This is a genomic window from Bradyrhizobium sp. Crot121, assembly GCF_059512385.1.
This window is the reverse complement of the sequence record NZ_JCAMOR010000046.1, coordinates 1-56,675: the sequence shown is the minus strand read 5'-3', so window position 1 is coordinate 56,675 and position 56,675 is coordinate 1. Positions and strand designations below refer to the sequence as shown.

Genomic DNA, 56,675 nt, shown 5'->3' with positions numbered 1-56,675 from the left:
GCGCGCGGGGCGACTGGGCAACGGTCCGTCAGCAGCTGATCGCGATGGGACGGCGGAATGGCGGCATCGCACAAGCTTTACGTGAATTGAGGGAATTCTATGAGCTTGGCGAGGACACGCTGTGGTTCACGATCGCCGACGGCCATCTGTGGTGGACCTTTGCGAAAGGCCGCGTGATCGAACCAGCAAATCCGATCCTGGCTCGCCCTCCCGGTTTCGGCGCACCGGCGGATGGCGAAAGACCAGCCTCAGCGGTGTTCCGCTTAGCGTCCGCAGCTTAAGCTCGGCGCTGACCAGCACCGCGAACTATCAGATGACCCTCTGCGCCGTAAGGGAGACCGATTACCTGCTGCGCCGGATCCGCGGAGAGGATGAACCGCTGCCGGCGAAAGCCGCAACGCTGCGGGCAGAGTTGGCAGCCACCCTCGAGGAAATGATCCGGCGGCTCGACTGGAAGGACTTCGAGACCCTGATCGACTTGATCTTTCATCGTGGCGGCTGGGACCGCATCAGCCAACTGGGTGGTGAGCAGTCCGACGTCGATCTGGTGCTAAGACAGCCAATTACGGGCGAAACGGCCTGGGTGCAGGTGAAGTCCCGCGCATCGCAGGCCGAGTTTGACGACTATCTGACTCGATTTGAACGGGACGGGGGCTCAGACCATTTTTTCTTCGTCTATCACAGCGCGATCCGCCCGATCAGGGCGGCGCCAGCGCGTACCGTGCACCTCTGGTCCGCGGACCGGATTGCAAATGCGGCGCTTGAGGCCGGCCTCACCGAGTGGATTTCCGAGCGTGTGTCCTAATGTTCGCAAAGGATTGTTTGAACGGATGCTACTCCGGGGGCGTCTTCCGCTGGCCGAACGAGGGGTGTCCGCGCTTCAAGGCGAACGCCCCGCGATGCGATGCGGCAACCGCCACGGGTCCAATCTCCAAGGCCAAGTCGGTGCTTAGGCGAGGTTCATCGCTTTAACTTGCCATGCCGAGCGGGTTTGGAGCGAGCCGATTTACTTTCCAGCTCGAGAATGATGGTGCGAACGCGGTCCGCTAGCCGGCGGGTGCGCTTTGGCAATGCGTCATCGGGTCTGTTCAGGTGAATTCAGCTCGCGATCGACAATGCGCAACAGTTGAACGGCCTTGCCGCGATCGAACATGGCAAACAACAGCGCCCCTGCGCGCGCAGGTACATGCCCCGCCTGAGTGTGGCAACCGCTTTCGCTGCGGATGTGGTTCACGCGCTTTCGTCGCCCCGGAGGGCATTCGCCTGTCTTTGCTCAAAGGATTCTCCGGTCCCCTGAAGCGTGGCGTTGAGCCCGCAGAGCGATTGCAGGCGACGCAGGATGACGTCGCAGTATTTCGGGTCGATTTCGATGCCATAGCCGATCCGGCCGGTTCGCTCCGCCGCAACCAGGGTGGTCCCGGAGCCAAGGAAGGGATCGAGCACGATGCCCTTGCGTCGCGAACAGTCGCGGATCGCGTCCTCAACCAGGGCGACAGGCTTGACCGTTGGATGCAGCGCGAGATCGGAGCGGCCGCTGCCAAACGCGCTAACGCCGGCATAATTCCAGATATTAGTGCGGTTACGGCCGTGCTTGCCGAGCTCGATATTGTTGAGGTGCGCTCCGGTGCCGGATTTGAACACGCAAACGAGCTCATGCTGCGAGCGATAGAACGAGCCCATGCCGGCGTTGTTCTTGGCCCAGACACAGATGTTTTTCAGCTCGCTGTAAGCGCCACGGCCGGCCGCGAGCATCTGACCGATATGGCGCCAATCGATGCATTGGAAATGAATGGCGCCATCGACGGAATGGGCGGCGAGGTGGCGGAAGACGGAGGCAAGAAAGGCGGTGAATTCGGCCTCGGACATTTCGCCCGAGGCCATGGCGAACTCGCGGTGCTGAATTTCGCCCAGCCCGCAGACGTGGCCGGCGATCGGCACGTTGTACGGCGGGTCCGAGAAGACCATTTGTGCGCGCTCCGTACCGAGCAGCGCCTGGTAGGTTTCCAGCTTGGTGGAGTCGCCGCAGATGAGCCGATGCGCGCCGATTTTCCAGAGATCGCCGGGCCGGGTGACCGCGGGCCCTTCGGCCGGGAGCGGCGGCTCGTCCGCCTCGCCCGCGTCCGTTGTCGTCGCGGCCTCCCCGATCAGGATATCGATCTCGGGGAGCTCAAAGCCGGTGATCGACACATCGAAGTCGATCTCAAGCTCGGACAAGTATTTTAGCTCAAGCCCGAGTAGGTTTCGATCCCAGCCGGCATTCTCTGCAAGCCTGTTATCGGCGATAACATAGGCGCGGATGTCCGCCTCGGTCAGATCAGAGAGCCGTACGGTCGGCACCTCGGAAAGGCCGATCGATTTCGCCGCCTCAAGCCGGCCGTGACCTGCGATCACGCCATTGCGGTCGTCGACCAAAACGGGATTGGTAAAGCCGAACCTGCGGATCGCTTTTTCGATTTGCGCGATCTGCTTTTTGGAATGGGTCCTTGGATTATTTGAGCGCGGCTTGAGCGCCGAAGTTTGCTGGTAGGCGAGGTTGAGCTTGCGATGCCAGCGCGGGTCTTCCAACATTTTTGTCTCTCCTGTGAGTAAAACGCACAAGAGAGGGTTTACGCATCCGACATGCGTGGTTCATTCCGAATAAAACAGCGGCTATTTTTTCGAAGAGATTCGATCCAAAAACGACTTCCAGCTCACGTGAAGCCGCCATCGCTCAACCGCGATTTTCGCAGCTCGTTGATGCGGCGCTCCCGTCCACCAATCTTTCCCTTGCAGGAGCGACCACCCTTTAAGGCCCGCCGTTTGCTGTCGATTGCGAAGCCAAGCGAGCAGAGTAGGATATTCGTGCTCGGCAGCGGCGAACCGATACAGCATCATCGCTGGCTTTTTTGGGCGGCCGGCCTTGCGCTTCAGCTCACCCCTAAGACTCTCGACGAGCAGCGCAAGAAACCAGCCAGGCAACGGCTGATCCGCGTTGGCTTCCAAGATGTCGGCGAGCTGTCCGCGTGTTGGAGCATCGCCGTTATCAAGCATGCGCCGGCAATTGTGCAGGCTTTTTTCCTCAAAGAGGTCGAAGAGCGTTGGTTGGTCAGACATCGCTTCCTCCCGGATCGGTACTATCTTCCGCTATATTTGCGTTCAAACGCCCTCATCGCCTCGCCAAGAGGCGAGGGCTCGCCTCGGACCGCTTTGAGGTATTCCTCGCTCTCGACGTTAACCTCCGTGCCGGGCTCGACCTTATCCTTGTCCCGCTCGACCATCTCGGCGACGAATTCCTCTACGCTTGCGGCCGTCGCTGGCACAACCAGGAAGCCGCCGTTATGCTCGGGTTCTTTCGCCGTTATGGTGCCGCGCAATTGGTCGAGCAAGGCGACCGCCCCAGGCTGTCCGGTCGCAGCCAAAGCCTTCAGCTTGAGGATTGCGATTTGAAGTCGATTCATCCGTTCCGGTTTGCCCGAGACCGAGACGGTCTGCGTCTTCAACGCGAAATCGCGGGTCAATCGCTCGAGGCTAACCGCGCCTTTGGGCCGGCCGCGCGGGTTGCCTGATCGTCCTTTGCGGAATCGCATTTTGGTTGGCGGCGGAACGCGCCCCTCGGCCGAGGCGCCGTTATCGGTTTTGCTCACGGTACATCGCCTTTGCTTGCTCTTTCAATTCCTTCAGATGAGCGACGTCGCGTTCATATTCGACCTTGAAGCGGCTGAAAGTCTCTTCGTCCCACGGCGGCAGGCCCACCAGGCGGACAAGGCGGGATCCAAGTTCAATCGGCACGCCGCTTGGAATTTGGATAACGCCGCTGCTCGGCTGCTGAGGGGGCGGCTCCAGCAATTTGGCCCGTTTGCATTCTTGCAGGAAGAGCTTCATCGCGCGGATTTCGCCGGCCACGGCACGGCGAAACAGGCCATGCAGCATGGCTTCATGCAGGTGAAGTTTAGTCCTTCTACCGTTGATGTTGGCCACGATTGGCCGATCGAGCAGGGCCGCGAGATCAAGATCGGAGCCCGGCCTATCGGACGTCGGAGGTCTTTTTGCGCGCAGGGGCTGTGGGCGTACCCCGAACCGGGTGGCTTTGGGCGGTTTGCCGTAGCCCACCTCATAGCCGTGAGCCGAGCCAGCTTCGCCTGCTGTATCGTCCTTACTCATTTCCTCGCTCCTTGCGACCCGGAGCGAAGAGGGTGTTCTGAAATTGCAGAGACCCACAGCACGCCGAGGCGCGGTTATCCGCGTCCAATCGTCATCAGTTGCTTTCTGGGTTTCTGAGCTTCGCCGCCAAATCCCGTCTTGTTTCGGGAGGCCGGTTCGCTAGCGCTCATGTAGGAGATAAAATTACAGCCGTCAAACATATTTGGGGCTGCAGAAATGCAGCATGATGTAGGCCCATCCCGAGCTTTGCGTTAACCATCCCGTTTGCGCTGGCGGTAATTCCCGTCAAATTTCGTACGGGAAGATGTGCGAGAAGTCCCCGAAGAACGGGGATTTCTTGCAATCACAAGGCACATGAAGACGTGCGATTTGCGCGTTTTGCCCTGTTAATTCCCGTTTGGGGCAAGCGGCTGGTGTCGCTGGAGGTTCGCTGAGACCGAGGTTAGGCGCTCCGTTCGTCCGATATCACCTTGCCATCGTTCGGCAGCGCGCCGGCGCCGACCAGTTCGACATTGCCGCCGAGCTTGGTCACGGTCCGCAGAGTCGCTGCGAGCTCGCTCTGAAAGGCGGCACTTGCCGCGACTGCTTCTGCCTTCAGCGTCATCACGTCGGTCTCGCCGGAACGTGTCACGACCAGGCGCAGCCGCCCGAGCTCCGGATGACGCTTGCCGATCTCGGCGATCTGTTCGGGTCGCACGAACATGCCTTTGACTTTGGTCGTTTGGTCGGCGCGCCCCATCCAGCCCTTGATCCGCATGTTGGTGCGCCCGCACGGGCTTGCACCGGGCAGCTCCGCGGTAAGATCGCCCAGTGCGAGGCGGATCCAGGGGTGGTGCGGGTCGAGGGAGGTGACCACGATCTCGCCGACGTCACCCTCCGCGACGGGGTCGCCGGTGCCGGGCCTGACGATCTCGAGGATCAGCTCCTCGTTAACCACCATGCCGTCGCGGGCCTCGGTCTCGAACGCGACCATGCCCAGATCGGCGGTACCGAATGCCTGATAGGCCTCGATGCCGCGTGACTTGATCTCCTCCTGCAGCGACTTCGGAAAAGCCGCCCCCGACACCAGCGCCCGCTTGATCGAGGACACATCGCGTCTGGCACTCGCGGCTGCGTCGAGCAGGATCTTCAGGAAATCGGGCGTGCCACTGTAGCCGATCGGCCGGTAGGCCTCGATCAGCTCGAATTGCTGCTCGGTATTCCCGGGGCCCGCGGGGATCACGGCGCAGCCGAGCGCCCGGGCGGAGGTATCGAAGATGAAGCCGCCCGGGGTGAGGTGATAGCTGAAGGTGTTGAGCACCACGTCGCCCGGACGAAAGCCTGCCGCGAACAGCGCCCGCGCCCCGCGCCAGGCGTCGCCCTGGGCGGCCTCGGGCTCGAAGATCGGTCCGGGCGACGTAAACAGGCGCGCAAACGATCCAGGCGGCCCGGCAACGAAACCGCCGAAGGGCGGGGCGGCCCTGTGCAGGGCCGGGAGTTCCGACTTCCGCAGCACCGGCAGGCGCGCCAGCGCGGCGCGGCTGGTGATGGTGGCAGGATCGACGTCTTTGAGGCGGTCGGCATAGGCCGGAGCCGCCATGGCCCGCCGCAGGACCTCCGGCAGGCGGGCGAACAGTTCCGCCTCGCGCTGGGCGGGATCGCGGGTTTCGCGGTCGTCATAGTGATCGGTCATGGGTGATCCTCACGGGTTCGCGCCAATTGCGCTCCGCTTTCGACGTGCTATCAGACGGCTTCCCGCCGAACTGGCGATGCTCCGGGAAGTGCAATGGCAGACATGCAGACCGCCGCGGCGAGCGGCCCTTCCGATGCCGACGTCGTCGGCAGGCTGAAGCGTCGCGTCATCGAGCACTGCCTGCCGTTGTGGTGCACGGAAGGCTGGGACGGTGCGGCAGGCGGCTTCGTCGACCGGCTCGACCCCGACGGCCGCGCCGATCGGCTGGCGCCGCGGCGCATATTCGTCCAGGCCCGGCAGATCTACTGCTACGCCAAAGCCGCGCAGATGGGCTGGTACGCCGAAGGCCGCGAGATCGCCCTGAAGGGGCTCGATCACCTGTTGACGAAGGCGAAGGCGCCGGACGGCCGCCCGGGCTTTGTCCACAGGTTGACGGCCGACGGTGGGGTGCTGGACGCGCGGCGCGACGCCTACGACCACGCCTTCGTGCTGCTCGCGCTCGCCACGGTCTATGGACTTGATCGCGACGCGCAGGTGCGCTCGGAGATCGATGCGTTGCTTGCCTATCTCGACGGGCACCTGCGCTCGCCGAATGGCGGCTTTCTCGAGGGGGCGCCGGCGTCCCTGCCGCGGCGGCAAAATCCGCAGATGCATCTGTTCGAGGCGATGATCGCCGTATTCGACGCGACGCATGATCTGGCGTTCCAGCAACGCGCCGGCGAGTTTTTCGCGCTGTTCCTTGCCAATCTCTATGACAAGCAGACCCAGGTGCTTGGCGAATATTTTGAAGACGACTGGTCCAAAATTCCGCCTATTAGCGTCGAACCCGGACATTTGGCCGAATGGGTCTGGCTCTTGAAGGGATTTGAACGGATCACGGGCTGTCCGACGGGGCGCTATCGCGGCGAATTGCTGGCGTCGGCGCTGCGCTACCGCGACGAGGCGACCGGCTGCCTCGCCGACGAGGGTAGTGTCGAGGGCCGTATCCGGCGTCACTCTCGGCGCCTGTGGCCGCAGAGCGAGATTGCCAAGGCCTGGATCGCGCAGGCCGAAGCCGGCGAGGCGGCTGCCGCCGACGAGGCGCGCGCTGCATTGGCGCGCCTGGAGCGGCATTATCTGAGCCACCCTGTTGCGGGCGGCTGGTACGATCAGTTCGACCGCGACGGCAAGTCGCTGGTCGACACCATCCCTGCGTCTTCGTTCTATCATGTTCTTTGCGCGGTTACGGAAGCGGAGCAGGTGCTGCAGTAGGCACCCGGCTACACTCACAGCCACCGCTTCCGCCGCTTGAAGCTCTTGAGGTTCTTGAAACTCTTGCGCTGGTCGCCGGCGCCGCCGAGGTAGAATTCCTTGACGTCCTCGTTGTCGCGCAATTCGTCGGCGGTTCCGTCGAGCACCACCTTGCCCTGTTCCATGATGTAGCCGTGGCTCGCCACTGAAAGCGCCGCGCGCGCATTCTGCTCGACCAGGAGGATGGTAACGCCGAGGTCGCGGTTGATCTCCTTGATGATGGCGAACACTTCCTTGACCAGCAGCGGCGACAGACCCATGGACGGCTCGTCCATCAGGATCATCTTCGGGCGCGCCATCAGCGCGCGGCCGATCGCCAGCATCTGCTGTTCGCCGCCGGAGAGATAGCCGGCGAGCCCCGTGCGCTCCTTCAGGCGCGGGAAATAGTTGAAGACCATGTCGATGTCGGCATTGACCTCGCCGTCGCTGCGGGTGAAGGCGCCAAGCCGCAGATTCTCCAGCGACGTCATGTCGGCGATGATGCGGCGCCCCTCCATGACTTGAAAGATGCCGCGGCGGACGATCTTGTCGGGATCGACGCCGTTGATGCGCTCGCCGTCGAAGATGATCTCGCCGCGCGTCACCTCGCCGTCTTCGGTCTTGAGCAGCCCCGAGATCGCCTTCAGCGTGGTCGATTTGCCCGCGCCGTTTGCCCCCAGCAGCGCCACGATCGACCCCTTGGGCACTTCGAGGCTCAGGCCTCGCAGCACCAGGATGACGTCGTCGTACACCACCTCGATGTTGTTGACACTGAGGAGGGGCGGTGCGGGCACCGCGCTCGGTGCCGGGTGAGCTGCTTCGACGGTTTGGGTCATATCGGGATCACCTCAGACTGTCGTCACCCGCGAAGGCGGGTGACCCAGTATTCCAGAGACGCCTGCGATCAGATCCGATGCCACGGCGTACTGGATCCCCCGCCTGCGCGGGGGATGACGCTCGCGTATGGGGGATGAAGTTTACCACCCCAGCCATTCCGGCTTGCGCGGTAGCTCCACGGTTTTGACCTTCTCGAGCTTGATCACGCCCTTGCCCATGAGGTCGTTGAGATCGCCGTCGGTCGAGCCCGTGACCTTGGAGCGGTAGAGATCGACCTTCGTGGTCGGGCGATGGTCCTTCTCGGTCCAGGTCGAGGCGTTGCAGACGCCCTCCATGCCTGATGGCACCCAGTCCTTCTTCTGGTGGAAGCCTTTCGCGACATTCTCGCCGGTGGCGCCGCCGTTCTTGTCGGCCCATTCGATCGCCTCCTTCATGTAGAGGGCGGAGCAGACCGCGGCGATGTAGTGCACGGGACGGTAGATCTTGCCGGAAGGATCCGACATTTTGGAGATTTCCATCACCGTCTTCATGCCGGGCGCATCGCCGCCCCAGCCGACCGCGGTGCGCAGCGGGAAGATCACGCCGTCGGCGGCATCGCCGGCGGTCTTGGCCGCGTTCTCATCCATGCCCCAGACGTTGCCGAGGAATTGCACGTCGGCGCCGGCCGCCTTGCAGGCTTTCAGCACGGAGATGTTGGAGGCCGCCGTATTGCCGAGATAGGCGTAATTGGCGCCGGAGCTCTTCAGGCTGAGGCATTGCGCCGAGTAGTCGCCGGGGGTGAGCGCGAACACCAGCGGCGGCAACACCTCGAAGCCGAGCTCGGTGGCCATCGCTTCGCCGGCCGCCTTTGGTGCGTTCGGATAGGGGTGGTTGGCGCCCATATGGACGAATTTGGGCTTGCCCGGCTTGCCCTTGGCTTTCCAATCATCCGCCGCCCAGATCAGCATGGCGCGCAGCGAGTCAGAATAGCTCGGACCATAGAAGAAATTATAGGGCGCGGGCTTGGCCTTGCCGCTGGTGCCTCCCGGATCGGTCAATGCTGCCGCATAGGAGCCGGAGATATCCGGGATCTTGTCCTGGGCGAGGAAACCGGTCAGCGCCTCCGTATCGGCGGTGCCCCAGCCCATGATCGCCGCGACCTTGCTGTCGGGCGCCGACCATTTCTTGTAAAGCGCGATCGCGCGCGGCACCTGATAGCCGTAGTCATTGGTATCGACATTGAGCTTCTTGCCGCCGATGCCGCCGTTCTTGTTGACCCAGGCGAAGGTGTCGGCGACGGCCTGTCCGTAGGGCGTGCCGACATCAGAGGTGCCGCCGGAATAATCGGCGAGGTGGCCGATCGCAATCTGGGCCTGCGCAGCCACCGATGCGCCGCCGATCAGCAGTGCCAACGAGGCCGTGCTAAAAAGGGATCTAATCGTCATGGTCTTTCCTCCTGTTATTCGTTGATACGTTTGTAATTCTTGCCCGACCTTAATGCGAGAACGGGTAAAGTTTCCAATATGCCTTGATCTGCCGCCAGCGGTGCGCGAGCCCGTCCGGCTCGAACATCAGGAACGCGATGATGATCAGCCCGATCGCGATCTCGCGCAGGAACGTGATGTTGTTGTTGAGCTCCAGCGCCCTGTCGATCGCGCTCCCCTTCAATTGCAGGCTGAGCCACTCCATTGCCTCCGGCAGCAGCACCACAAAGGCCGTGCCCATCAGCGTGCCCATCACCGAGCCGGTGCCGCCGATGATAACCATGGCCAGGAACAGCACGGAGCGCTCGATGCCGAAGCCTTCCTGCGAGACGACAAGCTGATAGTGCGCATAGAGCGCGCCGGCGATGCCAGCGAAGAACGCGGCAATACCGAACGACAGCGTTCGGTATTTGGTGAGATTGATGCCCATGATCTCAGCGGAAAGATAATGGTCGCGGATCGCGATCAGCGCGCGGCCGTCGCGCGTGCGCATCAGATTGGTGACCAGAAGATAGCTGACGATGAGGTAAGCCAGCACGACATAAAAATACTGGCGGTCGCCGCGCAGTGTGTAGCCGAACATCGAAAATGGCTCGGCGCTCGCCGGCACCGAGCCGCCGGAGAACCATTCGGCGCGGGAGAAGAAATCGAGCAGGATATATTGTGCGGCAAGCGTGGCGATGGCGAGATAAAGTCCCTTGAGCCGTGCCGCCGGCACGCCGAAGATCAGGCCGACCAGCGCGGTGACGAGACCCGCAAGTGGGATGGCGAAGAACACCGGGATCGGCGCGTTGTTCGAGATATAGGCTGAAGTGAACGCGCCAAGCAGGAAGAATGCTGCGTGGCCGATCGAGATCTGCCCGGTGAAGCCGACCAGCACGTTGAGGCCGAGCGCCGCGATCGCGAAGATGCCGATCTGGATCGAGATGCTGAGCCAGTAGTTCGAGAAGACATAAGGCGCAAGGCAAGCCAGCACGATGCCGGCGATCGCGAAATTGCGGCTGGTGATGGTCGGAAAGATCGTGGTGTCGGCCGCATAGGTGGTGCGGAAGTCGCCGGAGGGGATTAGGGAACGCGTCGCCATGGTCAGACCCGCTCAATGTCTTTGGTGCCGAACAGGCCGTAGGGCTTGATCATGAGGATGATGATCAAGACGTAGAACGGCGCGATCTCGTAGAGATTACCCCAGTGCAGGTACTGGCTGTCGACATATTGCGCGACATTTTCGAGCAGCCCGATGATGATGCCGCCGAGCACTGCGCCGCCGACCGAATCGAGCCCGCCGAGGATCGCCGCCGGAAATACCTTGATGCCGTAGGCGGAGAGGCCGGAAGAGACGCCGTTGACGACGGCCACGACGACGCCCGCGACCGCCGATACGGTCGCCGAGATCGCCCAGGCCATCGCGAACACGCTTTTCACGGAAATGCCGAGCGACTGCGCGACCTGCTGGTTGTAGGCGGTGGCCCGCATCGCCAGGCCGTATTTGGAGGCGCGGAAGAACCAGGCCATGCCGATCATCATCGCGATGGAAACCACGAGACTCATCACGTAGACGGTCTGGATCTGGAGGCCGAGCAGGTGGACAGATTGGCTCTGGAACACACGCGGGAACGGCTGCGGATTGACGCCGAACATCCATTTCAGCGCGGCCTGGAACACCGTGGAGAGCCCGATCGTCACCATGATGACGGAGATGATTGGCTCGCCGATCATTGGCCGCAGGATCACGATCTGGATCGCGATGCCGAAGATGAACATGAACACCAGCGTGAGCGGCATACCCAGCCAGAACGGCACTTGGTATTTGGCGAGCAGTGCCCAGCACACCCAGGCGCCGATCAATAGCAGTTCGCCTTGCGCGAAGTTCACGACCTGCGTCGCCTTGTAGATCAGCACGAACGACATCGCGACCACGCCGTAGAGCGTGCCGACCACGAGGCCGTTGATCAGGAGCTGGAGCAGGAATTGGGTGTTCATGTGAATGCCAGACTCGTCATTGCCGGGCTTGACCCGGCAATCCATCGCTCAAAGAGACGCTTTCCAAGATGATGGATGCGCGGGTCGAGCCCGCGCATGACGATCGAATATGTGGCGATAAGTGAACGAGTCATTCCGCAGCCTCCGCGGTCATCGCAGATGCGAGATCCACCACCTTCAGCGTGGTCCGCACGCGCTGGGTCGTGCCATCCTGGAAGCGGATCACGGTATCGACCGGAATGTTCGCGTCGCCGCGATAGATCGCGTCGATGATGTCGGCGTATTTCTCGTTGATGACGCCACGGCGCACTTTTCGGGTGCGAGTCAGTTCGCCGTCGTCGGCGTCGAGTTCCTTGTAGAGCAGCAGGAAGCGGGAAATCCGTTGGGCCGGCGGCAGCGAGGCGTTGACGGTCTCGACTTCCTTCCGCAACAGCGCATAGACCTCGGGACGCGAGGAGAGGTCGCTATAGGTCGTGAACGAGATCCGGCTCTTCTCCGCCCATTTCGAGATGATGGAGTAGCGGATACAGATCATGGAGGCGAGCGCGTCGCGGCCGGCGCCGAGCACCACCGCTTCCGCGATATAGGGCGAGAACTTCAGCTTGTTTTCGATATATTGTGGCGAGAAGCGATCGCCGCGCGAGGTCTCGGCGAGATCCTTGATACGGTCGATCACCACGAGCTGGTTGTTATCGTTGAAATAGCCGGCATCACCGGAGCGCATCCAGCCATCCTGGATGTCCGCCACAGATGCCTCCGGGTTCTTGTAATACCCTAAGAACATGTTGGGGTGGCGCACCACGATCTCGCCGACGCCGTTGACATCGGGATTGTCGACCCGGATCTCGATCGTCTCGGCCATCGCGATGCCCGTGGTATCGGGATCGACTGCGCCGGGCGGATGCAGCGTATAGGCGCCGAGCAATTCGGTCTGGCCATAGAGCGTACGCAGCGGCACGCCCATTGCCCGGAAGAATTTGAAGGTGTCGGGGCCGAGCGCGGCGCCGCCGGTGGCTGCCGAACGCAGCCGCGTGAACCCGAGCCGGTCGCGGAGCGCGCGGAATAGAAGCTGGTCGGCGACCACCGAGCGCTTGCCCTGCTCGAGCGCGGCAAGTCCCGTCTTCATACCGAGCTCGTAGAGCCTTTGCTTCAACGGCGACGAATCCATCACGTCGGCGCGCACGTCTGCCGCGATCGCCTCCCATACCCGAGGCGCGAACAGCACGAAGGTCGGCGCGATTTCGCGGAAATCGTGCATCATGGTGTCGGGCTCTTCGACGAAGTTGACCTTCATCCGGCAGAGCAGACCTTTGCCGAGCGCGTAGACCTGCTCCATGATCCAGGGCAGCGGCAGCACCGACACATACTCATCGTCCGGTCCCTTCGGATCGAAGGAGAGATAGGTCGCGCAGTGCTTGAGCACGCGGCCGGCCGCAAGCATCGCCAGCTTCGGATTGGCCGTCGTGCCGGATGTCGTGCAGAGGATCGCGACATCCTCGCCGCCAGTGGCATCGACCAGCGCATCATAGAGGCCCGGCTCGGACGCGGCGCGCTCGCGGCCGAAGCCGGCAAGCTTGCTCGCTTCCATCAGGCGCGGGTCGTCATATTTCCGCATGCCGCGCGGATCGGAATAGATGATGTGCTTCAAGTGCGGCGCGCGGTCGGCCAGCCCCAGCAGCTTGTCGACTTGCTCCTCGTCCTCGGCGAACACCAGCTTCGCCTCGCCATAGTTCAGGAGGTAGGCCGCTTCCTCATCGAGCACGTCGCGGTAAAGTCCAAGGCTCATGCCGCCGATCGCGTGGGTGGCGATCTCCGCGGCCACCCAGTCCGGACGGTTGTCGCCGATGATGCCGATCACGTCGCCGTGGCCCAGCCCCAGTTCGATCATGCCGAGCGCGAAATCGCGCACGCGGGCCTGGTAATCGTCCCAGGTGAATTCGCGCCACAGGCCGAGATCCTTCTCGCGCAGCGCAATCTCGCGGCCATGCTCCCTTGCATTCAGCCGTAATATCTTCGGGAAGGTGTCGGCCTGCGCGGCGCGTCCGGCATAGTCCATCATGCCACGCTCTCCCGCGCTAGCGGCACGTGATCAGGATCGACCAACGCCTCATCCTCTTCGCCGAGATAGGCGCGCTTGACATGGGGATCGGCGAGCACGGTCGCAGGATCGCCCTCGGCGATCTTGCGGCCGAAATCGAGCACCATGACGCGGTGGGAGATGTCCATCACCACGCCCATGTCGTGCTCGATCATCACGACGGTCATGCCGAACTCTTCGTTGAGATCGACGATGTAGCGCGTCATGTCCTCCTTCTCTTCGAAGTTCATGCCGGCCATCGGCTCGTCCAGCAGGATCAATTGCGGCTCGAGCGCCATCGCGCGGGCAAGCTCCACGCGCTTGCGCAGGCCGTAGGGAAGCGTGCCGGCGGTCGCCTTGCGCACCGATTGCAGGTCGAGGAAATCGATGATCTCCTCGACCTTGCGGCGATGATCGAGTTCCTCGCCCCGCGCGCCGGTCAGCCAGTACAGCGATCCAGTGATGAAATTGTTCTTCAGCAGGTGATGGCGGCCGACCATGATGTTGTCGAGCACGCTCATGTGATGAAACAGCGCGAGATTCTGGAAGGTGCGGCCGATGCCGAGCGAGGGCCGGGCGTTCGGATTGAGACCCGTGATATCCTTGCCGCGATAGAAAAGCTGACCTTCGGTCGGCTTGTAGCGGCCGGAAATGCAGTTGACGATCGAGGTCTTGCCGGCGCCGTTGGGGCCGATGATGGAGAACAATTCGCCGGGCTTGATGCCAAAGCTCACTTCGGTCAGCGCACGGACGCCACCAAAGCGCAGCGACACCCCGCGCACCTCCAACGTGTAATCCACCTATTCCCTCCAGAAGCGGCGCTTCACGCGCTCTGTGTCTCTTGTTGCAAAGACAGCGATAATCTTACATCGGCCGTTCCGGCTAAGCCATCCGACTAATGGTGCCTCGTTCCACTGCGGACCCCACCGTTCATGCGCGGTAACGCCGCAGCCGGCACTTTGCCCCGTCCGCACTTCCACGCGCGTCGTGCAGATGACATTGCGCCGGTAGCCCTCCATAGGGCAAAGCGATACGGTGAAATGTCTTGTGCCCGACAATTGGCCGCCAAATTTCGTTCGGCCTGTGTATTGTTGCGACGCAACATAACGAGACGGACGACAGTCAACGGGATCATGATTGCTGCCGATTACCTGAAGCGCATCGCGGCCTGGTCGCGTGAGCTGGATGACCGCGAGATCGAGGTCGCGCGCAGCGGCATCACCGAGAAATCCTATGGCACCAATGAATTCATCTTCATGCGCGGCGACCGTTTTGACTATTGGACCGGCGTGGTGACGGGGCTGGCGCGGATGGGCATCGTCTCCCGCGGCGGCAAGGCCGCAAGCTTCGCCGGATTGACCGCCGGCGCCTGGTTCGGCGAGGGGTCGGTGCTGAAGAACGAAGCGCGGCGTTACGATGTGGTGGCGCTGCGCGACACGCGGCTGGCCATGATGGACCGCAAGACCTTCGTCTGGCTGTTCGAGAACAGCGTGGCGTTCAACCGTTTCCTGGTGGCGCAGCTCAACGAACGGCTTGGCCAGTTCATTGCGCTGCTGGAATATGGCCGTACCCTGGATGCGACCGCGCGACTGGCGCGTTCCATCGCCTCCCTGTTCAATCCAATTCTCTACCCCGAGCTGTCGCGCCACCTCGAGATCACACAGGAGGAAATCGGAGCGCTTTCCGGCATCTCGCGGCAGAATGCGAACCAGTGCCTGCAGCGGCTGGAGAAGGAGGGGCTCCTGCGGCTGGAATATGGCGGCGTGACCATCGTCGACCTCGAACGTCTCCGCCACTACGGCGAATAGTCCAGCCGGCTGGCCCGGCGCAGTGCTTGACCGAAAGCTCGCGCCTAACGTCCTGAATCCAAACGGGGTTATGGCATTAGACTTCGCGGAGGCCGGATGCTACAGACCGGTCCATTCGCAACCTGGCGCAGTTCCGCGCCCTCGGAGAGGACATGCCGGTTCAGGACTCCAAGCGACGTGTCGCGCTGATCACGGGCGCCACCGGTCAGGACGGCGCTTACCTCGCTGAATATCTGCTCGGCCTTGGCTACACCGTCCATGGCATCAAGCGTCGCTCGTCGTCGTTCAATACGGCGCGCGTCGATCATCTCTACCAGGATCCCCATGTCGGCAACGTGCCGTTCCTGCTGCACTATGGCGATATGACGGACTCGACCAACCTGATCCGGCTGATGCAGCAGATCAGGCCGACCGAGATCTATAACCTCGCCGCGCAAAGCCATGTCGGGGTCAGTTTCGAAAGCCCGGAATATACGGCGAATGCCGATGCCATCGGCGTGCTGCGCCTCTTGGAGGCGATCCGGATCCTCAACATGGAGAAGGAGACGCGGTTCTATCAGGCCTCGACATCGGAGCTTTACGGCCTGGTTCAGGAAGTGCCGCAGCGGGAAACCACGCCGTTCTATCCGCGTTCGCCTTATGGCGTGGCGAAGCTTTACGGCTACTGGATTACGGTGAACTACCGCGAAGCCTACGGCATGTACGCTTCGAACGGCATCCTGTTCAACCATGAGAGCCCGATTCGCGGCGAGACCTTCGTTACCCGCAAGATCACCCGCGGCGTCGCCCGCATCGAGGTCGGGCTCGAGGACACGCTCTATCTCGGCAATCTCGAGGCCAAGCGCGACTGGGGTCATGCGCGGGATTATGTCGAGGGTATGCACAGGATCCTGCAGGCGGATGCTCCTGACGATTTCGTGCTGGCGACTGGCGAGACGCGCTCGGTGCGCGAATTCGTGGAACTTGCGTTTGCCGAAGTCGGCCGCGGAATCGAGTGGCGCGGGAAGGGCGTTGACGAGGTCGGGGTCGATACAAAATCCGGCAAGACCGTGGTCCGTATCGACCCGACTTATTTCCGGCCGACCGAGGTCGACCTCTTGATCGGCGACGCCAGCAAGGCGCGCGCAAAGCTCGGCTGGAAGCCGAAGACCGGCTTTGCCCAGCTCGTGAAGGAGATGGTCGCGAGCGACCTCGCCGAGGCCAGGCAGGAGGCCGCCAATGGCAAGCACGCCGTTTGAGCTGAAAGGCAAGACGGTCTTTGTCGCCGGCCATCGTGGCATGGTCGGCTCGTCGCTGGTGCGACGGCTTGCACAGGAGGATGTCGAGGTTCTGACGGTGCCGCGCGGCGAAGTCGATCTGCGCGACCAGGCGGCGGTCAACCGGTGGTTTGCCGCCATGCGGCCGCAGGTGGTGTTCCTGGCGGCGGCGAAAGTCGGTGGCATCGCCGCCAACGACCTGCTGCGCGCCGAGTTCCTCTACGACAATCTGGCGATCGCAACCAACGTGATCCACGCGGCTCACGTTAACGGAACCGAGAAGCTGATGTTCTTCGGCTCCTCCTGCATCTATCCTCGCTTGGCGCCACAGCCGCTGCGCGAGGACTCGATGCTGACGGGGCCGCTGGAGCCGACCAATGAGCCCTATGCGATTGCCAAGATCGCGGGCATTAAGATGGCGGAAACCTATCGCAGCCAGTACGGCGCGGATTTCATCAGCGTGATGCCCACCAATCTTTATGGTCGCGGTGATAATTATCACCCCGAATACAGCCACGTCGTCGCGGCCTTGATCCGCCGTTTCCATGAGGCGAAAGCGTCCGGGGCGAAGAGTGTTGCGGTCTGGGGCACCGGCACGCCGCGGCGCGAATTCCTCTATGTCGACGATCTCGCCGACGCCTGCATCCACCTGATGAAGGTCTATTCCGACAGCGGCTTGGTCAATATCGGCACCGGCAAGGACATCACGATCGCGGAATTCGCCCGCGTCGTCGCCGCGACGGTCGGCTATGACGGCGAGATCAGCTATGACACCTCGCGGCCCGACGGCACGCCGCGCAAATTGCTCGACGTCAGCCGGCTGGCCGCGCTTGGCTGGCAAGCAAGGACATCGCTGGAAGACGGCATCAGGCTCGCCTATCGGGCATATCTGAGCGAGACCCTGCAGGCGGCGGAATAGCGCCCAGCCTCTCAGCCCGTCATTGCGAGCCAACGGGTCGCGCGAACGCGCGCCCGATGACAGGCTCCGCGAAGCAATCCATCTCTCCACGTGCGGAGGCATGGATTGCTTCGTCGCTTTGCTCCTCGCAATGACGGCGTGGTTACCTCGTCCCCACTCGCGGCGGATGTTTTGCGAGTGCCACCGCCATCGCCGAGATCAGCGGCTTCATGAAGTAGGCGTCGTTCGCCGGCGCGATGTCGGTGCGCAGGCCGTGCGAGGCGAGTTCGCCCGAGACCGCCGGCCCCACCGAGGCGATCGAGGTTCGGTCTAGGCCCTGACGCAACCTGTCCTCAGAGCCGCGCGCCCGCGCGGCTTCGAACAGCCGGCGCACCTGGCCGAGATTGGTCAACGCGATCGCATCGATCCGGCCCTCCGCCATCTCGTCGATGGCGGCGACGATGTTGGCGTCGGCAGCCTTGGGATCGTAGACATAGGGCAGCACGGTATCGACCTCCGCACCCTGGGCTTTGATCGCGCCGATCAATGCGCTGTGATCCTTGTCCGGATAGAGCTGGAGGCCGAGGCGATGGCCCTTCAGATCGATCCGGGACAGCATCTCGATGACGCCCTCCGAGGTCGGTTTCTCCGTCGTCACCTGCGGCTCGAGCCCGATTTCGCGCAACGCACGGCCGGGCTTTGGGCCACGGGCGAACTTGCGGGCCTTGCTCAGCGCTGCAATGAATTCCTGCTCGACGCCGACGCGGCGCACGACCTTCATCAAGCGCCGCAGGCCCTCGCCGGTCATCAGCACCAGATCGTCGAATGGCTTTTCGATACAGCGCCTGATCCAGGCTTCGATCGGCGCCGGATCCGGCGCATCGTGGATCGCGAACATCGGACATTGCAGCACGTCGGCTCCCTGTTCGGTGAGCAGCCGGGAGAATTGCGCCTCCTCGCGTGTCTCCAGGATCAGGATGCGGTAGCCGTTCAGCCGGTCAGCCATGATGTGCCTCTCGTAGAGTTTAATTTGGCCCCTGCTGCGGGATTGGCGCAAGGGCGACGGCGGTGGTACAGCAGGGATCCGCAAATCCGCGGTTCCTGCGGCTGCCCAAGCCTTAATCAATCAAGCCCTCATCGGCCAAACCCCAATCAGCCAAGTCTCGATCCATCGCCATGTCCGACCCCCAATTTGTCCTGACTCTGTCCTGCCCCGACCGTCCCGGTATCGTCTCGGCGGTCTCGACCTTTCTCGCGCATAATGGTCAGAACATCCTGGACGCCCAACAGTTCGACGATATCGAAACCAAGAAATTCTTCATGCGGGTGGTCTTCACTGCCGCCGACCTCGCGGTCGAATTGTCGGCGCTGCAGACCGGCTTTGCCGCAATCGCCGAGCGTTTCGGCATGGTTTGGCAGATGCGCGACCGTGCGGCGCGCCGTCGTGTGATGCTGCTGGTCTCCAAATCCGATCACTGCCTGGTCGATATCCTCTATCGCTGGCGCACCGGCGAATTGCAGATGATCCCGACCGCGATCGTCTCCAACCACCCGCGCGAGACCTACAGCCACCTCGATTTCGGTGATATCCCGTTCCACTACCTGCCCGTGACCAGGGAAACCAAACGCGAACAGGAAGCCGCGGTCTGGAAGCTCGCCGAGGACACGAATACCGACTTGGTCGTGCTCGCGCGCTACATGCAGATCCTGTCGGACGAGCTGTCGGCCAAGCTCGCCGGCCGCTGCATCAATATCCACCATTCGTTCTTGCCGGGCTTCAAGGGCGCGCGCCCCTACCACCAGGCCCATGAGCGCGGCGTCAAACTGATCGGCGCCACCGCGCACTACGTCACCGGTGACCTCGACGAAGGGCCGATCATCGACCAGGACGTCGAGCGCATCAGCCACCGCGATACGCCCGACGATCTCGTCCGCAAGGGCCGGGATATCGAGCGCCGGGTGCTGGCCCGCGCGATCCGCTACCATCTCGAGGATCGCGTGATCCCCAACGGCCGCAAGACCGTGGTGTTCGTCGACTGAGCGCAGTTGCGCTCGTCAGTCCTCAATGAGCGGTGTCCTGCGAGGTCGGTGCCGGCTTATTTTCGTCGCCTCGCTCAGCCGCAGGCATCATCCGCTTGCGTTCTCGCTCGCGCATGAATTCGTCGTATTTGGCGGTCCCCGGCCGGGGTGGGGCGTCGGCGGGCAGCCCGCCCGCCCAGGCCGGAATCAAGTCCGCCGCGCCGGCAGACAGCTTCTCGTTGACGGTACCGCATCCGGCCAAGGCGCAGCCTGTCAGAGCGAGGGCGAAGAGGGTTGCGAGAGGGCGGGCGCTAGTTGGCATCGCAATGCAGGGTGTCTTGCGTTTGAAGATTTGGACCTAACTACGCGAACCATTGGCGCGGGTCAGCGGAGCCTCGTTTCGAAATGGTAAGATAGCCGTATCAGGTCTTGTTGGAGGTATTATTGAACCTTAAGCTATCGGCAGCTCCTGGCGGTCAGCGCGCAGGTACCATCCATACGTCGGCTTGACAAACCGGTGCCGGACGACGCCATTCGCCGCGCTACACCGCCGAACAATCTGGGCTATGGTGAGGCAGGGCCGGGGACTCGGTTCGATCTGCAAGAATGATGAGGGGGAGAGGCGTTCATGTTCATTCGCCGTCAATTGTTGCTGGCTGCAGGCGCCATTGCCGCCGCAGCGGCCGTCGTGCCCGTCCGGGCGGAGGAAACGGTCAAGGTCGGCCTGATCGTGCCGATGACCGGCGGGCAAGCCTCGACCGGCAAACAGATCGACAACGCAATCAAGCTCTACATGCAGCAGAAGGGGGACACGGTCGCCGGCAAGAAGATCGAAATCATCCTGAGGGACGATGCCGCGGTTCCCGACAACACCAAGCGGATCGCCCAGGAGCTGATTGTCAACGAGAAGGTCAACATCATTGCCGGTTTCGGCGTCACCCCGGCCGCCCTCGCCGCGGCGCCCCTGGCGACCCAGGCGAAAGTTCCGGAAATCGTGATGGCGGCCGGCACCTCGATCATTACCGAGCGCTCGCCCTATATCGTCCGCACCAGCTTCACGCTGCCGCAGTCTTCCACCATCATCGGCGATTGGGCGGTCAAGAACGGCATCAAGAAGGTGGCCACGCTGACCTCGGATTACGCGCCCGGCAACGACGCGCTCGCTTCCTTCAAGGAGCATTTCGTGGCCGGCGGCGGCGAGATCGTCGAAGAGGTCAAGGTGCCGCTCGCTAATCCCGACTTCGCGCCATTCCTGCAACGGATGAAGGATTCCAGGCCGCACGCCGTGTTCGTGTTCGTGCCGGCCGGTCAGGGCGGCAACTTCATGAAGCAATATGCCGAGCGCGGGCTGGACAAGAGCGGCATCAGGGTGATCGGCCCAGGTGACGTCATGGACGACGATCTCCTCAATAATATGGGCGATGCCGCGCTCGGCGCGGTCACCGCGCATCTCTATTCCGCCGCACATCCCTCGCAGACCAACAAGGAATTCGTGGCCGCCTACAAGAAGGCGTTCAACAACCGGCCCGGCTTCATGGCGGTGGGCGGCTATGATGGCATCCATCTTATCTACGAAGCCCTGAAGAAGACCGGCGGCGACGTGACCGGCGACAAGCTGATCGCGGCGATGAAGGGGATGAAATGGGAGAGCCCGCGGGGGCCGATCTCGATCGACCCTGAGACGCGCGACATAGTGCAGAACATCTATATCCGCAAGGTCGAGAAGGTTGACGGCGAACTCTACAACGTCGAATTCGCGACCTTCGAAGCCGTGAAGGACCCCGGCAAGACCAAGAAGTGACTCCGCGCTCGTCATTATCGGGTGCGCGCCGCGTTCTCTCCACGTCATGCCCGGGCTTGTCCCGGGCATCCACGCTGTTCTCTGCAGCGAGAAAGACGCGGATGGCCGGGACAGGCCCGGCCATGACGCGGTCGCTAGACGTGGGCCACTCTTCAATATTGGCTGATCGGGGATGAAATGACCTCGCTCTTCACCATCCTGTTCGACGGCGTTGCCTACGGCATGCTGCTGTTCGTGCTCGCCTGCGGGCTCGCGGTGACGCTCGGACTGATGAATTTTGTCAATCTCGCGCACGGCGCCTTCGCGATGGCCGGCGGCTACATCTGCGCGGTGCTGGTGAATAATTCCGGCTGGCCGTTCTTTGCGGCGCTGCCGCTCGCCTTCGTCGGCAGTGCCGCGATTGGCGTGGTCCTTGAGCGAACGCTCTACCGTCATCTCTACGCGCGCAGCCATCTCGACCAGGTGCTGTTCTCCATCGGCCTCGTTTTCATGTCGATCGCGGCGGTCGACTACACCATGGGCTCGTCGCGGGTCTTCATCAAATTGCCGGCGGCCCTTGAGGGGCAGTTCGATGTCTTCGGGGTCGGCATCGGTCGCTACCGGCTGATGATCATCGTGATCTGCGGTTTGCTCACGGTCGCGCTGCAATTGATCCTGGCGCGGACGCGCTTCGGCAGCCGCCTGCGCGCGGCGGTCGATGATCCCCGTGCCGCGATCGGGCTCGGCATCAATGTGCCGCAGGTCTTCGCTTTCACCTTCGCCTTCGGTTGCGGGCTGGCCGGGCTCGGCGGCGCGTTGAGCGCGGAGATCCTCGGCCTTGATCCTTATTTCCCGCTCAAATTCATGATCTACTTTCTGATCGTGGTGACGGTGGGCGGCTCCTCCTCGATCACCGGCCCATTCCTGGCTTCGCTCTTGCTCGGCATCGGCGATGTTGCCGGCAAGTATTATGTCCCGAAGATGGGACCCTTCGTGATCTACACGATCATGATCGTGATCCTGATCTGGCGTCCGAACGGCCTGTTCGGCCGCACGGCCGCGCGCTGAGGGGTGCGATGAGCACGCTTCCCGACGTTTCCACGCATGTGGTTGCCGGCGCCCGCTGGCGGCCGGGCGAGATTGCATTCTGGATCGTGGTCGTCGCCTGCGGCTTCCTGTTTCCATCCCGCTACCTGATCATGACCGAGATCGTGCGGCTCGCTTTGTTCGCGCTGTCGCTCGACCTGATCCTTGGCTATGCTGGCATCGTCTCGCTCGGGCATGCCGCATTCTTCGGCGTCGGCGCCTATTCCGCGGGGCTGCTGGCGCTGCACGGTATCATCAGCGAGCCGGTAGTCGCGCTCGTGGTCGCAGGCCTTGCTGCCATGGTGCTCGGCTTCTTCACGAGCTTTCTTGTCATCCGCGGCGTCGATCTGACGCGCTTGATGGTCACGCTCGGCATCGCGCTGCTCTTGGAGGCGCTCGCCGAACGCTTCTCCGATATCACCGGCGGTACCGACGGATTGCAGGGCATCGAGATGCAGCCGATCCTCGGCCGCTTCGCGTTCGACATCTTCGGCCAGACCGGCTTCTTCTACTCGCTGATCGTGCTGTTCCTCCTGTTCGTGCTGGCGCGGCGGATCGTGCATTCGCCGTTCGGGCTGTCGCTGCGCGCGATCAGGAACAATCCGCTGCGCGCCGCCGCGATCGGCATTCCCGTCAATCGCCGATTGGTGGCGATCTACACGGTATCGGCGTTCTATGCCGGCGTCGCCGGCGCGCTGTTCACGCAGACCACGGCGCTGGCTTCGCTCGACGTGTTCTCGTTCGAGCGTTCGGCGGATTTGATGCTGATGCTGGTCATCGGCGGCACCGGCTATCTCTATGGCGGGCTGATCGGCGCCGTCGTGTTCAAGATGCTGCAGGAGCTGTTTTCGACCATTACGCCGCAATACTGGCTGTTCTGGATCGGGCTGGTGCTGGTCGTGATCGTTCTGGTCGGCCGCGCCCGCATCCATCGCTGGGCGCTTTGGCTGCCCAACCTCATCATCCGGCAATTTACCGGTCGCCGGGCCGTTGTCGTGGTTCCCGAAAGCGATCCGTCATGATGATCGCGCTGGAAACCAGGGGACTGGAAAAAACCTTCGGCGGCTTGCGCGTCACGCGCGACCTTTCGCTTCGTATCGAGCAGGGCGCCCGCCACGCTTTGATCGGGCCGAACGGGGCCGGCAAGACCACGGTGATCAACCTGCTCACCGGGGTCCTGCGGCCCAATGCCGGCCGCATCCTGCTCGAAGGCAACGACATCACCAACCTGCCGGTGCACAAGCGCGTGCTGCGTGGCTTGTCGCGTACGTTCCAGATCAACCAGCTCTATCCCGATCTCACCCCACTGGAGACCATCGGGCTCGCGGTCTCCGAACGGATGGGACGCGGCGGCGACTGGTGGCGGCGGATGGGGACGCGGGTAGACGTCAATGCCGAGATCGCCGAGATCCTGGCGCGGTTTCATTTGCTCGACGTCATGAACGAGCCCACCGTCACTTTGCCCTATGGCAAGCAGCGCCTGCTCGAGATCGCGGTCGCGATTGCCACCAGACCCCGCGTGCTGCTGCTCGACGAGCCGGCCGCCGGCGTACCCGAAATCGAGCGCCACGACATTCTGACCGCTGTCGCCGCGCTGCCGCGCGAGGTAACGGTGCTCCTGATCGAGCACGACATGGATCTCGTATTCTCCTTCGCCGACCGCATTTCGGTACTGGTCAACGGTGCGCTATTGACCGAAGGTCCGCCGGATGCCGTGGCGCGCGACCCGCAAGTGAAGGCGGTCTATCTCGGCGAGGCGGCCGATGCCTGAGCTGCTCGCGATCGAGGGCCTCCGTGCTGGCTATGGCGAGGCGGTGGTGCTGCCGGGCATGACGCTGTCGCTCCCCGAAGGCCAGGTGCTGGCGCTGCTCGGGCGCAACGGCACAGGCAAGACCACGCTGATCAATTCCATCGTCGGCGTCACCCGCCGTTTCGGCGGCCGCATTGCGCTGGCCGGGCAGGACATCACGGCGCTGCGTCCGGATCAGCGGGCCCGCGCTGGGGTCGGCTGGGTGCCGCAGGAACGCAATATCTTTCGCTCCCTCACGGTTGAGGAGAACATGACCGCAGTGGCCCAGCCAGGACCATGGACGGTGGAGAGGATCTACCAGATGTTCCCCCGGCTGAAGGAGCGGCGCGGCAATTTCGGCAACCAGCTCTCCGGTGGCGAGCAGCAGATGCTGGCGATCGGCCGCGCGCTGACCTTGAACCCAAAGGTGCTGCTCTTGGACGAGCCGACAGAGGGACTGGCGCCGATCATCGTTGAGGAATTGCTGAAAGCGCTCGGCACGATCACCCGCTCTGGTGGTATCTGCTCGATCATCGTAGAACAGCACGCGCAAAAGGTTCTGGGGCTCGCGGACCGCGTCGTGATATTGGAACGCGGCACAATCGTGCACGATGCGGCAAGCGATGCCTTGAAAGCCGATCCCACGGTGCTCGAGCGGCATCTTGGGGTCTCCGGCGCCAAAGCGCATTAATTCCGTCCCTAGGGAGTCGAAACCATGCAACGAACAAAACCTCCTTTCCGCGCCGACGAGGTCGGCAGCCTGCTGCGGCCACCGAAGATCAAGGAGGCGCGCGCCAAGCTTGAAAAGGGCGAGATCACGCCCGAGGATCTGCGCAAGATCGAGGACATCGAGATCGAGAAGGTCGTACACCGCCAGGCCTCCACTGGCCTGAAGCTCGCGACCGACGGTGAATTCCGCCGCTCCTGGTGGCACTTCGATTTTCTCGCCAAGCTGACCGGCTGCGAACTGTTCCATCCGGACGCCGGCATCCAGTTCGCGGGTGTGCAGACGCGTCATGACGCGATACGCGTGATCGACAAGTTGGATTTCCCCGACGACCACCCGATGCTCGATCACTTCAGGTTTCTGAAGAAATACGCCGACCAGGCTCATGTCACGGCGAAGATGACGATCCCGGCGCCGTCGGTGCTGCACTTCCGCGGTGGCCGCAAGCTGATCTCGAAGGAGGTCTATCCCGACCTCGAACCGTTCTTCGAGGATCTCGGCAAGACCTACCGCAAGGCCGTGAAGGCGTTTTATGACGCCGGCTGCCGCTATCTGCAGTTCGACGACACGGTGTGGGCCTACCTCTGCTCGCAGGACGAATTGCAGAAGGCGCGTGAGCGCGGCGACAATCCCGATGGCCTCCAGGAGATCTACGCCCGCGTCATCAACTACGCGATCGCGGACCGTCCGTCCGACATGGTGATCTCGACCCATGTCTGCCGCGGCAATTTCCGCTCCACCTGGATTTCGTCCGGCGGCTACGAGCCGGTGGCGGAAACGCTGCTCGGCGGCACTAACTACGATGGCTATTTCCTCGAATATGATTCCGACCGTGCCGGCGGTTTCGAGCCGCTGCGCTATTTGCCAAAGGGCAACAAGGTCGTGGTGGTCGGCGTCATTACTTCCAAATTCGGCGAGCTCGAGAGCAGGGACGCCATCAAGCGACGTCTGGAGGAAGCTTCCAAATTCGCGCCGCTCGAACAACTCGCGCTCTCGCCCCAATGCGGCTTCGCTTCGACCGAGGAAGGCAACGTCCTTTCCGAAGAGGAACAGTGGGCGAAGCTCAGGCTTGCAGTGGAAGTCGCAGAAGAGGTGTGGGGCAGGTAGCCGCCGCCTGCCGTCACTGCGAGCACCGCTTTCTCCCCTGTCATTGCGAGCGAAGCGAAGCAATCCATGCCTCGACAAGTGGTGAAATGGATTGCTTCGCTTCGCTCGCAATGACGGCGCGATTGCGCATTCCACTCGCCCTGTGGCGGGAGAGGCTAGGGGGTTCAAAGAGTGGGAAACTTGTGCTAAGAGGATATCACGCTCTATCGCTGCCCACTGCCGTCCCACTCTCTTGGCCCGATGAAGAACGACCAAATCCTGAGCCAGATCACTGACTTCTGCCGGGGGGCCGACATGGCCGAGTCCACGTTCGGCCGGCGTGCGGTCAACGACGGCAAGCTGGTGCACCGGCTGCGGGAGGGCAAAAAGATCACCATCGACACGCTGGACCGCATCCAGGCCTTCATTGCCACCTCGACGCCGGGCGGTGTGGCGCCGCCGCGGGGGCTGGTGGTGCCGCTGGAGAAGCGCGATCCGCGGCAGAATTTCCGTTTTTTCGAGAACCGGCAGCGGTATTTGCTGTTCGTCCATACCTGCGGCGAGAAGCGGGTGATCGCGCAGCGGGTGGCGCTGGAGCTTTCCGCCATCCATCCCCGGCCGCCGGCGCTGCGGATGTTCGACGCCGGCGTCGGCGATGGCACGGTGCTGGCGCGGGTGCTGCGCGCCATGCATAGCCGCTTTCCCCATATGCCGTTCTACGTGGCTGGCAAGGAACTCAGCCTGGAGGACGTCCGGCTGACCCTCGACAAGGTGCCGGACCGGCTGTTCGAGCACCCTTCGACCGTGTTCGTGCTGACCAACATGTATTACGACGAGGCGCCTTGGCTGACCCCCAAATCCCCGGTGGCGGCCGCCAGCACGCTCTGGCACGAGGTGCCGCTGCGGGGGGGCTCGTCGGGCGAATTCGAGGCCCAGATCGCGGAACTCGGCCCGTTTCTCGAGCAGAATTGGCGTGCCCGCGTCAGCCCACGATCCGGGATGCCCATCTATGAGCGTCCGGTGGTTTTGGTGCTCTACCGGGAGGACCAGAGATTCCTGCTCGATTCGATCATCCCGCGGGCCGGCAAGACCGAGGCCAATTTCGACCTCGTCATCGCATCCCAGCCATACCGGGCGAAATCCTCGGTGAATTTCCGGGCCAAGCGCATCATTGCGCCACTGGCGCGCGCCTTGCGCGGCGGCGGTCGCCTGATCGGTATTCACTCCCATGGCGACGATCCGGGTTTGGAAATTATCCAGGCCGTGTGGCCCGGAGAAAATCCTTTCGCCGTCAGCCGCCATGAGATACTGCGCGCGGTCAAATACGAGCTGGGGTCGGCCGGGCGCGACCTTAACTTTAACGCATACGCGGATAACCGCTCGATCTTCCGCTATGATATGGAAGCCTTGCCTAACGAGGTCACCGGCTCGATCGGAACCTCGACTGCCTTTGCAGCGTGGAACGCGGCGGTGTATGTCGCCCAGGTTGAAGACGACCGGTTGGCGGAGTTGGCGGAAAGCGGCCGAACTCTCGAAGCCACCCGCGACGTTCTGCGCAAACATAATGGGCTTTGGTTCTACGACGAATCCTACGTCATCTCGCGTCGCCGGGACTGACATGTCAGGAACACACTCACACAAACGTCGGAAGTCGACATAACAAGGGGTTTGCTTGATGCGCGCGTCTTATCTGTTCACCAGCGAGTCGGTCTCCGAAGGGCATCCAGACAAGGTCTGCGACCGGATCTCGGACGAGATCGTCGATCTGTTCTATCGGGAAGGGCCGAAAGCCGGCATCGACCCGTGGCAGATCCGCGCCGCCTGCGAAACGCTTGCCACGACCAACAAGGTGGTGATCGCCGGCGAAACCCGTGGGCCCCAGTCGGTAACCAACGACCAGATCGAAAGCACCGTCCGCGAGGCGATCAAGGACATCGGCTACGAGCAGGAGGGCTTCCACTGGAAGAACTGCGAGATCGAGATCCTCCTGCATCCGCAGTCGGCCGATATCGCGCAGGGCGTCGACGCGCTGCAGCCGGGCGAGAAGAAGGAAGAGGGGGCGGGCGACCAGGGCATCATGTTCGGTTACGCCACCAATGAGACGCCGGACCTGATGCCGGCGCCGATCTTCTATGCCCACAAGATCCTGCGGCTGATTTCCGAAGCGCGCCACTCCGGCCGCGAGAAGGTTTTGGGGCCGGACTCCAAGAGCCAGGTGACCGTGCAGTACGAGAACGGCAAGCCGGTCGGCGTGCGCGAGATCGTGGTCTCGCACCAGCATCTGGTCGAGGATCTCTCCTCCAATCAGGTTCGCGACATCGTCGAGCCCTATGTGCGCGAGGCGCTGCCGAAGGATTGGATCAACGGCAAGACCATCTGGCACATCAACCCGACCGGCAAGTTCTTCATCGGCGGCCCCGATGGCGACTCCGGTCTCACCGGCCGCAAGATCATCGTCGACACCTATGGCGGCGCGGCCCCGCATGGCGGCGGCGCTTTCTCCGGCAAGGATCCGACCAAGGTCGACCGCTCGGCCGCCTATGCCGCGCGCTATGTGGCCAAGAACATCGTCGCCGCCGGTCTCGCCGACCGCTGCACCCTGCAGCTCGCTTACGCGATCGGCGTGGCGCGGCCGCTGTCGATCTACATCGACACCCATGGCACCGGTAAGGTGCCGGAGGACAAGCTCGAGAAGGCGGTGGCGCAGGCGATGGACCTGACCCCGCGCGGCATCCGCACCCATCTCGACCTCAACCGTCCGATCTACGCGCGGACCTCGGCCTACGGTCATTTCGGCCGCACGCCCGACAATGAGGGCGGCTTCTCCTGGGAGAAGACCGATCTCGTCGAGCCGCTCAAGCGCGCAGTCTAAGCAGCGTACGTCATTCCGGGGCGCTCGCGAGAGCGAGCAAAGCCGGAATCCTTGTCCATCATTTTGAGATTCCGGGGTCGCCTCTTCGAGGCGCCCCGGAATGACGAGTTTAACAACAGGAATCTCGCGATGAACGCCCCGACAAAGCCTGGCTTCACCGACTATATCGTCAAGGACATCTCGCTCGCCGACTTCGGCCGCAAGGAAATCTCGCTCGCAGAAACCGAGATGCCCGGGTTGATGGCGACACGCGAGGAGTTCGGCCCCAAGCAGCCCCTGAAGGGCGCGCGTATCGCCGGCTCCCTGCACATGACCATCCAGACCGCTGTCTTGATCGAGACGCTGGCCGCGCTCGGCGCCGACATCCGCTGGGTCTCCTGCAACATCTATTCGACCCAGGACCACGCCGCGGCCGCGATCGCTGCTGCCGGCATTCCGGTGTTCGCGGTGAAGGGCGAGACCCTCACCGAATACTGGGACTACACCGCCAAGCTGTTCGACTGGCACGGCGGCGGCACGCCCAACATGATCCTCGACGACGGCGGCGACGCCACCATGCTGGTTCATGCCGGCTACCGCGCCGAGCAGCGCGACATTGCGTTCCTCGACATGCCCGGCTCGGAGGAAGAGGAGATCTTCTACGCGCTGATCAAGCGGCTTCTGAAGGAGAAGCCGAAGGGCTGGTTCGCCGAGATCGCCAAGAACATCAAGGGCGTCTCGGAAGAGACCACCACCGGTGTGCACCGCCTCTACGAGATGGCGAACAAGGGCACGCTGCTGTTCCCGGCCATCAACGTCAACGACAGCGTTACGAAGTCGAAGTTCGACAACCTCTATGGTTGCCGCGAGTCGCTGGTCGACGGCATCCGCCGTGGCACCGACGTGATGTTGTCGGGCAAGGTCGCGATGGTGGCGGGCTTCGGCGACGTCGGCAAGGGCTCGGCGGCTTCGCTGCGCCAGGCCGGCTGCCGCGTGATGGTCTCCGAGGTCGATCCGATCTGCGCGCTGCAGGCGGCGATGGAAGGCTATGAGGTCGTGACCATGGAAGATGCCGCGCCGCGCGCCGACATCTTCGTCACCGCCACCGGCAACAAGGACATCATCACCATCGAGCACATGCGCGCGATGAAGGATCGTGCCATCGTCTGCAACATCGGCCACTTCGACAACGAGATCCAGATCGCGTCGCTGCGCAATCTGAAATGGACCAACATCAAGCCGCAGGTCGACGAGATCGAATTCCCCGACAAGCACCGCATCATCCTGCTGTCGGAAGGCCGCCTCGTAAACCTCGGCAACGCCATGGGCCATCCGTCCTTCGTGATGTCGGCCTCCTTCACCAACCAGACGCTGGCGCAGATCGAACTGTTCGCCAACAACAAGAACGGCAAGTACGAGAAGAAGGTCTACGTGCTGCCGAAGACGCTGGACGAGAAAGTCGCCCGCCTGCACCTCGCCAAGATCGGCGTCAAGCTGACCGAGCTGCGCAAAGACCAGGCCGACTATATCGGCGTCAAGGCGGAAGGGCCGTACAAGTCGGATCATTACCGCTACTGATCCAGGCTCTCTGGGATCCTTCTGCGTCATGGCCGGGCTTGTCCCGGCCATCCACGTTCTGGCTTGACTAGCGGCGCAGAAAGGACGTGGATGCCCGGGACGAGCCCGGGCATGACGGCGGCGCTTGCGGGCTCCTGGGGAGGTCCCAATGGAGCATTTCGATGTTCTGATCGTCGGCGCCGGGCTGTCCGGCATCGGCGCGGGCTATCACCTGCAGCAGAAGTGCCCGAGCAAGAGCTACGTCATCCTCGAGGGCCGCGACTGCATCGGTGGCACCTGGGATCTGTTCCGCTATCCCGGCATCCGCTCCGACAGCGACATGTACACGCTCGGCTACTCGTTCCGCCCGTGGACCGAACCGAAGGCGATCGCGGACGGGCCGCGCATCCTGAACTATGTACGCGAGACCGCGGCGCAGAACGGGATCGACCGCAAGATCCGCTTCAACCATCGCGTCAAGCGTGTCTCGTGGTCGTCCGAAGAGGCGCGCTGGACCGTCGAGGCGGAGCGCAGGGCAGGCGAGGGCGCGGCCGAGATCGTGCGCATCACCTGCAATTTCCTCCTCATGTGCTCGGGCTATTACAGATACGAGGAAGGCTACACGCCGGACTTCGCTGGTGCCGCCGACTTCGATGGTGAGATCGTTCATCCGCAGAAATGGCCCGAGCATCTCGACTACGCCGGCAAGCGCGTGGTCGTGATCGGCTCAGGCGCGACAGCGGTGACGCTGGTGCCGGAGCTCGCCAAGACAGCCGCGCATGTCACCATGCTGCAGCGCTCGCCGACTTACGTGGTGGCGCGTCCGGCGGAGGATGCGCTCGCCAACAAGCTCCGGCGCAATCTCTCGGCGGGGCTCGCTTATCATCTGATCCGCTGGCGCAACGTGCTGCTCGGCATGTATTTCTTCCAGCTCTGCCGCCGCAAGCCGGAGCGCGCCAAGCAGCTCATCCTCGGCGGCATCAAGATGGCGCTCGGTCCGGATTACGACATCGGCACGCATTTCACGCCGCGCTACAATCCGTGGGAGCAGCGGCTCTGCCTCGTGCCCGACGGCGACCTCTTCAAGTCGATCCGCGAGAAGCGCGCCTCGGTTGTCACCAGCCAGATCGATACCTTCACCAGGAACGGCATTCGCCTGAAGGACGGCAGCGAGCTTCCGGCCGACATCATCATCACCGCTACCGGGCTGGTCCTGCAGGTGCTCGGCGGCGTCGAGGTCAGCGTCGACGGTCGCATCGTCGATTTCGCGAAAACGCTGAGCTACAAGGGCATGATGTATTCGGATGTGCCGAACCTCGCGGCGACGCTCGGCTACACCAACGCGTCGTGGACGCTGAAATGCGACCTCACCTGCGAATATGCCTGCCGTCTGATCAACTACATGGACCGGCACGGCTTCAGGCAGTGCGTGGCGCATAATCTCGATCCTTCGATCGAGGCGCTGCCGGCGCTGGATTTCTCGTCCGGCTATGTCCAGCGCTCGATCGCGAAATTGCCCAAGCAGGGCTCGAAGCGGCCGTGGCGGCTCTACCAGAACTATGCGCTCGACATCGTCTCCCTGCGCTATGGCAAGGTGGATGACGGCGTGATGCAGTATTCGTGACGATCCTCGCTGTTCTCGGCGAAACCTGCGCCTTAACGCCCCATGGGTAGTTTTGCGGATTCGGGCTTCCCGCCGAATCAGCCATTCTGCCGCGACGGTTAACGCCGGATTAACCGAGACACCCTACGCTGCACGGCCTGTGGCTGCTGATAGCAAGAGGAAGCCCATGGACGCCCAGCGAATTGCCGTCGATGCCCTCGTGGCGCTGACCGATTGCGACCGCGACGCCGCCGTTGCCTTCATCCGCCGCTTCTACCTCGCCGGCATCAAGGACCCCAAGCGCCTGACCTTCAAGGGCCTGCAGGCGATGCGCGCCTGAGGGAACCGTGCCGTGGGATGGGCAGAGCGGAGCGAAACCCATCGCCATAGTGCACGCGGCGTGAATGATGGGTTTCGCTCCGCCCTACCCATCCCACGATTCTCCCAACGTCGCTACGGTGTCGTCCCGCGAGGGCGGGGACCCATAGCCACAGGGAAGTGTTGTGGCGCGAGCAAGCGGTTGCGGCGGAGCACACGACAACGGCCTGTGGTTATGGGTCCCGGGGCAAGCCCGGGACGACGGGAGGAGAGGCTCTGATTCAAATGTCAAACAGCTCTCCACTGTCATCGTCCGCCACCGGGTCGGCGCGTAGCGCCGCCCGATGACAGGCTCCGGCGGACGATCCAGTATTCCAGAGACGGTAGTGCTTACGCTCAGACGTCACGGATTATTGGATGCCCGCCTTCGCGGGCATGACGATGGAGGATGAGGAAAGGATGTAACTCCGCATTCTCGCGGCGCGTTACGCCCGAGCTTTGCGTTACTTTTCACCCTCTCATCGAACAGAGGGCGCAGGGAAAGCCGGGTGCCGGTTGCACCCATGGGTCCCGTGCAACAAAAAGCACGGGGGTAGGACCACAGGTTCAACCGAAGCATTCCGGCTTTCCCTGCGCGATGGTGTTACGGCTTACTTCGTACTCTCCCCGGTGACCGGGCTTTCTTGCCACCGTCGCCTCTCAGATCATCTCTGCGAGACTTAGCGCCAGCGTCGGGGCGCCAGGACCACACGACTTCGCCGTCCGCTGATGTCACGCTCGTCAGTCGTGATACCTGCGTCCACCGCATCTCACCGCAACGTTCGTGACGATCGCGATCCGCCCCTCATTCGGGTGAGACGCGCGGATTCATTAGCGGTGATTTGCCCGACGGGTGAAGGGGAATATTTTCGTGAAGAGGGGCTGGACGCCCCGGTTCATATTGGAACTGCTAGAGAATTTTTCTTCTGCGAGCGGGCCTGCTCGATCCGGATGTAGCCTCCGGCATTGGCTTTGGGGCGCGGTTGCATTATACAAACATTGCACGAACATTGCTTGTGGTCGGGGCCACGGCAGGGACCGATATGCTAAAAACGCTATTCGCACCGCAGCTGGTGATCCTCTACATCCTGGCGGTATCGACGATCTATGTGCATTTCCGCGGCCGCGAGCGGCTCCGCTTCGCGCGTCAGCTCGGCGATCACTCGACCTATCTCGCGCCCTACAATGTGCTGATGTATGCGGGCTCGGCCGTTCCGAACACGCCGGTGATCCCGGTCGAGAAATTTCCCGAGCTCGCCAAGCTCAGCGAGAACTGGGAGACGATCCGCGAAGAGGCGGTGCGGCTGTTCGACGAGGGCTTCATCCGCGCGGCCGCCAAGAACAACGACTGGGGCTTCTATTCCTTTTTCAAGAGCGGCTGGAAGCGCTTTTACCTGAAGTGGTATGACGACTTCCTGCCGTCGGCGCGCACACTGTGCCCGAAGACGGTGGAGCTGTTGAATTCGATTCCGTCCGTGCACGGCGCGATGTTTGCGATGCTGCCGCCCGGCGGCAAGCTCGGCGCGCACCGCGATCCCTTTGCCGGCTCGCTGCGTTATCACCTCGGGCTGGTCACCCCCAACTCGAACAAGTGCCGGATCATGGTCGACGGCGTGGAATGCGTCTGGCGCGACGGCCAGGCCTTCATGTTCGACGAGACCTTCATCCACCACGCCGAGAATGCGACCGACGTCAACCGCATCATCCTGTTCTGCGACGTCGAACGCCCGATGAAGTACGGCTTCATGACCGCGATCAATCGCTGGGTCAGCCATCACATCGTCAAGGCCTCCGCCACGCAGAATGTGGACGGCGAGCATGTCGGCGTGCTCAACAAGGTGTTCGGCAAGCTCTACGAGGTCCATCTCGCCAGCCGCAAGGTCAAGGAGTGGAACCGCAACGTGTACTACACGCTGAAATATTCGCTGACGGTCGTGATCCTCGGGCTGATCGTTGCGTCGGCGCTGAGATGATAGCTGCGGAGCTGCAGGGCGGATTAGCGAAGCGTAATCCGCCGTTCCCCCTCGAACTGCATTGAAGATGGCCGAGAAGGTGGCGGACTACGCTTCGCTAATCCGCCCCACGATCCTCATGCCCGTCGCCTAAAGTTCTAGCCTTGATTTCCGGGTCGGTTGGAACCTTCGGCGCGTCATGTCGTTTGTGATCGAACGACCCAAGCAGTTCAAATTCGCGGGGGCTTGTCCGAGGGAGATGCTCCCATGGCAACGCTCGGCCTCGACGCCACCCAACTGACTCCATCCGAGCATCAGCGCCAGCTTCGTCGCGCCGTCATCGCCTCCACGATTGGGACCGCGATCGAATGGTATGATTTCTTCCTTTACAGCACCGTCACCGGTCTGGTTTTCGCAAAGCTGTTCTTCCCGCATTCCGACCCCTGGGTCGGCACGCTGGAGGCATTTGCCATTTATGCTGTCGGCTTCGTCGCGCGGCCGATCGGTGCCGCGATCTTCGGGCATTATGGCGACCGCATCGGCCGCAAAGCGACGCTGATCGCGACGCTGCTCCTGATGGGACTGGCGACCGCGGCGGTGGCTGTGGTGCCGACCTATGAGCGCGTCGGCATCTGGGGTGCGGTGATCCTGACGGTGCTGCGCTTCATCCAGGGCGTCGGTGTCGGAGGCGAATGGGGCGGCTCGGTGCTGATGTCGATGGAGTGGGCGCGCGACAACCACTCCCGCGGGTTCATCGCGTCATGGCCGCAATTCGGCGTTCCCTGCGGCCTTTTCCTCGCCAATCTCGCGGTGCTGGCGTTCAGCCAGATGGCTGGGGACCAGTTCCTCGCCTGGGGCTGGCGGCTTCCGTTTGCGCTCAGCCTCATCCTGGTCGTCGTCGGCCTCTACATTAGGCTCGGCATTCTGGAAACGCCGGTGTTCAGCAAACTGCAGGCCGAGCAAAAGCTCGACCGCACGCCGATGCTGACGGTGATCAAGGAGTATCCGAAGGAAATCCTGCTGTCCGCCTTCGCGCGGATGGCCGAGCAGGCGCCGTTCTACATCTTCACCGCCTTCGTCTTTTCCTACGGCATTGCTACGCTGCACGTCTCGCGCGACTTCCTGCTCACTGCAGTGCTCACGGCTTCGGTGCTGTCGTTCGTCTCGATCCCGCTGTTCGGACATCTGTCTGACCGGATCGGCCGCAAGAACATGTATATGATCGGTGCTGTCGTGACCGGTATATTCGGTTTCATCTACTTCGCGATGCTCAACACTGGATCTCTGACGATCATCTTCCTCGCGATCGTCCTGTCGCTGATCCCGCACGACATGATGTACGGGCCGCAGGCCGCGCTGATCGCCGAGAGCTTTACCGGGCGCCTGCGCTACAGCGGCTCATCGCTCGGCTACCAGCTCGCATCGGTGATCGCCGGCGGTCCGGCGCCGCTGATCGCGGCCTGGCTGTTCGGCATGTACCAGTCGGCGACCGCAATCGCGATCTACATCGCGATCTGCGCCGTCATCACCCTGGTCGCGACTGCGCTGATGACCGACTACACCGGAAAGGACATCAACGCGGCCGACGCACACGACCGGCGGGCATAAGGCAGCAAATGGAGGAAAGGGCATGTTGAAATGGCGGAATGAATCGGCGCTCGATCTCTACAATCTGGCGGCAGCGATCTTCCTGCTTGCGGCACCCTGGATGTTTGTCCGTGTCAACCCGACGGCGGCAATCGATCTGCGGGCAAGCGGCGCGGCGATCGCGATCCTGTCGCTGGCGGCGATCATTGCATTTTCCGCTTGGGAAGAATGGGTCAACCTGCTCGTCGGGGGCTGGCTGATCGTGTCACCCTGGCTGCTCGGCTTCGCGCACACCCGCGCAATGCATTTCAGCATCGTCGCCGGCGCCGTGGTGATATTCATGTCGCTGCTTGAGCTGTGGCTGGAATACGAGAAGACGCATCTCGGCCCGGGCTACGAAGCTTAGCAATAACGGGACTGTCATTCCGGGGCGCGCGCAGCGCGAGCCCGGAATCCATTTCTCCGCCGTCACCTGCCATCTGATGGATTCCGGGTTCGATGCTGCGCATCGCCCCGGAATGACGGCGGTAACTGCGGTTAGGGCGGAGCATTACTCCGGCTGGCCGATCGAGACCTTCAGCGTGCCGACGCCGTCGACGCCGCATTCGATTTGTTCGCCGGGTTGGAGCTGGGAGACGCCGGCTGGTGTTCCCGTCATGATGAGGTCGCCGGCGGCGAGCTTCACCTGCTGGGAGAGCTGCCAGATGATCTCGGGCACGTTCCAGATCAGTTCGGTGAGGTCGCCCTTCTGGGTTTCCTTGCCGTTGACGGTGAGCCAGATCCTGCCCTTTGAGGGATGGCCGATCTTGGAGGCGGGCTGCAGCGCAGAGCAGGGCGCCGAATAGTCGAAGGACTTTCCGATCTCCCAGGGACGCTCCTTCTTGCGCGAGGCGATCTGCAGATCGCGGCGGGTGAGATCGATGCCGACGGCGTAGCCAAAGACATGGTCCAGCGCCTTGTCGGCGGGAATGTTGAGGCCGCCGCTCTTCATTGCGACCACCAGTTCGACCTCGTGGTGCAGGTCCTTAGTCAGCGGCGGGTAGGGGATGGTAGCACCGTCAGGCACCAGCATGTCGGCGTGCTTGGCGAAGAAGAAGGGCGGCGCGCGCTCGTCATTGCCCATCTCCCTGATGTGTTCGAGGTAGTTGCGGCCGACGCACCAGATGCGGCGGACGGGGAAGGATTTCGTCTCCCCGACGACGGGGAGCGAAGGCTGCGGCGGGGCGGGGATGACGTAGTCTGTGGCGGTCATGAAGCGCTCTCGTTCTCGATGTGGGATGGTTTAGCCGGTGGCGCTGATCGGGGCCAGCGTGAGCGGGCGGGTGTCGTAGTGCTGCAGGCGGAAGAAGGAGGCGTAGCGGCCGCCGCGGCGGAGCAGTTCGTCATGGCGACCGCGCTCGACGATCTGGCCGCCCTCGACCACCAGGATCGCGTCCGCATGCATGATGGTGTGCAGCCGATGCGCGATCACGATCGTGGTGCGGTTCTGGCAGAGATGCTCGATCGCCTCCTGCACCTGCTTTTCGGATTCGGAATCGAGCGCGGCGGTCGCTTCATCAAGCAGGATGATCGGCGCGTTCTTGATCAGCGCGCGCGCCACCGCGATGCGCTGGCGCTGCCCGCCGGACAACTGCGTGCCGAGCTCGCCGACCGGGGTGTCGTAGCCGAGCGGGAAGCTGGTGATGAAGTCGTGCGCACAGGCCGCCTTGGCCGCGTCCACGATCTCATCTTCGGTGGCGCCGGGCTTGCCGAAGGCGATGTTGTTGCGGATGGTGTCGCGGAACAGATAGACGTCCTGGCCGACATAGGCGGTCTGCTGGCGCAGCGAGCGCCGCGACACCGAGGCGATCGATTGGCCGTCGATCAGGATGTCGCCCTCACTCGCTTCATAGAAGCGAAGCAGCAGCGCCAGCACTGTGGACTTGCCGCCGCCGGAGGGGCCGACCAGCGCGGTGACCTTGCCGGGCTCGGCGACGAAGCTCATGTGGTTCAGCACCGGCGCGTCGGCGCGATAGGCAAAGCCGACATCGCGCAGCTCAATCCGCGCTTCGGTCAGCCTCAAGGCCGGCTTGTCGTCGTCGGAGCGTTCGCTCGCGGGGCTATCGACGACTTCGAGCAGCATCCGCGCGCCGACCAACTGGCTGTTGAGATCGATGTTGAGCCGCGACAGCCGTTTTGCCGGCTCGGTTGCCATCAGGAAGGCGGTCATGAAGGAGAAGAACGCGCCGGGGGTCGCGTTGAGCGCGACCACGCTGTAGCCGCCATAGAGCAGGCAGCCGGCCACTGCGAAGCCGCCGAGCATCTCCATCAGCGGGTTCGAGCGGTTGGCAACCCGCGCCATCTTGTTGGCGTTGCGCTCGACGGCCGTGATGTTCGCGTCGATGCGCTGCTTCATCGTCTCTTCCAGCGTGAACGCCTTCACGGTGCGAATGCCCTGCAGCGATTCCTGCATGGTCTCAAGGATGTCGGCGGTGCCGGTGAACTGGTTGTAGGCGAGGCCCTTGATGCGCTTCACCAGCTTGCGCAGGATCAGCATCGCCGGCGGCACCACCACGAGGCCAATGAACGACAGCACCGGATCCTGGAACACCATCACGCCGATCATGGCGATCAACGTCAACAGATCGCGCCCGATGGCGTTGATCAGCATGTTGAGGACGTCGGTGATGGATTTGGCGCCGGCAGTCATCCGGGCCAGGAATTCCGACGAATGCCGTTCGGAGAAGAAGCCGATGCTTTCGCTCATCAGCTTGGCGAATAACTGACGCTGATTGTTGGCCAGGATGGCGTTGCTGATCTTCGCCAGGATCACGCTGTGGCCATAGGTCGCCACGCCCTTGATGAACAACAGAATGACGGTCACGCCGGAGAGACGCGCGATGCCGGCAATGTCCCTGTCGATATAGGCCTGGTTGATCACCTGACCCAGGATATAGGCGGCGCCGGCGGTGGCGCCGGCCGATATTGCCATCAGGACGAACGCTTGCAGATAGCGCCGCCAATAGGTGAGCCCCTGCTCGGCGATCAGACGGCGAATCAGGATCGCCGCCCCATAGGGGTCGTCGGTTATCTTTCTTGGAGGCTCGGTCATCCGCGTTCCCTTGACGCCGCATTGTTCGGAAGCGGGCGCGCGTCAGCGTCAGGCGAACGACTCCTTGCCTGCGAAACAGATGTTTTTCAAGCCATATTCAGGCCAAATAACGGCTTGATTTTCAGGCCGATTCCGCCTGCTGGAGCGGGCCGCCGCGCTCCAGGAACAGCTTTTGCTCCCAGGCCAGCGCATGCGCCGCGATGGTCTCGAGATCGTCGTATTTCGGCGTCCAGTCCAGGAGCGTGCGGATGCGGCTGGTGTCGGCGACCATGGTCATGATGTCGCCGGGACGGCGCGGCGCAACCGACACGGCGAAATTGCGCATGGAGACGCGGCGCACCGCCTCGATCGTCTCCAATACCGAATAGCCGCGGCCATAGCCGCAATTCAGCGTGACCGAACCTCCGCCAGCACGCAAATAAGACAGCGCGGCGTGATGCGCCTCGACGAGATCGGTGACATGGATGAAGTCGCGGATGCAAGTACCGTCCGGCGTCGGATAGTCGCTGCCGAACACGTCGACCTTGGCGCGCTGGCCGGTGGCGGCCTCGACCGCGATCTTGAGCAGATGCGTCGCGCCGATGGTGGAGAGCCCGATGCGGCCCAGCGGGTCGGCGCCGGCGACGTTGAAATAGCGCAGCACGACATAGCTCATGCCATAGGCGGTGGCCACATCATGCAGCATGATCTCCGTCATCAGCTTCGACATGCCGTAGGGCGACAGCGGCCGCGTCGGCGCGGTTTCCGGCACCGGCACCTCTTCAGGATTGCCATAGACGGCGGCGGTGGACGAGAAGATGAAGCGGCTGACGCCGGACTTGACCGCGGCGTTCAACAGGCTCTGTGTGGTCATCGTGTTGTTGCGGTAGTAGCCGAGCGGATCGCGCATTGATTCCGGAACTACCACCGAGCCGGCGAAATGGATGATGCTCTCGACGCCGTGCTGGGCGATCACGCCCTCGACGAGATTTTCGTCGCCGGCATCACCGATGAACAGCGGCACGCCTTCGGGCAGGAGCGCGGAGAAGCCGGTCGAGAGGTTGTCGACCACCACGACGCTTTCGCCGGCATCGACCAGCGCGCGCACCATGTGACTTCCGATATAGCCGGCGCCGCCGGTGACGAGCACGGTCATGACTTCACCTCTCCCCGCTATTTTCCCGGGATGTTAGCGGGGGCGCGATGAAGAGGGGGTTTCGTGGCCTCAGAACTGGCCCCTATGCTTAATGTTGCGTATACGAACTCCTGCAAAGGGGGACTTACGTGCCGATCGAGAACAATCCGGCCGCTGAGCTGCAACTGATCGTGCCGAATCTGCACAGGCGCTATTCGGGCGTGACTGCGACCAACCGGATGGTCGCACCGAAGCTTGCGAAGATGTTCCGCGCCGCATGGCTCGGCTCGCATGCGCCTGAGGGCATCGCGCGCATGGGCTTCGCTGACCTTCTGAAATTATGGCGCCGTCCTGCGCCGCTGATCTGGCACGCGCGGCGCAATGACGAGATGATCGTGGGCGTGCTGCTGCGCGCGCTCGGCTGGCCGTTGAAACTCGTGTTCACGTCCGCCGCGCAACGCCACCACACATGGCTGACGCGCTGGCTGATCCGGCAGATGGATGCGGTGATCGCGACGAGCGCGTTGTCTGCGTCCTTTCTCAAGCGCGAGGCGACGGTGGTGATGCATGGCGTCGACACCGAACGTTACGCGCCGCCGGCCGACCGCGCCGCGGCGTTCGCCGAGAGCGGCCTGCCCGGGCGCTATGCGATTGGCTGCTTCGGCCGCGTGCGCGCGCAGAAGGGCAGCGACGTCTTTGTCGAGGCGATGTGCCGGCTGTTGCCGCGCTATCCGGATTTTTCCGCGGTGCTGGTCGGCGCCGTGGTGCCGGAGCAGCAGGGGTTTGCGAACGGGCTGAAGCAGCGGATCGAGGCGGCGGGGTTGACGTCGCGGATCAGGATATCAGGCGAAGTCCCGATCGAGGAGGTCGAGCGCTGGTATCAGCGATTGACCATCTACGCTTTCACCTCGCGCAACGAGGGCTTTGGGTTGACGCTGATCGAAGCGATGTCATCAGGCGCGGCGCTGGTGGCGGCGCGCGCGGGCGCGGCCGAATTCGTGGTCGAGGATGGCATCACCGGCGTGCTGGTGCCGCCGGGTGATGTCGATGCGCTCTGTACGGCGCTCGAGCCGTTGATGCGCGATCCGGCGGCTGCGGCTGCGATGGGTGAGCGGGCGCGGGCCCGCGTGGTGGAAAAATTCAGTCTCGACGCCGAGGCGAACGGGATCGCCGCGGTCTATCGCGTGCTCGCCTGAGCCAGCACGCGCTCGGCGATATCGGCCACGTCAGAGGCCGGAATATCGCGCATGCAGCGGTGATCGTTCATGGTGCAGACCGGGCGATGGCAAGGCTGACACGGCACGTGCGTCTTGGTCACCACGGTTGCGGCGAGGCCGTTGAGCGGCGCCCAGTGATAGGGGCTGGTCGGGCCGAAAATGCCCATGGTCGGGGTGCCGAGCGCGGCTGCGACATGCATCAGGCCGGAATCGTTCGAAATCGCGACGCTCGCCGCGGCCATCGCCAGGATACCGTTGCGCAAGTCGGTGCCGGTCAGGTCGCGGACACCGGCGCCGCCGGCGGCGACGATCTCCGTGGCTAGCGCCTTCTCGCCGGGGCCTCCGACCACCCAGACGTCGAAACCGCGCGCGGCCAGCAGCCGTGCCGCCTCGCCGTAATAAGTCCAGCGTTTGCCCGAGCCGACCGAGCCGGGCGCCAGCGCGATCGCGGGGCCGCGGGCCAGACCGTTGGCTTGCCGCCAGCGCGCGGTTTCCTCCGTGGGAACCCGCAGCTGCGGCACCGGCCATTCGGGTGGGAATTTCGCGCCCACGGGCAAAGCGAGCGCCGACATCTGGTCGACCATGCGATCCAGCTTCTTCTCGCCCCAGCGCATGTGGTTGATGAGGCCGAACCTCGCCTCGCCGCAAAAGCCGACCCGCTCCGGGATGCCGGCCAGCGTCGGCGCGATCGCCGATTTCCAGGTGCGGAGCATGACCAGGGCGGTGTGATAGCCGCGGGCGCGAAGTTCCCCTGCCAGGCCGAACTGCTTTGCCACGGCCAGGCGGCCGCGCGGCAAATCCCAGACCACCTTGCCGCGGACACCCGGCATGTAGTCGACCAGAGGCGCGCAGAGCGAGGTTGTGAGCATGTCGACCGGACGATTCGGCCAGCGCTGTTTCAGCACCCGCACGACGGTATGGCCGCGGACGAAATCGCCGATCCACATATAGGGGATGATCAGGATCGGGCGGGTATCGCCGGCGTCCTCGACCTCAATGCCTTCTATTGAATCAATATTCATATCTTCTGTACGGGAACCCGGCACTTTTGCGGCCCCGTCGGTAGCCGCTCTCCATCCGGAGGTAAAGTCAGCCGCATTTCATCCACCGCGCAAGTTGCCTGCGCCGCCGGACTGGGGCAAAGCTGGCGCCGCACAAATCAGGGCAGGGATCGGCATGTTGCTGGTGACCGGCGGGGCCGGTTTTATCGGGTCGAATGTCGTGGCCGCGTTGAATGACGCCGGCCGCGCGGACGTCGTCGTGTGCGACGTGCTTGGCCATGACGGCAAGTGGCGCAATTTGGCAAAACGCCAGCTTGCTGATTTTCTGCCGCCCTCGGAGCTTTCGGCGTGGCTGTTGGGCCGGCGGCTCGATGCGGTGATCCATCTCGGCGCGATCTCCGAGACCACGGCAACCGATGGCGATCTCGTGATCGAGACCAATTTCCGCCTCTCGCTGCGGCTGCTCGACTGGTGCACGGCGAATGCGACGCCGCTGATCTATGCGTCCTCGGCCGCGACCTATGGCGACGGTGAAGCGGGATTTCGCGACGAGCAGACGGTCGAGGCACTGAAGAAACTGCGGCCGATGAATCTCTACGGCTGGAGCAAGCATCTGTTCGATCTCACTGTGGCCGAGCGCGCCGCGCGCGGCGAGAAATTGCCGCCGCAATGGGCGGGCCTGAAATTCTTCAACGTGTTCGGGCCGAACGAATACCACAAAGGCACCATGATGAGCGTGCTGGCGCGGCGCTTCGACGACATCAAGGCGGGCCGCACGGTGCAATTGTTCAAGTCGCATCGCGATGGTATCGCCGATGGCGACCAGCGGCGCGACTTCATCTATGTCGACGATACCGTGCGGGTGATGATGTGGCTGCTCGCCACGCCTTCGGTCAGCGGATTGTTCAATGTCGGAACCGGCACTGCGCGCAGTTTCCGCGACCTGATGCTGTCGGCTTATGCCGCGCTCGGGCTAAAGCCGAACATCGAGTATGTCGACATGCCCGAACAGATCAGGGGCAGCTATCAATATTTCACGCAGGCCGATATCGATCGCTTGCAGCGTGCGGGCTATAACGGCGGTTTCACGCGGCTCGAGGACGCCGTCGATGCCTACGTGAACGGCTTCCTCGATCGTCCCGACCGCTACCGCTGACGGGCCAAGGAAACAGATGCTCGATTTCGAAACCCTGTCGCAGGCGCTTTCCCGTCAGACCGTGCTCTGCATCGGTGACCTGATGCTGGACGAGTTCGTCTATGGCGAGGTGTCGCGGATTTCGCCCGAGGCGCCGGCGCCGGTGATCGCGGTCCAGCGCAGCGAGACCAATGTCGGCGGCGCCGGCAATGTCGCGCGCAACATCGCGTCGCTCGGCGGCCGCTGCATTTTTGTTGGCCTCATCGGCGAGGATGAGACGGGCGCGAGACTGAAGACAGCACTGGCGGCCGAGAGCGGGATCGAAAGCCGGCTGGTGCGCGACAGCGCGCGCCCGACGACGCGGAAGGTGCGCTTCGTCTCCGAGCATTTTTCCACCCACATGCTGCGCGCCGACTGGGAGCAGGCGCAGCCGGCGACAGGCGAGATCGAGCAGCAACTGATCGATACGATACTCCCCGAGCTCGCCCGCGCCGACATCGTGCTGCTGTCTGATTATGCCAAGGGCGTGCTGACCGCGCGCGTGATCCGCAACACCATCGATGCCGCGCGCAAGCTTGGCAAGCGCGTGATCGTCGATCCTAAGAGCCTCAATCTCGCGATCTACCGCGGCGCGACGCTGCTCACCCCCAACCGCAAGGAATTCGCTGAGGCGACGCGGAGCCGCGCCGATACGCCCGGTGCGATCGCCGAAGCGGCGGAGGACGCGATGCGGCTCGCCGATTGCGAGGCGATGCTGGTGACGCAGGGCGAGCGCGGCATGACTCTGGTGGTGCGTGACGGCGAAACTGTCCACGTGCCGGCGCTGCCGGTGAAGGTTCGCGACGTCTCCGGCGCCGGCGACACGGTTGCGGCTGCACTCGCGCTGTCGCTCGCCGCCAACGCCGATTGGGAGACCGCGTTGCGGGTGGCAAGTGCGGCGGCCGCGGTCGCCGTCGGCAAGACCGGAACCGCGACGGCCACGCCGGCCGAGCTCAGGCGCAAGATCCTGCCGCATGCCTCGCTTGCGGCGGAAGAGAAGATCGTCGCGGCCGGCGGCGATCTCGGCGCCCAGCTCAGCGAATGGCGCCGGCAGGGCCTGCGCGTCGGTTTCACCAATGGCTGTTTCGACATCCTGCATCCTGGCCACGTCAAGGTGTTGACGGCGGCGCGCGGCGCTTGTGATCGACTGATCGTCGGCCTCAACAGCGACGCCTCCGTCCGGCGGCTGAAAGGGCAGGGGCGCCCGGTGCAGGACGAGCGCGCACGTGCCGAAGTGCTGGCGGCGCTGGAGGCGGTCGATCTCGTCGCCATTTTCGAGGAAGACACGCCGATCAACCTGATCACGGCGATAAAGCCGAGCGTGCTGGTCAAGGGCGGCGACTATACCCGCGCGCAGGTGGTCGGCCATGAGATCGTCGAAGCCAACGGCGGCGAGGTGCTGCTGGTCGACATCCTGCCCGGCTTCAGCACGACCTCGCTGGTCGCCCGTGCCCGCGGAGGCAAGGCGTGAGCACGGCGGCGGGCTTTTCTCCCGCAAGCGCGGCGCTGCCGGCCTGGCGCAACCCGGCCGCCTGGACCAAAGCGGCCGACATCGTCGCCGTGCTGCTCGCGCTGTCGCTGCCCTGGTCGACCTCGCTGGTCGGCATCTTCGGCGCAGTGTTCGTGGTCGTGGTCGCACCGACGCTGGATCTGAAGTCGTTCCTGCAATCGCTGAAGCAGCCGATCGTCGCGCTGCCGATCGCACTGTTCGTGCTCGCGGTGGTCGGCATGCTGTGGTCGGACGCGCCCTGGGGTGCGCGCACTTATGCGGTGAGCCCGACGGCCAAGCTCTTGGTGCTGCCGTTCCTGCTCTACCATTTCGAGCGCTCGACCCGCGGCACGTGGGTGTTCACCGCGTTCCTGATCTCCTGCACGCTCCTGGTGGTGATGTCCTGGCTGGTGGTCCTGCAGCCCAGCCTGTCGTTGAAACCGCCAATCGATGCCGAGCGCGGCGTCTTCGTGAAGAACTATATCGACCAGAGCCAGGAGTTCACGCTCTGCGCGGTGGCGCTGGCCTATCCCATCGTCACCCTGCTGCGCGCGAAAAAATTCGCGCTGGCCGGCCTGCTGGTTGCGATTGCGTTGAGCTTTTTCGTCAACATGGCCTTTGTGATCGTCTCGCGGACGGCACTGGTGACGGTGCCCGTGATGTTTGCGGTGTTCGCGTTCCTGCATCTAAAATGGCGCAACATCCTGATGATAGTTGGAGCGGTGGCAGTATTGGCGGCGGTCGCCTGGCAGGCCTCGCCGCAACTGCGCGGGACAGCAGCGAGCTTCAGCAAGGACTATCGGGAATACAAGGAGCAGAACCGGGCGACCTCGATTGGGCTCCGGCTCGAATACTGGCGCAAATCGCTGGGCTTCATCGCCGATGCGCCTTTGATCGGCCATGGTACCGGCTCCACCCGCGGGCTGTTCGCGCAGGTCGCGACCGGGGGGACCGCCGAGGAGCTCAAGGCGACCAGCGATGTGGTCGGCAATCCGCACAACCAGACATTGAATGTTGCCGTGCAGTGGGGCATTGTTGGCGTCGTCATTCTCTATGCCATCTGGTTTTGGCATCTCAGACTGTTTCGGGGCGAGGGGCTGGTCAACTGGATCGGGCTCCTGGTGGTCGTGCAGAATATCTTTACCTCGTTGTTCAACTCGCACATCTTCGATTTCCACGAGGGTTGGATGTACGTGCTCGGCGTCGGCGTCGCCGGCGGTATGGTGCTGAAGGCGAAATCGGACGGCGCGGCCGTAAAACCGCCGAGCTCGGTCACGCCATGATCTCTGGCCTGCGCGCTGCATATGGGCTATCAGCAGCCCAGAACGCTGTTGCAAACCTGTTGGTCCTTGGCCCATCCGTCACATGATGCGCTTCTCTCAACTCACGGCACGCAACTTCCTGATCGTGATGCATGACGCGGTCGCGACCGCATTCGCGCTCCTGGCCGCATTCTATCTGCGCTTCGAGGGCGATCTGCTCACGGATCGGCTGCCGCTGTTGCTGCGCATCCTGCCCTGGTTCGTCGTCTTCAGCGTGATCATCTGCTACGTTTTCAATCTCACGACCTCGAAATGGCGTTTCATCTCGCTGCCGGACGCCCTCAACATCCTGCGGGCCTCGGCAGTCCTGACGCTGGCACTGGTCGTGCTCGACTACGTCTTCTTCTTCATCGCGCCGAGCTTCCACGGAACCGTGTTTTTCGGCCGCATCACCATCGTCCTCTATTTCTTCCTCCAGGTATTCTCGCTGGGCGCGCTCCGCTTCGGCTACCGCTATTTCCGCTACTCGCGCACACGCCACCATGCCCGCACCGAGGATGCTGCGCCGACGCTTCTGGTCGGGCGTGCAGCGGATGCCGAGATCGTGCTGCGCGGGATCGAGAACGGCGCCATCAAGCGGATCTGGCCGGTCGGCGTACTGTCGCCGTCGAATTCCGATCTCGGCCAGCAGATCCGTAACATCCCGGTGCTTGGCAGCGTCGACGATGTCGAAACCGTGATCCGCGAGTTCCAAAGCCGCGAGAAGCCGATCAAGCGGCTGGTGATGACGTCGTCGGCGTTCGAGCCCGACGCGCATCCGGAATCGGTGCTGATGCGGGCAAAGCGGCTGGGCCTGATGGTCAGCCGCCTGCCGTCGCTGGAGGGCGGCGATGCGCCGCGGCTGACCAATGTCGCGGTCGAAGACCTGCTGCTGCGTCCGACCGCGACGATCGACTATGCCCGCCTGGAGGGGCTGGTGAACGGCAAGAGCGTCATCGTCACCGGCGGCGGCGGTTCGATCGGCGCCGAAATCTGCGATCGCGTCGCGACGTTCGGTGCCGCCCGCCTGCTGGTGATCGAGCATTCGGAGCCGGCGCTCTATGCGGTCACCGAGGCGCTCGCGGCGCGCGGGGCCCAGGCGGCGGTGGAAGGCCGCATCGCCGACATTCGCGATCGCGAGCGCATCCTGCGGCTGATGCGTGAATTCAAGCCCGACATCGTGTTCCATGCCGCGGCGCTGAAACACGTGCCGATTCTCGAGCGCGACTGGAGCGAGGGCGTCAAGACCAACATCTTCGGATCGGTGAACGTTGCGGACGCCGCACGCGAAGCCGGCGCCAAGGCGATGGTGATGATCTCCACCGACAAGGCAATCGAGCCGGTCTCGATGCTGGGCCTGACCAAGCGCTTTGCCGAAATGTACTGCCAGGCGCTCGATCACGATCTTGCGGCGCAGTTCGGCGACAAGCCGCATATGCGCCTGATCTCGGTCCGGTTCGGCAATGTGCTGGCGTCGAACGGCTCGGTGGTGCCCAAATTCAAGGCGCAGATCGAGGCGGGTGGCCCGGTCACGGTCACGCATCCCGACATGGTGCGTTATTTCATGACCATCCGCGAAGCCTGCGATCTCGTGCTGACTGCGGCCACGCATGCGCTGACGCTGGCGCGACCCGACGTCTCGGTCTACGTTCTCGAAATGGGCCAGCCGGTCAAGATCGTCGAGCTGGCCGAGCGGATGATACGTCTGTCCGGCCTGCAGCCCGGCATCGACGTCGATATCGTCTTCAGCGGGATGCGGCCGGGGGAGAGGCTGAACGAGATCCTGTTCGCGAGTGAGGAGCCGACAGTCGAGATCGGGATTGCCGGAATCATGGCAGCCAGGCCGAACGAGCCGCCGATGGCGACCTTGCGCAAATGGCTGGCTGCGCTGGAAGAGGCGATCGCCAGAGACGATCGCACCACGATCCGCGGCGTGCTGAAGGATGCCGTGCCTGAATTCGGATCGAACGCCGCGTGATCCGCTCCTGATCCGCGAGACCACCGATGCAGAAGCCCGGAAAAGTCGTCGTCGTCAGTCAGCACTATCCGCCGGACCGGAGCACGACCGCCGCGATCATGGCTGCGATAGCGAACCGCCTTGCGAAGGAGGTGGACGTCCTGGTGCTGTCGGGATGGCCGGGCTCGGCGTCGAAATTGGCAGCCGATCGGCCGGTGGTCGAGGAGATCAAGAACTGGATGCCTGGCAAGGCCGCGCTCCTCAAGCGCGCCGCCGCCGAGCTGCTGTTCACCGCGCGTACCTTCTTCGCCGTTCTCAGGCGGCTTGAGCGCGGCGACGTCGCGCTGACGGTGACGGCTCCTTTTGTGCTGCCTTACGCCGTCGCCGCCGCGGCCAGATTGAAGCGCGCCCGGTCGATCCTGATCATGCACGATCTGTTTCCGGAGGTGCTCGTCCTGAGCGGCCTGTTGAAGCCGGGCTCGATCGTCACCAGAGCGATGCGGGCCATGAACGGGCTGATGTTCCGCGCGTTGACCACCGTCGTCATCATCGGCCGCGACAGTGAGAAATTGCTGCTCAGCTATCGCGGCATGACGCGGGACAAGATCGAATTCATTCCGAACTGGACCACCATCGACCCCGCGGTTCGTCCGGTTGCGGCCGACAATGCCTTCCGTCGCGGGCTTGGTGGCCGTTTTGTCGTCGGCCTTTCCGGTAATCTCGGCTTCACCCACGATCCTGTGATCGTGTTCGAGGCGGCGCGCCGGCTGAAGGATGATCCCGGCATTCATTTCCTGCTCTCGGGCTGGGGGATGGGTTTCGACAAACTGAGATCGATGCAGTCCGAGGCGAAGCTCGCCAATATCACGCTGGTGGACCGCGTTGCGGATGAAGATCTGCAGGATTTCCTGTCGGCGGCGGACCTCTGGCTCATTCCTTATCGAAAGGACGTTGCCGGTGTCTCGGTGCCGAGCCGGTTCTACAATCTGCTTGCGGTGGGGCGGCCCGTCATCCTCATATCCGAGCCGGATGCCGAAGCCGCGCTGACGGTAACGGAGCACGATCTCGGGCGGGTTGTGACGCCGGGCATGCCGGCGCAACTGGCCGAGGCGATTCGTGCAGCATCGCGAACTCCCGATCCGACGCTGCCGGAGCGGGCCGTCGCGGTGGCGAGGAGCTATAGTCCCGAGCGTGCCTTGACAGGATATGCAGCCCTCATTCAGAGACTGATTGGATCGGAAGAGCGGTGTCGGGAGTTACGGTCGTGACTAAAGACCAGCCCGTGGTGTTGGTGACGGGAGCGAGCGGGTTCGTCGGCCGGCATATGTCGCCGGTGCTGGCGCGCAACGGTTGGGTGGTGCGACGCGCCGTCCGCAAGCCGACAGGCGGCGCCGACGAGGTGCCGATCGATTCGATCGGCCCCGTCACGGACTGGCGGGCCGCGCTCGAGGGCGTCGATGCGGTCGTGCATTTGGCGGCGCGCGTGCATCACAGGCGGGAGGAACACACCGTCGAGCTTTATCGCATCGTCAATCTTGAAGGCACGTTGCATCTGGCCCGTTGCGCGGCCGACGCCGGTGTCCGCCACTTCATCTTCGTCAGCACCGTGCTGGTGCACGGCCGAAGCACTGACGGCCGCGCGCCATTCAGCGAGAACGACGTCCTGACCCCGCGCGGCCTCTATGGAATGTCGAAAGCGGCGGCCGAAGCAGGATTGAGGCATTTGGCGCAGGGGAGCCAGATGAAGGTCACGATCATTCGGCCACCATTGATCTACGGGTTCGGCGCCAAAGGTAATCTCGCGTTGCTCGAAAAGGCGATCGGTCTCGGCGTCCCGCTCCCGTTTGCGAACGTGCGCAACCGTCGTGCGTTCGTCTCGGTGGAGAATCTGACATCATTCGTGCTGCATCGGCTTTCTCATCCGGACGGCCAGTTCAACATTTTCCTTGTCGCGGATGACGAGCAGGTGTCGACGCCCGAATTCATCGAGCTCCTCGCGGCCGCAGCAGGCAAACCGGCGCGCCTGTTTTCCATGCCGCGGCTAGTGTTGAGTTCGTTGTTCAGCATCACCGGCCGCAACGAGGCCAATGAGAGCCTGTTCGGCTCGCTCGAACTCGACCTGTCCAAGGTCGCGTCTACCGGCTGGCGGCCGCTCATCGGCCTCAACGAGGGCTTGAAGCGCGCCTTGCGGGGTTTCGACCACCTGATCGATTAACCGACCGTTGAGCACCTTCTCGCCCCGATGGCGATATTTCACGGGCCCGGAAAAAGCTCACAGGCGCGTACGCAAGGCGCGTGCGCTCCTATAGCTCTTTGGCAACCGTTCGCTTGCTGCTGACGGACGAATATTGAACGGGCGGCGCTCCGCCTACCTCCATGATGTTCGTCGTTGGCCATCGCCCATGGGTTGCTCAAAAAAGGCCAGCCAGATCATCAAGAGTGGCCCGCTGCGCAACTACAGCCGTAACGTGATTCCCGTCAGTCGACATACGGCGGTAACTGACGTGACCGTACTGCTCTTCAGTCACCGAGGGTCAACAGCCGGCATCGCACGCAATCCGATCGGGGGTCGCGTAGGACGTCAGAACGATGTTCGATCGGATACAGGAGGATGGCCTTGCTGGATACGTCAGAGCCGCTGGAATCCGAACAAGGCAAATATCGTGCATTGCTGCTTGCCGCACTTGGCGGTGTTCTAGAGAATTACGACTTCATCGTCTTCGCCCTTTTCGCAAGGGTCCTGGGGCAGCTTTTCTTTCCGCCCGAGATGCCCGAATGGATAGCAGTCGCGCAGACCTTCGGCATTTTTGCCGCCGGCAATTTGGCACATCCGCTCGGAGCGGTCATTCTGGCACATTATGGCGACCTGCTCGGCAGGAAGCGGACCTTTGTTTTCAGCATATCGCTGATGGCCATTGCCACCTTTGGAATTGCCTTTGCGCCGACTTACGCGAACATCGGCAGCGCCGCGCCGGTCCTTCTGTTGATGCTGAGGATATTGCAGGGCGCTGCATTGGGCGGCGAACTGCCGGGAGCCTGGACCTTCGTGGCCGAACAAGTGGCTGCGCCTCGCATCGGCTTCGCCTGCAGCATGTTGAGCAGTGCGCTTGCGATCGGCAATCTACTGGGAGCGTTGGCTGGCGTCATCGTGAACCGGCTGTACAAACCGGCAGAGGTCCTGGCCTTCGGCTGGCGACTTCCATTCGTGGCTGGCGGCATCATTGCGCTGCTGGCAGTCTATGTGCGTCGCTCGTTGACGGAAACTCCGATCTTTCGCGCCCTGCAAAACAAGGGTGAACTTGCCGCCGAACTGCCGTTGAAGATCGTGCTTCGAAGCTATGGTCGCGGCGTCCTTGCCTCCTCCGCGCTGGCTTCACTCATCGCAGTGACGATCGTCGTCATGTTTGTCATGGTGCCGACGCTGATCCAAACCAGCTACGGCATCGATGCCGATCGGGCGTACGAAGCCGTCAGCCTCGCGACCGCCTGCCTCGCAGTGAGCTGCATCTGCTGCGGCATGCTGGCCGACATGTTGGGCGCCAGCCTTTTTCTGGTCGTGTGCACACCCGTTTTGGCAGCCTCGGTCTATCTGTTCTTTGCGTTGCTGCCGGAACATCCCGAAAGGCTGTTCCCGCTTTATGCGCTGGCCGGCACGTCCGCCGGCGTTCTCGCAGGCATCCCGCCGATGCTCGTGGAAAGCTTCCCTCCCGCCGTGCGATATACCGGTGTCGCGCTCTCATACAATGTCCCCTATGCTGTATTCGGCGGAGTCACGCCGCCGCTCATTGCGTTGGCGCTCCGCGTCGATCCTTTGGCGCACGCGCATGCCGTCCTTCTTGCCTGCGCCGCCGCCTTCCTCATAGGTTCAGCGCGACTGGTCCGCGGCCAAAAACAAAAATCATCAGTGCAACTGGAAGCTTTGCCGCGATGAAAGCGACGGCAATCGGTAAGGAATCGGGATCTCCCGGCAACGAGCGGCTGCGGTTCTCCCATAGATTAACTTGCTGATTGGCCGCTATTGTCTTCGAAAGCCATCGCCTGCAACCTTGTGCGGTCGACCTTGCTCAGGGCGTTGCGTGGAAATGTTTCGAGTACCCTTAAGGCTTCCGGGACCTTGTAGGGCGCAAGCCGCGTCGCGACGTTTTGCAGGATCTCCGCAACGACGGTTTCGCTCGTGCCGGCCACCAGTTTCACGAAGCCAAATATGCGCTGACCTAGCACCGTATCGGGCTTGCCGACTACAACCGCTGCTACGACCGCGGGATGACAGGCAATCAGGGCTTCCTCAATTTCGATCGGCGAAATGTTGGTTCCGCCGCGGATGATGATGTCCTTTTTTCGCGACACGAACCAAAGCTCATTGCCTTCGCCGCGCCGCATCAAGTCGCCACTGTGATACCAACCGTCCTTGAGGCTTTGCGCGGTTGCGATCGGATCGTCCCAATACCTCGTGAAGACGTTAGGACCGCGGATCAGGAGCTCACCAATCTCGCCGTGGAGGACATCCGCCCCATGATTGTCGACCAGCCGAATCTCCGCCCCCTCGACGATCCGGACAACGGGTCCTGATGCCAGTCCGAACGTGAAGGTTCCGACCGCTTCCGTCGCATTCCAAAGGTTGTAGAGAGGCGCTCCAAGAACCGATGCAGCCTTTTCCTGAATCTCGATTGGACAGGCGTCCGCACCAGTGGTGCAGAACCGCAGCGAAGACAGGTCTCGCGGCCTGGCGAGCTGGGCCTCGATCAGCGCCGCGTATTGGGCAGGAAAGCCGAGCAGACAGGTGCCGCGATAGCGTTCGACATTGTCGAGCACGACATCAGCATCAAAGCTCTCCAGCATGATGAAGGGGGTGCCGAGTCGGACAAGAGCCAGTGAGCGAAAGACGCCGCTGGCATGCGTCATGATCATCGACAATATGACGACATCCTCCGCCAGTAAGCTACCATGCTTGCAAACGAGATCCGTCGCTGCCGCCAGCGTGCCCGGCGTATGTGCGACGAATTTGGGATAGCCACTGGTGGTGCCGGATGTATTGATCAGTACAGCAGGCTCGTCGGAAGGGGGCTTCGGGAAATGCACATGCGCTGCCTGTTTCAGGTCATTCCATGGCCGCAGGCCGAGCGCATTGGCGTCTCCATCCACCAGAATACGGCTCGTCCGCGGAAGGATCGCATCGTCGATCGGGGCAACATTCTGATAGAGCGCGGCTTGACCGATATAGAGCGCAGGCTGCAATCGCTGCAGTAGCGGCGCGAGCTCGGCAAATTTGAAGGCGGTTCGTAGTGGCGCCTTAGTCGCGCCCAGTCTGTAACACGCGTAGTAGCCGACCAGAATTTCGGGGCAATTCATCATGTGAAGCGCGACGCGGTCGCCTGGTTTGACGCCGTTCGCGGCGAGACCTTGTGCGACAGACTCGGCTTCGGCCTCCAGCCGGCTGTAGGTCCATACGTCTTCGTTAAAAACAAAGGCCGTGCTCTCGGGGCGCACACGCGCCTGATGCATCAACGCTTCGGTCGGCGTGAGCGACATGGAGACCGTCTACGAGATGAGTAGGCTGTATTTTATGCTGGCTGGACAGCGTTACTCCGTGATTTCACATTGAGAGAAATGGTTGCATCCGTAAGAAACGCGCTTTGGCGACTTCGAAAGATCGTTGATTGACGCGTTTTCTTCCCGTGAATCGGTGTCCGCTTCGATCGAAGACGCTCTATCGTCCCCGTCTGTGCGAAAATCTATAGAGCTGCCACGCCACCGCACTCGCGCCAACGAGCAGCAGAACGAGGCTCGCCGCGGCCGAATCCAATTGGATCGACAACATCGCGAGCAGCGCGAGCGCGACATTGAGCGCGAAGACTTCGCCGACGATGCGCGACACGGAAAATCCATTGTCCGTCGCGCGCTGGTAAAAGTGCGAGCGGTGAGCCGCCCAGAATGGCTCTCCGTTGATCAGCCGGCGCAGCAGCGTGATCGTGGCATCAGCCAGGTAATAGAGCGGCAGCAGCAACGCCGCGGCGACCTGCTGGTGATAGGCGAGCTGGAGCAGGCACCAGCCGAGCAGAAGCCCGATTGGCAGGCTGCCGACGTCGCCGAGGAAGATCTTTGCCACAGGGCGATTGAAGGGAGAGAAGCCGAGCAGCGCGCCGCAGAGCGCCGCCGCCACCAGCGCTGTCGAAGGCGGAACCTGCGCCCAAAAGCCAAGCAGTGCGACTGCCGCCGTGATCGGCACCGCTTCGGCCGCCGTCATCAGGTCGAGCCCGTCCATGAAGTTGACGAGGTTCACGAACCATAGCCCCGCGATCAGCAGCAAGCCGCGCTCGATCCAGAACGGGACGGTCGGTACGATCCTAAGATCGGCGGGCGCGGCGAACACGACCACAGCCACCGCCAATCCCTGCAGCAACAGGCGCGGCAGCACGGGCACGGGCTTGACGTCATCGGCAAAGCCGACAGCGGCGATGAACAACGTCGCAGCGAAGACCGCAAGGGGGACTTGCAGCGTGCCGTTGCCGCTCAATGCGACGAGCGTGCCTGCGGCGACCAGCGTCGCCACGATCACGGCGATCCCCGCGCCCTGCGGCGTCGGGATTCGATGAGATGAGCGCGCATTCGGCTTGGCGAGCGCCACGCGCAACAGCATCGGCCGCAGCAGCCAAACGAGGAGCGCCGACAATAACGCAGCAAGCGCCGCGGCGACGACCGAAAGCGCGATATCAGCGTTGGTCATTCGATTGGCGAGAGCGATTGTGCGGGGACATCGATCGGCTTGTCCCCTTGTGCTTTCTTTTCCGCGCTAAGAATCCACACCAGCCCGCCGAATGCGCCGACGATGAAGGACACGGCGCCGAACAGCAACGAAACGTTGACGCCCTCGTTGGCCGCCAGCCCGGCGTAGCCGAAGGCGAGACCCATGCTCGCCTCGCGCACACCCCAGCCGGCAATCGAAATCGGCAGCATGGTGATCAACATCACCGGCGGCACCAGTTGAAAGATCTGGCTGAACAGCAGCGGCGCGGAAATGGACTGCGCCACGCACCAGACGATAACGACGGCCAGGACGTGAACGAGCAGGGAGAGCACCGCGACCTTCGGCCCGCGATCCCAACTGAACAGCACCTTGTTTGCGATGACGGCGCAGGCGTGGATGTGGTGCGTTCCCCACCAGCGCTTCAGCCACGGCCAGTTCAATGCGCCGAGCAGGAGAAAGCTGCCGCCGGCCGCAAGCGCCGCGAAATCGATCAGGAGCAGCGCCGACCGTCCCTGCGGATCGTTGATCAACCGATAGCTCCACGGCAGGCTCGCTACGATGAGCACGGCGAGTGCGATCAGGCCGATGGCGCGGTCGACGAAGATCGAATAGGTCGCCGCGCGCCAGCCGGCGCCGGAGCGTGCGACCAGCCACAGCCGCACCGCATCGCCGCCGATCGACGATGGCAAGGTCTGATTGAAGAAGGTCCCGATCACGTTGAAGCGCATCGCCTGCCGGGTTTCGAGCGGCGCGCCGCATTCGACGCTGATCTCGCGCCATCGCAATACGCCGAGGAAGATCTGCAGGAAGGTCACCGCGATCGCGAGAGCGATCCAGCCCAGGCTTTCGACGCGGATGCGCGCAGCGAGATCATACAGGTTGACCTTGCGGAGCGAGAGGTAAAGCAACGCAGCCGAGATCAATATCTTGATGGTCGAAAGCAGTATCCGGCGCATCTCGTCAGCGCTTGCCAGGTTCGAGAAAGACGTCAAAAACGGCGCAAATCGGCGCCGTGCGCCGAATTTGGTGGCCTTGGTATGGGTTTAGGACCGATCTTGCAATAGCCGTTCGATCGCTCTTGCGGCAGCCTCCAACCGGCGGCTAAAGAGGGCCTGAACGGGGACTGCCGGGTTGCCCGGATATTTGGCTTGCATGCTCATAAAGGTTTACGCTGCCCACAAAAACTCATCTGAAGGGACTAACCGGTGTGGTAGCGCTTGCGGGTGGAAAACCCGCCCGCCAAGAGCTGTCATCTACTGCTGGTCGCGTCCGTGACCCCGGGCATTCGCCGATGTCGACAATGTGAAGGGGATAGGGACATCGGTTCCGGAGGGACGATGAGGACGTTAACTATTGTCGGGCAGCCGGATCATTACAGAATTCGAGGTTAGGATGGACCGAATTATTCCACTGATCATGTGCGGCGGGGCGGGCACGAGGCTGTGGCCGGCGTCGCGCGAGGTCCATCCGAAGCAGTTCCTGCCGTTGTTCGGGACCCGCTCGACCTTTCAGGAGACGCTGCTGAGGGTGTCGGATCCGGCGCTGTTCGAGCGGCCGATCGTGATCACTAACAACGCCTATCGTTTCATGGTGCTGGAGCAACTGGCCGGCATCGGGCGCGAGGCGGACGTGCTGCTGGAGCCGGCGCGGCGCGACTCGGGGCCGGCGATCGCGGCCGGCGCCGCCTTTGCACAAGCGCGCGACAGGGACGCGACCGTGCTGGCGCTCGCCGCCGATCACGTGGTCGGCGACACCGCGGCCTTCGTCGCCGCCTGTCGCGAGGGGCTGGCTG

51 protein-coding genes (1 of these 51 running past the window's edge) are annotated in these 56,675 nt (G+C 63.0%); 30 read left to right on the top strand and 21 right to left on the bottom strand.

The features are described 5' to 3' along the window. Together AC5ZGW_RS30545 and AC5ZGW_RS30540 are read left to right on the top strand one after the other, a co-directional pair. A protein-coding gene (locus AC5ZGW_RS30545) for a hypothetical protein (RefSeq protein WP_130227087.1) crosses the window boundary here: on the top strand, positions 1–281 show its 3' portion. Its footprint begins 130 nt before the window's first position; 281 of the gene's 411 nt are visible here — the last part of the coding sequence; its start codon lies beyond the left edge, outside the window; its stop codon occupies positions 279–281. 32 nt (positions 282–313) lie between these two features. Next, positions 314–805 (top strand): restriction endonuclease, encoded by a 492-nt coding sequence (locus tag AC5ZGW_RS30540; RefSeq protein ID WP_130227086.1) that lies wholly within the window; start codon positions 314–316, stop codon positions 803–805. Between the two features lie 270 nt (positions 806–1,075). Here AC5ZGW_RS30540 and AC5ZGW_RS30535 read toward each other — a convergent pair whose 3' ends face one another. The 6 genes from AC5ZGW_RS30535 to AC5ZGW_RS30510 all read right to left on the bottom strand — a co-directional run bounded on the left by AC5ZGW_RS30535 (position 1,076) and on the right by AC5ZGW_RS30510 (position 5,812). Next, the gene (locus AC5ZGW_RS30535; protein ID WP_165435299.1) at positions 1,076–1,234 is read right to left on the bottom strand and encodes a hypothetical protein; all 159 of its coding nucleotides are present in this window, start codon (positions 1,232–1,234) and stop codon (positions 1,076–1,078) included. Next, positions 1,231–2,568 carry a site-specific DNA-methyltransferase gene (locus tag AC5ZGW_RS30530; protein WP_496114008.1) on the bottom strand — a complete coding sequence of 446 codons (1,338 nt, stop codon included), beginning with the start codon at positions 2,566–2,568 and terminating at the stop codon, positions 1,231–1,233. The genes AC5ZGW_RS30535 and AC5ZGW_RS30530 overlap by 4 nt, the downstream gene beginning before the upstream one ends. A gap of 81 nt (positions 2,569–2,649) precedes the next feature. Beyond that, positions 2,650–3,093: a hypothetical protein gene (locus AC5ZGW_RS30525; RefSeq protein ID WP_130227085.1), complete on the bottom strand. Its 444-nt coding sequence runs from the start codon at positions 3,091–3,093 to the stop codon at positions 2,650–2,652. 20 nt (positions 3,094–3,113) lie between these two features. After that, the gene (locus AC5ZGW_RS30520) at positions 3,114–3,623 is read right to left on the bottom strand and encodes a DUF5681 domain-containing protein (protein ID WP_028167629.1); all 510 of its coding nucleotides are present in this window, start codon (positions 3,621–3,623) and stop codon (positions 3,114–3,116) included. Beyond that, the gene (locus AC5ZGW_RS30515) at positions 3,607–4,140 is read right to left on the bottom strand and encodes a hypothetical protein (protein WP_130227084.1); all 534 of its coding nucleotides are present in this window, start codon (positions 4,138–4,140) and stop codon (positions 3,607–3,609) included. Before AC5ZGW_RS30515 ends, AC5ZGW_RS30520 begins: the two co-directional genes overlap by 17 nt. A 442-nt stretch (positions 4,141–4,582) precedes the next feature. Continuing rightward, entirely contained in the window at positions 4,583–5,812 is a 1,230-nt protein-coding gene (locus AC5ZGW_RS30510; RefSeq protein ID WP_130227083.1) for a phenylacetate--CoA ligase family protein, read from the bottom strand. Positions 5,813–5,914: 102 nt separating this feature from the next. On the opposite strand from AC5ZGW_RS30510, the gene AC5ZGW_RS30505 reads away from it, so the two are divergent. After that, complete coding sequence (locus AC5ZGW_RS30505; RefSeq protein WP_496114009.1) at positions 5,915–7,063, top strand: AGE family epimerase/isomerase; 1,149 nt, start codon at positions 5,915–5,917, stop codon at positions 7,061–7,063. 14 nt (positions 7,064–7,077) lie between these two features. Here the strand turns inward: AC5ZGW_RS30505 and AC5ZGW_RS30500 are convergent, their stop codons facing one another. From AC5ZGW_RS30500 to AC5ZGW_RS30475, 6 genes are all read right to left on the bottom strand, one after another. Next, the gene (locus AC5ZGW_RS30500) at positions 7,078–7,917 is read right to left on the bottom strand and encodes an ABC transporter ATP-binding protein (RefSeq protein ID WP_130227081.1); all 840 of its coding nucleotides are present in this window, start codon (positions 7,915–7,917) and stop codon (positions 7,078–7,080) included. A 141-nt stretch (positions 7,918–8,058) separates the two neighbouring features. Then, complete coding sequence (locus AC5ZGW_RS30495; protein ID WP_130227080.1) at positions 8,059–9,342, bottom strand: ABC transporter substrate-binding protein; 1,284 nt, start codon at positions 9,340–9,342, stop codon at positions 8,059–8,061. A gap of 49 nt (positions 9,343–9,391) precedes the next feature. Continuing rightward, positions 9,392–10,465 carry a branched-chain amino acid ABC transporter permease gene (locus tag AC5ZGW_RS30490; RefSeq protein ID WP_130227079.1) on the bottom strand — a complete coding sequence of 358 codons (1,074 nt, stop codon included), beginning with the start codon at positions 10,463–10,465 and terminating at the stop codon, positions 9,392–9,394. Positions 10,466–10,467: 2 nt separating this feature from the next. Further along, positions 10,468–11,361: a branched-chain amino acid ABC transporter permease gene (locus tag AC5ZGW_RS30485; RefSeq protein WP_130227078.1), complete on the bottom strand. Its 894-nt coding sequence runs from the start codon at positions 11,359–11,361 to the stop codon at positions 10,468–10,470. Between the two features lie 130 nt (positions 11,362–11,491). Then, positions 11,492–13,420, bottom strand: coding sequence for a long-chain fatty acid--CoA ligase (locus tag AC5ZGW_RS30480; protein WP_130227077.1), 1,929 nt, complete (start codon positions 13,418–13,420; stop codon positions 11,492–11,494). Next, on the bottom strand, positions 13,417–14,238 hold the full coding sequence (locus tag AC5ZGW_RS30475; RefSeq protein WP_130227076.1) for an ABC transporter ATP-binding protein: 822 nt from the start codon (positions 14,236–14,238) through the stop codon (positions 13,417–13,419). The genes AC5ZGW_RS30480 and AC5ZGW_RS30475 overlap by 4 nt, the downstream gene beginning before the upstream one ends. Before the next feature lie 333 nt (positions 14,239–14,571). Here AC5ZGW_RS30475 and AC5ZGW_RS30470 point away from each other — a divergent pair, with 333 nt between their 5' ends. From AC5ZGW_RS30470 to fcl, 3 genes are all read left to right on the top strand, one after another. Further along, positions 14,572–15,246 carry a Crp/Fnr family transcriptional regulator gene (locus AC5ZGW_RS30470; RefSeq protein ID WP_130227075.1) on the top strand — a complete coding sequence of 225 codons (675 nt, stop codon included), beginning with the start codon at positions 14,572–14,574 and terminating at the stop codon, positions 15,244–15,246. A gap of 152 nt (positions 15,247–15,398) precedes the next feature. Further along, positions 15,399–16,484: a GDP-mannose 4,6-dehydratase gene (gmd, locus tag AC5ZGW_RS30465; RefSeq protein ID WP_130227074.1), complete on the top strand. Its 1,086-nt coding sequence runs from the start codon at positions 15,399–15,401 to the stop codon at positions 16,482–16,484. After that, positions 16,465–17,421, top strand: coding sequence for a GDP-L-fucose synthase (gene fcl / locus AC5ZGW_RS30460; RefSeq protein WP_130227073.1), 957 nt, complete (start codon positions 16,465–16,467; stop codon positions 17,419–17,421). The genes gmd and fcl overlap by 20 nt, the downstream gene beginning before the upstream one ends. A gap of 142 nt (positions 17,422–17,563) precedes the next feature. Here fcl and AC5ZGW_RS30455 read toward each other — a convergent pair whose 3' ends face one another. Beyond that, positions 17,564–18,406 carry a uroporphyrinogen-III synthase gene (locus AC5ZGW_RS30455; protein WP_028164927.1) on the bottom strand — a complete coding sequence of 281 codons (843 nt, stop codon included), beginning with the start codon at positions 18,404–18,406 and terminating at the stop codon, positions 17,564–17,566. 170 nt (positions 18,407–18,576) lie between these two features. On the opposite strand from AC5ZGW_RS30455, the gene purU reads away from it, so the two are divergent. Beyond that, positions 18,577–19,440: a formyltetrahydrofolate deformylase gene (gene purU, locus AC5ZGW_RS30450; RefSeq protein ID WP_130227072.1), complete on the top strand. Its 864-nt coding sequence runs from the start codon at positions 18,577–18,579 to the stop codon at positions 19,438–19,440. A gap of 22 nt (positions 19,441–19,462) precedes the next feature. Here purU and AC5ZGW_RS30445 read toward each other — a convergent pair whose 3' ends face one another. Further along, positions 19,463–19,741 (bottom strand): hypothetical protein, encoded by a 279-nt coding sequence (locus AC5ZGW_RS30445; RefSeq protein WP_496114007.1) that lies wholly within the window; start codon positions 19,739–19,741, stop codon positions 19,463–19,465. Between the two features lie 306 nt (positions 19,742–20,047). Between AC5ZGW_RS30445 and AC5ZGW_RS30440 the strand changes: the two genes are divergently transcribed. The 14 genes from AC5ZGW_RS30440 (at position 20,048) to AC5ZGW_RS30375 (ending at position 36,200) form a co-directional block, all read left to right on the top strand. After that, on the top strand, positions 20,048–21,220 hold the full coding sequence (locus AC5ZGW_RS30440; protein ID WP_130227071.1) for an ABC transporter substrate-binding protein: 1,173 nt from the start codon (positions 20,048–20,050) through the stop codon (positions 21,218–21,220). Positions 21,221–21,397: 177 nt separating this feature from the next. Then, positions 21,398–22,267: a branched-chain amino acid ABC transporter permease gene (locus AC5ZGW_RS30435; protein ID WP_130227070.1), complete on the top strand. Its 870-nt coding sequence runs from the start codon at positions 21,398–21,400 to the stop codon at positions 22,265–22,267. An 8-nt stretch (positions 22,268–22,275) separates the two neighbouring features. Then, the gene (locus tag AC5ZGW_RS30430) at positions 22,276–23,307 is read left to right on the top strand and encodes a branched-chain amino acid ABC transporter permease (RefSeq protein ID WP_130227069.1); all 1,032 of its coding nucleotides are present in this window, start codon (positions 22,276–22,278) and stop codon (positions 23,305–23,307) included. Continuing rightward, positions 23,304–24,056: an ABC transporter ATP-binding protein gene (locus tag AC5ZGW_RS30425; RefSeq protein ID WP_130227068.1), complete on the top strand. Its 753-nt coding sequence runs from the start codon at positions 23,304–23,306 to the stop codon at positions 24,054–24,056. Before AC5ZGW_RS30430 ends, AC5ZGW_RS30425 begins: the two co-directional genes overlap by 4 nt. Next, complete coding sequence (locus tag AC5ZGW_RS30420) at positions 24,049–24,765, top strand: ABC transporter ATP-binding protein (RefSeq protein WP_130227067.1); 717 nt, start codon at positions 24,049–24,051, stop codon at positions 24,763–24,765. The genes AC5ZGW_RS30425 and AC5ZGW_RS30420 overlap by 8 nt, the downstream gene beginning before the upstream one ends. A gap of 24 nt (positions 24,766–24,789) precedes the next feature. Continuing rightward, a complete protein-coding gene (locus AC5ZGW_RS30415; protein WP_130227066.1) occupies positions 24,790–25,908 on the top strand; it encodes a cobalamin-independent methionine synthase II family protein in 1,119 nt (372 codons plus the stop codon). Between the two features lie 240 nt (positions 25,909–26,148). Then, entirely contained in the window at positions 26,149–27,504 is a 1,356-nt protein-coding gene (locus AC5ZGW_RS30410) for a hypothetical protein (protein ID WP_130227065.1), read from the top strand. A gap of 58 nt (positions 27,505–27,562) precedes the next feature. Further along, the gene (gene metK / locus AC5ZGW_RS30405; RefSeq protein WP_130227064.1) at positions 27,563–28,759 is read left to right on the top strand and encodes a methionine adenosyltransferase; all 1,197 of its coding nucleotides are present in this window, start codon (positions 27,563–27,565) and stop codon (positions 28,757–28,759) included. 129 nt (positions 28,760–28,888) lie between these two features. Beyond that, on the top strand, positions 28,889–30,316 hold the full coding sequence (gene ahcY, locus AC5ZGW_RS30400) for an adenosylhomocysteinase (RefSeq protein ID WP_130227063.1): 1,428 nt from the start codon (positions 28,889–28,891) through the stop codon (positions 30,314–30,316). Positions 30,317–30,464: 148 nt separating this feature from the next. Next, complete coding sequence (locus tag AC5ZGW_RS30395; RefSeq protein ID WP_130227062.1) at positions 30,465–31,919, top strand: flavin-containing monooxygenase; 1,455 nt, start codon at positions 30,465–30,467, stop codon at positions 31,917–31,919. 166 nt (positions 31,920–32,085) lie between these two features. Beyond that, a complete protein-coding gene (locus AC5ZGW_RS30390; protein WP_165435298.1) occupies positions 32,086–32,238 on the top strand; it encodes a hypothetical protein in 153 nt (50 codons plus the stop codon). Positions 32,239–33,298: 1,060 nt separating this feature from the next. Then, positions 33,299–34,228 (top strand): aspartyl/asparaginyl beta-hydroxylase domain-containing protein, encoded by a 930-nt coding sequence (locus AC5ZGW_RS30385; RefSeq protein WP_130228952.1) that lies wholly within the window; start codon positions 33,299–33,301, stop codon positions 34,226–34,228. A 246-nt stretch (positions 34,229–34,474) separates the two neighbouring features. Further along, positions 34,475–35,815: an MFS transporter gene (locus tag AC5ZGW_RS30380; protein ID WP_130228951.1), complete on the top strand. Its 1,341-nt coding sequence runs from the start codon at positions 34,475–34,477 to the stop codon at positions 35,813–35,815. Between the two features lie 22 nt (positions 35,816–35,837). Further along, positions 35,838–36,200: an SPW repeat protein gene (locus tag AC5ZGW_RS30375; RefSeq protein WP_130228950.1), complete on the top strand. Its 363-nt coding sequence runs from the start codon at positions 35,838–35,840 to the stop codon at positions 36,198–36,200. A gap of 144 nt (positions 36,201–36,344) precedes the next feature. On the opposite strand, the gene AC5ZGW_RS30370 is transcribed toward AC5ZGW_RS30375, so the two are convergent. The 3 genes from AC5ZGW_RS30370 to galE form a co-directional block, all read right to left on the bottom strand. Beyond that, positions 36,345–37,046: a fumarylacetoacetate hydrolase family protein gene (locus AC5ZGW_RS30370; protein WP_130228949.1), complete on the bottom strand. Its 702-nt coding sequence runs from the start codon at positions 37,044–37,046 to the stop codon at positions 36,345–36,347. A gap of 30 nt (positions 37,047–37,076) precedes the next feature. Continuing rightward, entirely contained in the window at positions 37,077–38,885 is a 1,809-nt protein-coding gene (locus AC5ZGW_RS30365) for an ABC transporter ATP-binding protein (protein WP_130228948.1), read from the bottom strand. A gap of 121 nt (positions 38,886–39,006) precedes the next feature. After that, positions 39,007–40,020 (bottom strand): UDP-glucose 4-epimerase GalE, encoded by a 1,014-nt coding sequence (gene galE, locus AC5ZGW_RS30360; RefSeq protein ID WP_130228947.1) that lies wholly within the window; start codon positions 40,018–40,020, stop codon positions 39,007–39,009. A gap of 128 nt (positions 40,021–40,148) precedes the next feature. Between galE and AC5ZGW_RS30355 the strand changes: the two genes are divergently transcribed. Next, on the top strand, positions 40,149–41,195 hold the full coding sequence (locus AC5ZGW_RS30355; protein WP_496114006.1) for a glycosyltransferase family 4 protein: 1,047 nt from the start codon (positions 40,149–40,151) through the stop codon (positions 41,193–41,195). Here the strand turns inward: AC5ZGW_RS30355 and waaF are convergent. Further along, positions 41,177–42,238, bottom strand: a complete 1,062-nt coding sequence (waaF, locus tag AC5ZGW_RS30350; RefSeq protein ID WP_130228946.1) for a lipopolysaccharide heptosyltransferase II — start codon at positions 42,236–42,238, stop codon at positions 41,177–41,179. The two genes, AC5ZGW_RS30355 and waaF, sit on opposite strands and share 19 nt — an antisense overlap. 154 nt (positions 42,239–42,392) lie before the next feature. Between waaF and rfaD the strand changes: the two genes are divergently transcribed. The 7 genes from rfaD to AC5ZGW_RS30315 all read left to right on the top strand — a co-directional run bounded on the left by rfaD (position 42,393) and on the right by AC5ZGW_RS30315 (position 52,069). After that, positions 42,393–43,373, top strand: a complete 981-nt coding sequence (rfaD, locus tag AC5ZGW_RS30345) for an ADP-glyceromanno-heptose 6-epimerase (protein ID WP_130228945.1) — start codon at positions 42,393–42,395, stop codon at positions 43,371–43,373. Positions 43,374–43,389: 16 nt separating this feature from the next. Beyond that, positions 43,390–44,862 (top strand): D-glycero-beta-D-manno-heptose-7-phosphate kinase, encoded by a 1,473-nt coding sequence (rfaE1, locus tag AC5ZGW_RS30340; protein ID WP_130228944.1) that lies wholly within the window; start codon positions 43,390–43,392, stop codon positions 44,860–44,862. Next, on the top strand, positions 44,859–46,163 hold the full coding sequence (locus AC5ZGW_RS30335; RefSeq protein WP_130228943.1) for an O-antigen ligase family protein: 1,305 nt from the start codon (positions 44,859–44,861) through the stop codon (positions 46,161–46,163). Before rfaE1 ends, AC5ZGW_RS30335 begins: the two co-directional genes overlap by 4 nt. Positions 46,164–46,245: 82 nt before the next feature. After that, entirely contained in the window at positions 46,246–48,159 is a 1,914-nt protein-coding gene (locus tag AC5ZGW_RS30330) for a polysaccharide biosynthesis protein (protein WP_130228942.1), read from the top strand. A gap of 26 nt (positions 48,160–48,185) precedes the next feature. Beyond that, positions 48,186–49,406, top strand: a complete 1,221-nt coding sequence (locus AC5ZGW_RS30325; RefSeq protein ID WP_130228941.1) for a glycosyltransferase family 4 protein — start codon at positions 48,186–48,188, stop codon at positions 49,404–49,406. Next, a complete protein-coding gene (locus AC5ZGW_RS30320) occupies positions 49,403–50,353 on the top strand; it encodes an NAD-dependent epimerase/dehydratase family protein (protein ID WP_130228940.1) in 951 nt (316 codons plus the stop codon). Before AC5ZGW_RS30325 ends, AC5ZGW_RS30320 begins: the two co-directional genes overlap by 4 nt. 396 nt (positions 50,354–50,749) lie before the next feature. Beyond that, positions 50,750–52,069 (top strand): MFS transporter, encoded by a 1,320-nt coding sequence (locus AC5ZGW_RS30315; protein WP_130228939.1) that lies wholly within the window; start codon positions 50,750–50,752, stop codon positions 52,067–52,069. A gap of 65 nt (positions 52,070–52,134) precedes the next feature. Here the strand turns inward: AC5ZGW_RS30315 and AC5ZGW_RS30310 are convergent, their stop codons facing one another. From AC5ZGW_RS30310 to AC5ZGW_RS30300, 3 genes are all read right to left on the bottom strand, one after another. Further along, positions 52,135–53,667 carry a class I adenylate-forming enzyme family protein gene (locus AC5ZGW_RS30310; RefSeq protein WP_130228938.1) on the bottom strand — a complete coding sequence of 511 codons (1,533 nt, stop codon included), beginning with the start codon at positions 53,665–53,667 and terminating at the stop codon, positions 52,135–52,137. A 178-nt stretch (positions 53,668–53,845) separates the two neighbouring features. Further along, positions 53,846–54,862 carry an MraY family glycosyltransferase gene (locus AC5ZGW_RS30305; RefSeq protein WP_130228937.1) on the bottom strand — a complete coding sequence of 339 codons (1,017 nt, stop codon included), beginning with the start codon at positions 54,860–54,862 and terminating at the stop codon, positions 53,846–53,848. Then, a complete protein-coding gene (locus AC5ZGW_RS30300) occupies positions 54,859–55,839 on the bottom strand; it encodes a lysylphosphatidylglycerol synthase transmembrane domain-containing protein (RefSeq protein WP_130228936.1) in 981 nt (326 codons plus the stop codon). Before AC5ZGW_RS30300 ends, AC5ZGW_RS30305 begins: the two co-directional genes overlap by 4 nt. Before the next feature lie 436 nt (positions 55,840–56,275). Here AC5ZGW_RS30300 and AC5ZGW_RS30295 point away from each other — a divergent pair. Then, positions 56,276–56,675 (top strand): sugar phosphate nucleotidyltransferase (locus AC5ZGW_RS30295; protein WP_496114005.1); only part of this gene is annotated, 400 nt, incomplete at its 3' end.

What these genes read in the sequence shown, in the direction of transcription:
- AC5ZGW_RS30505 (WP_496114009.1), top strand. Translation starts at nt 5,915, where the DNA reads ATGCAGACCGCCGCGGCGAGCGGCCCTTCCGATGCCGACGTCGTCGGC.
- AC5ZGW_RS30455 (WP_028164927.1), bottom strand. Translation starts at nt 18,406, where the DNA reads ATGGCTGACCGGCTGAACGGCTACCGCATCCTGATCCTGGAGACACGC.
- AC5ZGW_RS30410 (WP_130227065.1), top strand. Translation starts at nt 26,149, where the DNA reads ATGAAGAACGACCAAATCCTGAGCCAGATCACTGACTTCTGCCGGGGG.
- metK (WP_130227064.1), top strand. Translation starts at nt 27,563, where the DNA reads ATGCGCGCGTCTTATCTGTTCACCAGCGAGTCGGTCTCCGAAGGGCAT.
- AC5ZGW_RS30365 (WP_130228948.1), bottom strand. Translation starts at nt 38,885, where the DNA reads ATGACCGAGCCTCCAAGAAAGATAACCGACGACCCCTATGGGGCGGCG.
- AC5ZGW_RS30325 (WP_130228941.1), top strand. Translation starts at nt 48,186, where the DNA reads ATGCAGAAGCCCGGAAAAGTCGTCGTCGTCAGTCAGCACTATCCGCCG.
- AC5ZGW_RS30485 (WP_130227078.1), bottom strand. Translation starts at nt 11,361, where the DNA reads ATGAACACCCAATTCCTGCTCCAGCTCCTGATCAACGGCCTCGTGGTC.
- AC5ZGW_RS30525 (WP_130227085.1), bottom strand. Translation starts at nt 3,093, where the DNA reads ATGTCTGACCAACCAACGCTCTTCGACCTCTTTGAGGAAAAAAGCCTG.
- AC5ZGW_RS30510 (WP_130227083.1), bottom strand. Translation starts at nt 5,812, where the DNA reads ATGACCGATCACTATGACGACCGCGAAACCCGCGATCCCGCCCAGCGC.
- AC5ZGW_RS30300 (WP_130228936.1), bottom strand. Translation starts at nt 55,839, where the DNA reads ATGCGCCGGATACTGCTTTCGACCATCAAGATATTGATCTCGGCTGCG.
- AC5ZGW_RS30440 (WP_130227071.1), top strand. Translation starts at nt 20,048, where the DNA reads ATGTTCATTCGCCGTCAATTGTTGCTGGCTGCAGGCGCCATTGCCGCC.
- AC5ZGW_RS30445 (WP_496114007.1), bottom strand. Translation starts at nt 19,741, where the DNA reads ATGCCAACTAGCGCCCGCCCTCTCGCAACCCTCTTCGCCCTCGCTCTG.
- rfaE1 (WP_130228944.1), top strand. Translation starts at nt 43,390, where the DNA reads ATGCTCGATTTCGAAACCCTGTCGCAGGCGCTTTCCCGTCAGACCGTG.
- AC5ZGW_RS30470 (WP_130227075.1), top strand. Translation starts at nt 14,572, where the DNA reads ATGATTGCTGCCGATTACCTGAAGCGCATCGCGGCCTGGTCGCGTGAG.
- AC5ZGW_RS30415 (WP_130227066.1), top strand. Translation starts at nt 24,790, where the DNA reads ATGCAACGAACAAAACCTCCTTTCCGCGCCGACGAGGTCGGCAGCCTG.
- AC5ZGW_RS30385 (WP_130228952.1), top strand. Translation starts at nt 33,299, where the DNA reads ATGCTAAAAACGCTATTCGCACCGCAGCTGGTGATCCTCTACATCCTG.
- rfaD (WP_130228945.1), top strand. Translation starts at nt 42,393, where the DNA reads ATGTTGCTGGTGACCGGCGGGGCCGGTTTTATCGGGTCGAATGTCGTG.
- AC5ZGW_RS30420 (WP_130227067.1), top strand. Translation starts at nt 24,049, where the DNA reads ATGCCTGAGCTGCTCGCGATCGAGGGCCTCCGTGCTGGCTATGGCGAG.
- fcl (WP_130227073.1), top strand. Translation starts at nt 16,465, where the DNA reads ATGGCAAGCACGCCGTTTGAGCTGAAAGGCAAGACGGTCTTTGTCGCC.
- AC5ZGW_RS30390 (WP_165435298.1), top strand. Translation starts at nt 32,086, where the DNA reads ATGGACGCCCAGCGAATTGCCGTCGATGCCCTCGTGGCGCTGACCGAT.
- AC5ZGW_RS30530 (WP_496114008.1), bottom strand. Translation starts at nt 2,568, where the DNA reads ATGTTGGAAGACCCGCGCTGGCATCGCAAGCTCAACCTCGCCTACCAG.
- AC5ZGW_RS30430 (WP_130227069.1), top strand. Translation starts at nt 22,276, where the DNA reads ATGAGCACGCTTCCCGACGTTTCCACGCATGTGGTTGCCGGCGCCCGC.
- purU (WP_130227072.1), top strand. Translation starts at nt 18,577, where the DNA reads ATGTCCGACCCCCAATTTGTCCTGACTCTGTCCTGCCCCGACCGTCCC.
- AC5ZGW_RS30310 (WP_130228938.1), bottom strand. Translation starts at nt 53,667, where the DNA reads ATGTCGCTCACGCCGACCGAAGCGTTGATGCATCAGGCGCGTGTGCGC.
- AC5ZGW_RS30425 (WP_130227068.1), top strand. Translation starts at nt 23,304, where the DNA reads ATGATGATCGCGCTGGAAACCAGGGGACTGGAAAAAACCTTCGGCGGC.
- AC5ZGW_RS30305 (WP_130228937.1), bottom strand. Translation starts at nt 54,862, where the DNA reads ATGACCAACGCTGATATCGCGCTTTCGGTCGTCGCCGCGGCGCTTGCT.
- AC5ZGW_RS30480 (WP_130227077.1), bottom strand. Translation starts at nt 13,420, where the DNA reads ATGATGGACTATGCCGGACGCGCCGCGCAGGCCGACACCTTCCCGAAG.
- AC5ZGW_RS30500 (WP_130227081.1), bottom strand. Translation starts at nt 7,917, where the DNA reads ATGACCCAAACCGTCGAAGCAGCTCACCCGGCACCGAGCGCGGTGCCC.
- galE (WP_130228947.1), bottom strand. Translation starts at nt 40,020, where the DNA reads ATGACCGTGCTCGTCACCGGCGGCGCCGGCTATATCGGAAGTCACATG.
- AC5ZGW_RS30315 (WP_130228939.1), top strand. Translation starts at nt 50,750, where the DNA reads ATGGCCTTGCTGGATACGTCAGAGCCGCTGGAATCCGAACAAGGCAAA.
- AC5ZGW_RS30495 (WP_130227080.1), bottom strand. Translation starts at nt 9,342, where the DNA reads ATGACGATTAGATCCCTTTTTAGCACGGCCTCGTTGGCACTGCTGATC.
- gmd (WP_130227074.1), top strand. Translation starts at nt 15,399, where the DNA reads ATGCCGGTTCAGGACTCCAAGCGACGTGTCGCGCTGATCACGGGCGCC.
- ahcY (WP_130227063.1), top strand. Translation starts at nt 28,889, where the DNA reads ATGAACGCCCCGACAAAGCCTGGCTTCACCGACTATATCGTCAAGGAC.
- AC5ZGW_RS30490 (WP_130227079.1), bottom strand. Translation starts at nt 10,465, where the DNA reads ATGGCGACGCGTTCCCTAATCCCCTCCGGCGACTTCCGCACCACCTAT.
- AC5ZGW_RS30515 (WP_130227084.1), bottom strand. Translation starts at nt 4,140, where the DNA reads ATGAGTAAGGACGATACAGCAGGCGAAGCTGGCTCGGCTCACGGCTAT.
- AC5ZGW_RS30370 (WP_130228949.1), bottom strand. Translation starts at nt 37,046, where the DNA reads ATGACCGCCACAGACTACGTCATCCCCGCCCCGCCGCAGCCTTCGCTC.
- AC5ZGW_RS30395 (WP_130227062.1), top strand. Translation starts at nt 30,465, where the DNA reads ATGGAGCATTTCGATGTTCTGATCGTCGGCGCCGGGCTGTCCGGCATC.
- AC5ZGW_RS30330 (WP_130228942.1), top strand. Translation starts at nt 46,246, where the DNA reads ATGATGCGCTTCTCTCAACTCACGGCACGCAACTTCCTGATCGTGATG.
- AC5ZGW_RS30540 (WP_130227086.1), top strand. Translation starts at nt 314, where the DNA reads ATGACCCTCTGCGCCGTAAGGGAGACCGATTACCTGCTGCGCCGGATC.
- waaF (WP_130228946.1), bottom strand. Translation starts at nt 42,238, where the DNA reads ATGAATATTGATTCAATAGAAGGCATTGAGGTCGAGGACGCCGGCGAT.
- AC5ZGW_RS30380 (WP_130228951.1), top strand. Translation starts at nt 34,475, where the DNA reads ATGGCAACGCTCGGCCTCGACGCCACCCAACTGACTCCATCCGAGCAT.
- AC5ZGW_RS30435 (WP_130227070.1), top strand. Translation starts at nt 21,398, where the DNA reads ATGACCTCGCTCTTCACCATCCTGTTCGACGGCGTTGCCTACGGCATG.
- AC5ZGW_RS30375 (WP_130228950.1), top strand. Translation starts at nt 35,838, where the DNA reads ATGTTGAAATGGCGGAATGAATCGGCGCTCGATCTCTACAATCTGGCG.